We start from the raw sequence: 57,095 nt of genomic DNA, 5'->3' as shown, positions 1-57,095 counted from the left end.
CATGACCTTGATCTGCTCGCGCGCAGGATAGCCGGCCGGCAGCTCCACGGCGGGATGCGCGGCGATGTAGCCCTGCTTCAGGGCCAATTCCTGCCCCTCCTTCGAGATGAGGAAATCCACGAAGGCGCGGGCGGCTTCGGGGTTCTTCGCGGTCTTGAGGATGGCGACCGGCTCGGTCACGGCCGAGACGCCCTCCTTCGGGAATACGAACTCGATCGGAGCGCCCTTCGCCTTCTCGCGAATCGGCATGTAATCGACAATGACGCCGTAGAGCTTCTGCCCGCCCGCGACCTGCTTGAGCACGTCGCCGTTGCCGCCGCCGGCCACGGCCTCGTTGGCCTTGAGGTCCTCGTAGTATTTCCACCCGCCCGCGAGATTGCCCGTCAGGGTCGCCGCATGGATCAGGGCGGCGCCCGAGGTCAGCGGGCTCGGCATGACGAGCTGCCCCTTCACTTCCGGGCGGGTGAGATCGAGCCAGGAAGAGGGCCTGAAGCTCGCCTTCGTGTTGTAGGCGATTCCCGTGGTGATCAGCTTGGTGGCGAACCAGAATTTCTGGGGATCGTGCGTGCCTGCGGGATAGGCGGAGACATCGGCCTTTTCGTGCGCGAGGAGGCGGCCGTCCTTCTTGAGGCCTTCCATGGTCACGCTGTCGGCGATCAGCAGCACGTCTGGCTGGGGCTGTCCCGCTTCGAACTCGGCGCTCAGCTTGGCGAGGATCTTCGGAGTGCCGTCGCGGACGAACGTGACGCTGACCCCGGGATACTTCGCCTTGAAGGCGTCGACGGTCTGCTGTGCGTCCGTGTTGGGCTGGCTCGTGTAGAGCACCAGATTGCCGGAGATCCCTTGGGCCTGCGCGAAGGCGGGCACGAGGGCGGCGAGCAAGGGAAGCAGACGCTTGATGAGCACGGGCAGTTCCTCTTTCGGTTAAGGCTGTGTCCCCGCGCTAACGGCCTTGGATGACGCCCCTGTGACGAAAGATTAGGGCAGGACGCGAAAAGGGCCAGCGATAGCCGGCCCCCATCACGGGTTTGCAATATCGGAGCCGTCGTCAGGCGGCAAGTTCCGCCCGAAACTTGGACCGGAACGCGTCGATGGAGACGAGCTTGCCGTCGCGCTCCACATGCCAGAAGGTCCAGCCGTTGCAGGAGGGGAAGCCCTGCGTGAGCGCACCGATCTTGTGGATCGAGCCGACGATGGGGCCGAGCGCCAGCGTGCCGTCGGCGCGCACCACCGCCTTGTGGCGGCGGCGTTCGTCCACCAGCGTCTCGCCCGCCTTCACGTAGCCGCCCTCGATGAGGGACAGGAACGGCACGCGCACTTCCGCCCGCTTTTCCGGGGGCGCGGCAACGGAGACGTCGTCGAGGGGAACGACGGCGTCGATGCGCCTGCGCGCGGCCTGCGCATAGGTGGGGTCGCGCTCCAGGCCGATGAAGTTGCGCCCGAGCAGCTTGGCCACGGCGCCCGTGGTGCCGGAGCCGAAGAAGGGATCGAGCACCACGTCGCCCGGATTGGACGAGGAGAGCAGCACGCGGGCGAGCAGGGACTCGGGCTTCTGAGTCGGATGCACCTTGCGCCCGTGCTCATCCTTCAGACGCTCGTCGCCGGTGCAGATCGGGATGAACCAGTCCGAGCGCATCTGCACGTCCTCGTTACCCGCCTTCAGCGCGTCGTAATGGAAGGTGTAGCCCTTCGAATCCGCGCTCTTCGAGGCCCAGATCATGGTCTCGTGCGCATTGGTGAAGCGGCGGCCCTTGAAGTTCGGCATCGGGTTGGCCTTGCGCCACACGATGTCGTTGAGGATCCAGAAATCCAGATCCTGCAGGGCTGCGCCCACGCGGAAGATATTGTGATAGGAGCCGATCACCCACAACGTCGCGTTCTTCTTCATGACGCGCCGCACGGCGGAAAGCCACGCGCGGGTGAAGGTGTCGTAGTCGGCGAAGCTCGCGAACTTGTCCCAGTCGTCGTCGACCGCGTCGACGAGGCTCTGGTCCGGGCGCGTGAGCGCCTGTTCGAGCTGGAGATTGTAGGGAGGATCCGCGAAGACCACATCCACGCTCTCGGGAGGGAGCTTCTCGAGGCTGGCGATGCAATCGCCGAGAAGAATCTCGTTGAGAGGAAGAGGCTTCGGCAAAACGGAGAGGGAGGCTTTACGCCCCGTCCGAGGAGCCGGCGCAGACCGCCCGGTACGCGAGACACTGATCCGGGAGGCGGCGCCGGCAGCCCCGGTACGCAAGGTACCCATGGGTGATCACCGGTTACGCAACTGACACTCAGGATCATCGTCCGTTAGGGTAAAGATCAGGTTTCCATCCTGAAAAATTTGCGTCTTATTTTGGGTCGGCAAAACTTGCCGACTTATTGAAAAGATTGATCTTTTTAGGTTAACGCGCGTTAGGCTTGGTTACAGGTCCAGTAACCCTTGGCGCAACGGCGAGAAACTGAGGCGATGGAAGGGGCAAGGACCGTCGCTGGCGAGCACCTGAAGATGCGTTTTCGTGCTGTAGCCCGCGTTGCTCGCGAATCCGTAAGCCGGATAAGTCGTACTCAAGCGCGCCATCATGCGGTCGCGCACGACTTTGGCCACGATGGAAGCGGCCGCGATCGAGGCGATGCGCGAATCGCCCTTGATGACGGCTTCCGTCGTGCAAGGCAGGTGCGGCGGATCGTTGCCGTCGACGAAGGCCATGTCCGGCGTGCAGGGGAGGGCCGCCATGGCGCGGCACATGGCGAGCAAAGAGGCCTGCCGGATATTGATGGTGTCGATCTCCGCATGGGACACCGACGCGATGCCGACCTTCGCGGTCGCCAGGATGTGCGCAAACAGCGCCTCCCGGCGTTGCGCGGAGAGAGCCTTCGAATCCGCCAGGCCTTGCGGCACGTTGTCGAGATCGAGCACGACCGCGGCCGAGACCACCGGCCCTGCCAGCGGACCGCGCCCGACCTCGTCGAGGCCCGCAATGCAGGAATAGCCGGCCGCTTTGGCCAAAAGCTCGCGGTCGAGGCCGAGGCCGGCTGTCTTGGCGAGGCCGGCTGTCTTGGCGAGGCCTGCCGTCTTGGAAGGGCGAATCGGTGCGGTCATGGACGTCATGGAGGCAATTGCAGGAGCGAGCGTCTTTTAGGGCATTCGAAGCTCGCCTCCTCAGTGACGAGTGGCCACAGGTCCCGTCAAGTGGCAGGATGCGGGCGCGTCCTCGGATCTCTCCGGACACGGCCATAAGGCCGTAGAGCCTGACGCCGCTTCTAGAACAGGCTCAGCTGACCCGCCTCCTTCGCCGGTGCTTTGAACAGGTCCTTGCGCAGGGACAGGTTGCGCTTGTTCAGCCCCAGTCGCTCCGCGGCGGTCTCGAAGCGGCGGCCGATCATCCAGGCATAGGGGCCCACGCCCGACTGGCGCGTGCTCCAGTCCGAATCGTAGTCCTTGCCGCCGCGCGCCTCCTGCAGCAGCGAGAACACGTGCTTGAGCTTGTCCGGATAGTGCTCCGCCAGCCAGTCGCGCATCAGGTCCTTCAGGTCGTGCGGCAGGCGCAGCAGCACATAGCCGGCCTCCCGAGCGCCGGCGATCTGCGAAGCCTTCAGAATCGCCTCGATCTCATGGTCGTTGACGGCCGGAATGATCGGGGCCACCAGCACGCTCACCGGAATGCCGGCCTCCGAGAGCCTGCGCACAGTCTCGAGCCGCTTCGCGGGCGAGGCCGCCCGGGGTTCCATCCTGCGGGCGAGCTTCGGGTCGAGGGTCGTGATCGAGATCGCGACCTTGGCGAGCTGCCTGTCGGCCATCCGGCTCAAAATGTCGATGTCGCGCGTGACGAGCGCCGATTTCGTCACGATGCCGACCGGGTGGCCCGCCTGGTCGAGTACCTCCAGGATCGAGCGCGTGATGCGGAACTTGCGCTCCACCGGCTGGTAGGGGTCCGTATTGGCGCCGAGCGCGATGGTCGTGGGCTGATAGGTGGCGGCGCGGAGCTCCTTCTCCAACAATTCGGCGGCATTGGGCTTGGCGAAGATCTTGGTTTCGAAGTCGAGCCCCGAGGACAGGCCCTGATAGGCATGGGTCGGACGCGCGAAGCAGTAGGAGCAGCCGTGCTCGCAGCCGCGATAGGGATTGATCGATTTCTCGAAGAGGATGTCAGGCGAGTCGTTCTTCGTGATGATCGTGCGCGGCTTCTCGATGATCACTTCCGTCGGCAGGGGAGGAAGGTCCTCCTCGATGTCCCAGCCGTCGTCGAAGCTCTCGCGCCGCGCAGGCTCGTAGCGCCCGCTCGGGTTCGCCGCCGCGCCGCGTCCGCGCCTGCGCTCCATCTCCACCCGGTAGGACGGGTCGTCCATGCGCCGCCGCGCCGCTTCCGCCGCCTCGATCGGCGAGCGTTTCACGAGCCTCGACGGAGCGGGCGAATCCTTCAGGCGGATGGACATGGTGGCCTCGGGCGAATCGATGGACAGAACGGAACTAGAACAGAACAAATGAGGAACAAAATCAAGGTGCCTCCGGATGATCTTGTCGGCGACGTTTGCACCCGAAGGAGCTATAAGGTGGGACATGATCACCGTTCTCGTCCGCGTCGCCCATGGGCCCGAGGCCCTGGCCGCCACTCTGAGCGCTCTCGTGCCCGCGGTCGCTGCGGGGCTCGTGGGCGATGCGGTCATTCTGGCCGCCCGGCACGACGAGACCGTCGCGACGGTCGCCGACGCCGTAGGGGCCGATCTGGTGGTGACGGGGAATCTGTCCTGGGCGGACGGCGCCCGGGTCGCCCGGCGCGAATGGCTGCTCTGCCTTGAGGACGGCGATATCCCGCAGGAAGGCTGGATCCGGGTTCTCGACCGATTCGTGACGCTCTCGACACCCGAGCGGGGGCTCGCCCGGTTTCACCGTCAGGGCGCCGGCCCGGCGGGCTTCGTGCGCCGTGTTTTCGCACGCTCGTCAATTATGGCTGGCGATCTCGTTCATCGCCGCGTGCTGCTCAACGAGGTGAAAGCCCGCACCCCGGTGCGCCTGTCGGCCCGGATCGAGCGCGATCCTGTGTTCGGCTGATCAGCCTTTAAGCGTCCCGCGCTTCAGATGCTCGTCGAGGCGCGGCATGATCTCCACGAAATTGCAGGGGCGATAGCGGTAGTCAAGCTGCGTGAGGAGAATGCCGTCCCACGCGTCCTTGCAGGCCCCCGGCGAACCCGGAAGCACGAAGATGAAGGTCGCGTTCGCCACGCCCGCCGTCGCGCGCGACTGGATCGTGGAGGTTCCGATCTTGTCGTAGGAGATCCGGTGAAAGACGGCGGAAAAACCGTCCATGCGCTTCTCGAACAGGGGCTCGACGGCTTCGGGCGTGACGTCCCGGCCCGTGAACCCCGTGCCGCCCGTGGTGATGATCACGTCGATGGCCGGATCCGCGATCCAGCCCTTCACTTTCGCGCGGATGACGTCCACGTCGTCCTGCACGATGGCCCGGTCCCCGAGCCGATGGCCGGCCTTCGCGAGGCGCTCCGCGAGCGTCGATCCCGACTTGTCCTCATCGAGGGAGCGCGTGTCCGACACGGTGAGCACCGCGATGGATAAGGGAACGAAGGTGAGCGTTTCGTCGATGCCGGGCATGAGGCTTGAATCCGAGTGGGAGCATTCGCCTCTTTCGTCATACCCGGCCTTGCGCCGGGTATCCACGTCTTTGAGGCGCGGTGGTTCCCAAGACGTGGATGGCCGGGACGAGCGGCGTGAAGCCTTAAAGCCGCGCCGCCCTGAACGTGTCGCAGGCCTGGATCGAGCCGCTCTTCAAGCCGGTCGTGAGCCAGGTCACGCGCTGCTGCGAGGAGCCGTGGGTGAAGGAATCCGGCACGACCCGGCCCTGGCTCTGCTGCTGCAGCTTGTCGTCGCCGATCGCCGAGGCGGCGCGGATCGCCTCCTCGATGTCGCCCTGTTCGAGGGATTGCCAGCGCTGGTTGGAATGGTGAGCCCAGACGCCCGCCAGGCAATCGGCCATCAGCTCGACGCGCACCGAGAGCTGGTTCGCCTGGGACTGGCCGACCTCGCGCTGGCGCTCCTGGACGCGTGGCAGGATTCCGAGCTGGTTCTCCACATGGTGCCCGACCTCGTGGGCGAGCACATAGGCATAGGCAAAGTCGCCGCCCGCGCGGAACCGGCGCTGCATCTCCTCGAAGAAGGAGAGGTCTATATAGACGGTCTGATCGAGGGGGCAGTAGAACGGCCCCATGGCCGATTGGGCACCGCCGCAGCCCGAGCGCGTTGCTCCCGTGAACAGCACCATCTTCGGATTGGTGTATTGCTTGTTCGCCTGCTGGGGCAGAACCACCTTCCACACGTCTTCCGTGTTGCCGAGGATCGCGGCGGCGAAGCGTCCCGCGTCGTCCTGCGGCGTGCCCTGGCGGCCAGGCTGACTCTGCTGATAGCCCGACCCGCCGCCGTTGAGCATCTCGGCGCCGCCGATCAGAATGCGCGGGTCGATGCCGAGCGCCCAGCCGATCAGGCCCAGAACCACGATGGTGCCGATGCCGAGACCGCCTGCGCCGCCCATGCCCATGCCGCGACGGTCTTCCACATTGGACGAGGTTCGAAAGTCTTCCCAGCGCATGTTTCACCTACGAGCAGCGGCGTCACGTGCCGCAGGAACTTAAGGCGTGAGCATATAGCTCGGTTCCGGCCCGAGCCGAAGGAGGCTATTCCCGTCCGTCGAGAGCCCGCCTCACGGCCATGAAATCCCGCCAGCCGAGGCGCTTCTGCAGGGGCTGGCGCAGGAGATAGGCCGGGTGCAGCGTCGGCAGGGCCCGGATCTCGCGGCCGTCCTCCGTCTTATAGGCGAACCAGCGCCCACGGGTGCGCAGGATCCCGTCCTTGAGGCCGAGAAGATTTTGCGCCGCTGGGCCGCCGAGGCAGAGCAGGAATTCAGGCGAGGCCAGCTCGATCTGCCGGGCGATGAACGGCTTGCAGATCGCGACTTCCTGGGGGGTCGGGGTGCGGTTGCCCGGCGGCCGCCAGGGCACGATGTTGGCCACGTAGACCTGGCTGCGGTCGAGACCGATGGTGGCGAGCATCCGGTCGAGCAACTGGCCGGAGCGGCCCATGAAGGGCTTGCCGATCCGGTCCTCGTCCGCCCCCGGGGCTTCGCCCACCAGCATCACGCGGCCCTTGGGGTTGCCGTCGGCGAAGGCCAGGTTCTTGGCGGAGAATTTCAGGGTGCAGCCGTCGAACCCTGCGAGGATCGCCTCGAGTTCTTCCAGAGACTGCGCGTGTCGGGCCTGCTCGCGGGCGAGGCTCGCCACCTCGTCGGGCGCGCCGGCGGCCGCCTTGGGCAGGGTTCGGGGCAGGGTCTGGGGCAGCGGAGGCGAAGCGGATGAAGGGGCAGCGGCGGCGGCGCGCTGAGGGGCCTGACTTCTGAACTGAGCCGGTTCGGGCTTCGGCTCCGCGAAGCGATCGTGCGGGGTCTCGTCGAGGGCAAGATCCACCCCCGCCTCGACATGGAAGTCGAGGAGCGCCTTCAAAGCATCGTGGTCGGACGGGAGATCCTGCATGGGGTGTATGTAAGCATCCTCGGCCGGATGAACAACTCAGGTCCGCGCGTGCCGCGACGTCGTCGAGCGGACTTGCGCTCAGGATAGCAGGTCGAGGAGCGTCGGGCCATCGTCGCGCCTGGCGCCTTCGATGGCGAGAAGCCGGCGCTTGGTCATGTTGCCGCCATTGGCCGAGAAGCCGCCGAGCTTGCCGCCCGCCGCCACGACCCGGTGGCAGGGCACGATGATGGCGAAGGGATTTTTCCCGAGCGCCTGGCCGATCAGCCGGGCATTGTCGATTCCGAGCCGCGACGCGATCTCCCCGTAGGTCAGGACCCGGCCGGGCGGGATGGCGCGGGCGACGTCGTAGACACGCCGGTGAAGGTCGGGCACGCCTTCCAGCTCCAGAGGAACGGCGGACAGATCGCGCGCCTCGCCCTGCAGCAGGGCGATCACATCGGCGATGATCGCCTGGATGGCCGGCGGAGGAGGAGCTTCGGAGCTGCCCGGAAAACGCCTCGCCAAGCGGCTGCGCGTCCTGGGCGCATCGTCTTCCGGCAGCTGTACGCCGACGACGCCGCGACCGTTCCAGGCGAGGCCGCAGAAGCCGATGGACGTGTCGAAAAGCGTGTAGAACGCCTGACGGTCGGAAGGATCATCCTGCATGCGGCCATTGTAGGAGACCCGGAGGAGACGGACAACCGAAGGATTCGCCCGGCCGGGAACGCCGCAGGGGGAGGTCATGATCGGATTTCGGCATAACCTTATACTGAAAGGGAACTTTCAGCACAGGACCGATGAAGTTAGGAACAGTCCTCGACAAAGACAGGACTTGAGAAGGCGGGCGGACGGTTCATATGTAAACCGCCGGAAGCCCCCGGCTTTGAAGTCGCGTACAGGAGAACACTCATGTCCGATCTGCCCGCCCGTGAATCGATGGAATTCGACGTCGTCATCGTCGGCGCCGGTCCTGCGGGTCTGGCGACGGCCATCCGTCTCAAGCAGGAGGCCGCTTCGAGAGGGGCGGACATCTCCGTGGTCGTGGTGGAGAAAGGCTCCGAGGTCGGCGCGCACATTCTCTCCGGCGCGGTGGTCGACCCGATCGGCCTCGATGCCCTGCTGCCGGACTGGCGCACCGATCCGGACCGCCCTCTCACGACGCAAGTGACGGCTGACGAGTTCATGTATCTGGGCCATGCGGGCGGCGTGCGGCTGCCCAACCTGTTCATGCCCAAGCTCATGAACAACCACGGCAACTTCGTCGGCTCCCTCGGCAACGTCGCCCGCTATCTCGGCCGCAAGGCGGAGGAGCTCCGGGTCGAGATCTATCCGGGCTTTCCGGCGTCCGAGGTGCTGATCGAGGGCGGCAAGGTGGTGGGCGTCGCCACCGGCGACATGGGCATCGGCCGCGACGGCGAGCCCAATGCCAACTTCACCCGCGGCATGGAGCTGCGCGCCAAGTACACGATCCTCGGTGAGGGGGCGCGCGGCTCGCTCACCAAGCAGATGGTCGAACGCTTCGGCCTGAACCAGGGCCGCGACCACCAGAAATACGGCATCGGCATCAAGGAGCTCTGGCACGTCAAGCCGGAGAAGTTCCAGGCCGGACTGGTGCGCCATTCCATGGGCTGGCCCTTGCCGAACAACGCGGGCGGCGGCTCCTGGCTCTACCATTTCGACGACCATCTCGTGTCGGTCGGCTTCGTGGTGCACCTCAACTACAAGAACCCGACGCTCTCGCCCTTCGACGAGTTCCAGCGCTTCAAGACCCATCCGATGGTGCGCGACGTGTTCGAGGGCGCCAAGCGCATCGGCTACGGCGCGCGGGCCATCATGGAGGGCGGCTGGCAGTCGGTGCCGCGGCTGTCCTTCCCGGGCGGCTGCCTGGTCGGCGACAGTGCCGGCTTCGTGAACGTGCCGCGCATCAAGGGCAGCCACAACGCCGTGCTCTCGGGCATGCTCTGCGCCGACCACGTCTTCGCGGCGCTGCAGGCGGGCCGGGCCCACGACGAGGTTTCGTCCTACGAGGAGGCCTGGCGCTCCTCGCCCATCGGGGCGGACCTCAAGCGGGTGCGCAACGTCAAGCCGCTCTGGTCGAAATACGGCACGGCGGCGGGCGTGGCCTTGGGCGGTCTCGACATGTGGATGACGGAGCTGTTCGGCTGGTCGCCGTTCGGCACGATGAAGCACGGCAAGCCGGACCACCAGTGCCTGCTGCCCCTCGATCAGGTGAAGCCGATCCGATACGAGCGGCCGGACGGGGTGCTGACCTTCGACAAGCTCTCGTCGGTGTTCTTGTCCAACACCAATCACGAGGAGGACCAGCCGGTCCACCTGAAGGTGAAGGATATGGGCCTGCAGAAGGCGTCCGAGCATGACGTCTTCGGCGGCCCCTCGCAGCGCTACTGCCCGGCCGGGGTCTATGAGTGGGTGGAAGGCGAGGGCGGGGTGCGGTTCCAGATCAACGCGCAGAACTGTGTCCACTGCAAAACCTGCGACATCAAGGATCCGAACCAGAACATCGTCTGGACCACTCCGGAAGGCGGCGGCGGGCCCAACTACGTGAACATGTGAGCCGGCCAGCTCCTCCCGCCATGGGCCACTCGTGTCATGGCCGGGCTCGACCCGGCCGCCCCCGTTCTTTCCGACCGCAACGGGCCACAGACGTGGATCCCCGGACGGAGGCCGGGATAACCGGGGATGACGAGATTCCGATCGACCGTTCAGGTCCCGGGCAACGAACCCCATCCGCCCCTCACGAGGCTTTTACGCTCCCAGCGGCAATCTCCCCCCTTGCCGCCGCTAAGGGGAAACGCCATTCTCCGGCCTGATTTGGCGCACATCTCCTTCCTTCCTTGCCCTGAGATGTCGCGATGATTGGAGCCGCGCTTCGTGCCCACGTTCAAATTGCCTTTGACCCGCAAGGGTTTACCTGCACTCGTTTTGGTGGCGGCCGGCCTTCTGGCTTCGCCCGCCTTGGCGGTCAACACAGATCCAAACGAGGCTCTGACACCTGCCCAGAGCCTGGAGGGTAACTTTCTCTCGGCCTATGTGGCCGGCTCCGCCCGCGACACGGAAGCCGCCGCCCTGTATTTCCGCGAGGCCATCCAAGAGGATCCCGGCAATCAGGAGCTGCTTGAGCGTGGCTTCGTCGCGTTCCTCGGCAACGGTTCCATGCAGGAGGCCTATCGGGTCGCCGAGCGCCTCTCCAAGCGCGATTCGTCCAACAATCTCGCGCAGTTCGCCCTCGCGGTCCGCTCGATGAAGGCGCAGAAATACGCCGATGCCCGCACACGTCTCACCAAGGGAATGCGCGGCCGCCAGGCGGATCTCACCGCAACGCTCCTGACGGCCTGGGCTTATGCCGGGGCCAAGGACGGCAAGCAGGCGCTGGCGACGGTCGACAAGCTCAAGAGCGAGCGCGCCTTCAACCAGTTCCGCGAATACCACGCGGCCCTGATCGCCGACGTGGTCGGCAACACGAAGGAAGCCGAGAAGCGCTTCAAGGCCGCCTATGAGGGCGAGAAGAACACCTTGCAGGTGGTCGACGCCTATGGCCGCTTCCTGGCCAAGCAGGGCAAGAAGGACGAGGCGATCGCCGTCTACAAGGCCTTCGACGAACTCGCTCCGCGCCATCCCATCGTCAGGTCCGCGCTGGCGGCCCTGCAGGAGGGCAAGCCGCTCACGCCCCTCGTCACGAACGCGCAGGACGGCGCGGCCGAGCTGCTCTACGGCCTCGGCGTGGTGGGCAACACCCAGGGCGACGAGCTGACCGCCATCATCTATCTCCAGCTCGGCCTGGACCTGAAGCCGGACCATCCCCTCGCGCTGATCACCCTCGGCGACGTCTATGAGCGCCTCAAGCAATACGAGCAGGCGAACGCGATCTTCGAACGGGTCCCGAAGGACGCCCCGATCCGCACGAGCGCCGACATCGCCATCGGGCAGAACTATGAGCAGATGGGACGCGGCGAAGAGTCCATGGCCTATCTCGACAAGCTCATGAAGGAACGCCCTGACGACGTCGAAGTGGTGATGGCGCTCGGCAACGTGCAGCGTTCGCGCAAGAAGTTCGCGGAGGCGGCCGAGACCTACGGCCGGGCCATCGAGCTCGTCGGAACGCCGCAGCGCGGCCACTGGATCCTGTTCTTCTATCGCGGCACGTCCTACGAGCGGGCGAAGCAATGGGACAAGGCCGAAGCCGACCTCAAGAAATCGCTGGAGCTGGTCCCGGACAGCCTGCCGGCCGGTAAGGCCCAGGTGATGAACTATCTCGCCTATTCCTGGGTCGACCGGAACGAGAACATCGACGAGGCCTTCAAGATGCTCACGAAGGCCGTGGAACTCGCTCCCCGCGACGGCATGATCATCGATTCTCTCGGCTGGGCCTATTACCGCCTCGGACGCTACGAGGATGCGGTGCGGGAGCTGGAAAAGGCCGTCGAGCTCAAGGCGGGAGACCCGACGATCAACGATCACCTGGGCGACGCCTATTGGAAGGTCGGCCGCAAGATCGAGGCGAAGTTCCAATGGGATCACGCCAAGGCGTCGAATCCCGAGCCGGAAGATCTCGTGAAGATCCTCAAGAAGATCGACAACGGTCTGGAGGAGGATCCGAATCCCGCCGCGGCCGACAGCACGCCCGCTCCGGCTCCGGTCCCCGTGCCGCAGAGCGGCGGTTGATCCCGATTATCTCTCCGTTCCTCGTCATGGCCGGGCTTGTCCCGGCCATTCGCTTTTTTGCGCCTCTCGGCAGAACGAGACGTGGGTGCTCGGCGTGGGTGCTCGGCACGAGGCCGGGCATGACGGCATAGGATCCTTCTTCGGATCCTTCTTCCCATCCGTCTTTCACTCGGGCATGGAATGTGCATGTCCGAGCCCCTTGCCGATCATGCGCCCGCCAAGATCAACCTGACGCTCCATGTCCGGGGGCGGCGGGCGGACGGCTATCACGAACTCGAAAGTCTCGTAGCCTTCGCGGGTGTGGGGGACGACCTTAGGCTCGTGCCGGGGCCGCATCTCTCGCTGAGGGTCGGCGGCCCGACGGCCGCATCGGTGGGCGATCCCGCGGACAATCTCGTTCTGAAGGCCGCGCGCCTCCTGGCCGAGCGGGTGCCGGGCCTCGAGACCGGCGCTTTCCACCTCGTCAAGCGCCTGCCCGTCGCCGCGGGAATCGGCGGTGGATCATCCGACGCGGCGGCGGCCCTCAGATTGCTGGCGCAGCGCAACGATCTGCCTCTGTCGCATCCGGCTCTGCGCGAGGCGGCGCGGCTCACCGGCGCGGATGTGCCGGTCTGCCTCGATCCTCGGGCCCGGATGATGCGCGGAATCGGAGAGGAGCTCGGACCGCCTCTGGCGCTCCCGCGGCTTTTCGCCGTTTTGGTGAATCCGCGTGTGCCCGTCGAAACGCCTGCCGTGTTTGGGGCGCTCGGATTGCAGCCGGGGCAATCCCTGGGCGGCGAGGTGCATCCTGTTCCGGAAGCGGCTTCGATTCGTTCCTTGCTGGGAAGCCTGGAAGCTGCGCGCAACGATCTCGAAGCGCCTGCTCGCACGATTCAGCCGGTGATCGGGGAAGCGCTCGACCTCGTCGCCCGGACCGGGAACTGCCGCCTCGCCCGCATGTCGGGCTCGGGCGCGACCGTGTTCGGTCTCTATGACGATTCTCGGAGCGCCGCGGATGCCGCTCGCTTCATTCTCGGCCGCAGGCCGGGCTGGTGGGTGGAGGCGACGAGCCTCGATTGAGCCTCGATCCGATACCGACTGCTCAGCGGTCTTCCTCGTCCTTCTTGGTCCGGCGGGCCTAAGACGTGAATGGCCGGCGCAGGGCCGGCCATTCACGTCGATGAAAGACTTAAACCTCTCGAAGATCTTACCAGGCCGGGATGATGGCGCCCTTGAAGCGCTCTTCCAGGAACTTGGCGACTTCCGGAGACTGGTAGGACTCCACGAAGGTTTTGATCTCCGTCCGATTCTCGTCGCCCTGACGGGCCGCGATGAAGTTCGCGTAAGGGTTGCCCTCGCGCTTCTCGACCGCGATCGTGTCCTTGCGGATGTCGAGGCCGGCATTGAGCGCATGGTCGGTGTTGATCACCGCCGCATCGAGGTCGGGCAGGGCGCGGGGCAGCTGCGCGGCATCGAGTTCGGAGAACTGGATGTTCTTCGGGTTCTCGGCGATGTCGAGCAGGCTCGGCGACAGGCCCTTGCCGTCCTTCAGCTTGATCAGGCCTTCCTGAGCCAAAAGGTTCAGCGCACGGCCGCCGTTGCTCGGATCGTTCGGAAGGCCGATCTTCGCCCCCTTCGGCAGGTCGGCGACGGATTTCACCTTGGACGAGTAGAGGCCGATCGGCTGCACGAAGGTAAAGCCCACGGGCACGATCTTGTAGCCGCGCGCCGCGATCTGCGCATCGAGATAGGGCTTGTGCTGGAAGGCGTTGGCATCGAGGTCCTTGCGCTCCAGCGCTTCGTTCACGAGGGCGTAATCGGAGAAGGGAACGAGCTCGACATCGAGACCCTTGCCGGCGGCGACCTTCTTGACGACCTGCGCCACCTCCTCCTCGGCCCCGGACATGACGCCGACCTTGATGCTTTTCTGCTGGGCGGCGGCGGGGAGTGCCACGGCGAGAGCTGCTCCGAGCGCGACGGTCGCGGACAGGAGCGTGCGGCGAGTGAAAACGGACATAGGACTACCTTTCGGGCAAGATCTGTCGGGCAAGATCTGTCCGGGCCTCAACACGAAGCCGGACATGTGGTTCGGGGAAGGTGAGGATCGGTCAGGACGCGATGCGACAACACCGCTCGGCGCGGGAATGCCGGTGGATCGGTCTCGATGCCGACATGAATGGTGGGCGCATCATGGCCAGTCGTCCCTCGTGAACCACGAGGCGGAAGCCGCTCGTGGCGCTTTAGCCTTTGATGACGCGGGGCAAGCTGCTCGTCTCAAATCACCGCGGGCCCGAGGGGGCCAGGCCGCCTCGGGACAGGGATGTTTGTATCTCGGTCGATTTTTATGTCAATCGAATTGTTCTGTAAAAAGAACAATCCTGCCATGCTCAATGCGCTCGGGCGATGCAGAAATCGACCGTGTCGAGCAGGGCCTGCTTCATGGGGCTCGACGGGAAGAGGGCGAGTGCGTCCCGCGCCATCGAGCCGTAATGGCGGGCGCGCTCGATGGTATCCTCCAGGGCCTTGTGCCGGCGCATGATCGCGACGGCCTGCTCAAGGTCGCCATCCTGGATCTCTCCCTGCTCGAGCACGCGCTTCCAGAAGGTGCGCTCCTCCGCAGACCCGCGGCGGAAGGACAGAACGACCGGAAGCGTAATCTTTCCTTCGCGGAAATCGTCGCCCAGGTTCTTGCCCAGCGTCGCAGCCTTGCCGCCATAATCGAGGGCGTCGTCCACGAGCTGAAAGGCGATGCCGAGATTCATGCCGTAGGAGCGGCAGGCGGCCTGCTCCGCCTTCGGCCGGCTGGCGATCACGGGACCGACCTCGCAGGCGGCGGCGAAGAGTTCCGCCGTCTTGCCCCGGATGACGGCGAGATACTCGTCTTCGGTGGTTTCGGTGTTCTTGGCGGCGGCAAGCTGCATCACCTCGCCTTCCGCGATCACGGTCGCGGCGGCGGAGAGAATGTCGAGGGCGCGCAGCGAGCCCACTTCCACCATCATGCGGAAGGCTTGGCCCAGGAGAAAATCTCCCACGAGCACGCTGGCCTCGTTGCCCCATTTGATACGGGCTGCGATCTTGCCGCGGCGCATGTCGCTCTCGTCCACCACATCGTCGTGGAGCAGGGTGGCCGTGTGCATGAACTCGACGGCGGCCGCGAGCTTCACATGGCCGTCGCCCTCGTATCCGGACAGGCCGGCGGTCGCGAGGGTGAGCATGGGGCGCAGGCGCTTGCCGCCGGAGGAGATGAGGTGATTGGCCACCTCCGGAATCATGGTGACCTCGGATCCCGTCCTGGACAGGATCATCGCATTGACCCGCTGCATGTCGGCGGCCACAAGGGAGACGAGCTTCTCGATGCCCGCATTCTTTTCAGGATGCTTATCTTCGAAAGGAACGACGACGCCCACGTCTCAAACCCGGGTTGCCGGCCGGCATGGCCGGTAGGAATATGATTCACCGTGGCATGGCACTTTCCATGCCGCAATGCAAACACTTGCCACAGAGGAAAGTTGTCAGCCAATGGTCGAAATCGTCCGCACCAACGATCTCGTGCTGGTCGGCTTCCTACAATCCTTATTGGAGAACGCCAATATCTCCGTGCTTGTGGCAGACATGCATATCAGCGCTCTGGAGGGGATGATCGGCGCTTTTCCCAGGCGGCTCCTGGTGCCCGACGACGATGCGGATCAGGCCCGTCGGCTGATCCGCGAGGCGGGTCTCGAAGGCGAATTGCGCCAAGGATAGTTGGCCGAGGATAGTTGCATGAGTGAGTTCACGGAAGATTGTTTGCTCGGCGGGCGCGTATCCCTGATCCAGCCCGCCAAGGGGCATCGGGCCGGGACGGATGCCGTGCTGCTCGCCGCTTCGGCTTTCGTAAAAGCTGGGGACAGCGTGGTCGACATCGGCGCATCCACCGGGGCCGTGGGCCTGATGGTGGCGGCCCGCGAACGCCAGGTGAGACTCGCCTTCGTCGAGCGGGACGCGGCTCTCGCCGATCTGTGCCGCCGGAATTGCCGCGAGAACGAGGTCGAGGCCGAAATTTACGTTACCGATGTCCTCGACAAGGCCGCCCGCCGCTCAGCGGGCCTGCATCCCGAAACAGCCGATCTGGTCGTGACCAATCCGCCTTTTCTGGAAGAGGGACAGGCGCGAATTTCTCCGGACGAGGGAAGGGCGGCCGCCCATGCGCTGCCCGCGGGTGGCCTGGAAGGCTGGCTCAAGGCATGTCTGGGCCTGCTCAAGCCCAAGGGCCGTTTCGCCCTGATCCACCGGGCCGATCGGCTGGCCTCGTGCCTTGAAGGGTTGTGCGGTCCGCTGGGGGAGGTGAAGCTGCGCTTCGTGCATCCGAGCGCCGAGAAGCCTGCGATTCGTGTCCTCATTTCCGGCACGAAGGCGAGCCGGGCTCCCTTGACGATCCTGCCGCCTCTCATTCTCAACGGGCCTGACGGGCGCTTTTCGCCTCAGGCCCTGGCCCTGCACCTGGGAGAGGCGGATCTCCTCTGATACGATGAAAAAGGGCGCCTTCCGGCGCCCTTCTCGAGATTACCAGCGATAGCCTGGCCCGCGGGCGGTGCGGCAGACCTCGATGGGACGGCGGACCCAGCGATAGCCGTTCCAGACGCGCCGGGGCTCGACCCAGCAGCGGCGCACCACCTGGGTCGGGCGATAGCCGTAGCCATGACCGCGATAATGCGGCCGGCGATATTCCTGGCGCACCACGACGGGCCCTTGCCGGTACCCGTAGCCGTAATAGGGCTGAGCCTCCGCCTGGGGGGCGGCCAGGCCGGCGACCCCGAGGGTGGCACATCCCAGAAGTCCGAAAAGAAGCTTGCGCATGTCGTTTCTCCTTGGCCGTTTCGGGCTCGTATCCGGAGCGGCCGGTGAGTGAATCTCCTCGATGCCCATTTTCTAAGGGGATTTAACTGAACGAACGCCGAAGGTTTCCCTAACGGTATGTTCATCTTGGGAAGCTGTGCTTCATGCCCTACATGTGAGCCATGGCCCAGACATCCCTCTCATCCGTGCTTCCCGCCCGTCTTCAGTTCCTTCTGCCGAGCCGGTACCGCAGCTATCGCGATCCCATCGTGCCGATCGTTCGCTTGTCGGGCCCCATCGGGGCGGTCATGCCGCTCCGCTCGGGGCTGGCCATCGCGAACGTGGCGCAGATGCTGGAACGGGCGTTTTCCGTTCCGGGCGCGAAGGCCGTGGCCATCGTGGTCAATTCGCCCGGCGGATCGGCTGCCCAGTCGCACCTGATCTTCAAGCGCATCCGCGCTCTGGCGGACGAGAAGAAGATCCCGGTCCTCGCCTTCGTGGAGGACGCGGCCGCTTCCGGCGGCTACATGATCGCCTGCGCGGCGGATGAGATTTTCGCGGATCCCGCCTCCATCGTGGGCTCCATCGGGGTGGTGTCGGCGGGCTTCGGATTCCAGGAACTCCTTGCCCGCATCGGCGTGGAGCGGCGCGTTCATACGGCCGGCCAGAACAAGGCGATGCTCGACCCGTTCAGGCCGGAGAACCCGGAGGACGTCGCCCGTCTCAAGGGCCTTCAGCTCAAGATTCACGAGGTGTTCGTCGATCTTGTCCGCACCCGCCGGGGCGAGAGGCTCAACGATTCCTACGAGGACCTCTTTTCCGGTGCTTTCTGGGTCGGGGCGGAGGCTCTGGATCTCGGCCTCGTCGACGGCCTGGGCGATGCCCGCTCCGTCCTGCGCGAGCGCTTCGGGGACAAGGTGCAGCTGCGCATGATCGAGCCGGCCCGCCCGCCTTTGCTGGGCCGTCTGCTCGGACGCCGGTCGGTGACCGGGGGAGGCCTGATCGATCCGGGCGAAATCGTCGGGGCCCTGGAGGAGCGGGCGGCCTGGGCGCGGCTCGGGTTGTAGGGCCCCGGTCTGCCTGCGCCCGTCGGAGGCAGCCACGCCTTGGGAAACTGTGCAGGAGCAGGACGTGGATGGCCGGATCACGTCCGGCCATGTCGGCAAGTACATCCTGCTGCACCCTGCGCTTGACTTGAGACGCCCGCCATCCCAAGGGTTCGCCAGACCTTTTCTTCAGACCGGACGCCATTGATGACGAGCGAACCCGCGCACATGAATCCCGCGCGCTCTTTCCAGGGCCTGATTCTCACGCTCCAGCGCTACTGGGCCGAGCAGGGCTGCGTCATTCTCCAGCCCTACGACATGGAGGTCGGCGCAGGCACCTTCCATCCCGCCACGACCTTGAGGGCCCTGGGTCCCAAGCCCTGGCGCGCGGCCTATGTGCAGCCCTCCCGCCGTCCGAAGGACGGGCGCTACGGCGAGAATCCGAACCGCCTTCAGCATTACTACCAGTTCCAGGTGATCCTGAAGCCGAACCCGCCGAACCTGCAGGATCTCTATCTCGGGTCCCTGAAGGCGATCGGCATCGACACGGCGGTCCACGACGTCCGTTTCGTCGAGGACGACTGGGAAAGCCCGACGCTCGGCGCCTGGGGGCTGGGATGGGAATGCTGGTGCGACGGCATGGAAGTGTCCCAGTTCACCTACTTCCAGCAGGTGGCGGGCTTCGAGTGCTCGCCGGTCGCCGGCGAACTGACCTACGGGCTCGAGCGCCTCGCCATGTACCTGCAGGGCGTGGAATCGATCTACGACCTCAACTTCAACGGCCTGGAAGGCGACCGCAAGGTCACCTACGGCGAGGTGTTTCTGCAGGCGGAGCAGGAATATTCGCGCCACAATTTCGAATATGCCGACACGGAGATGCTGTTCCGTCACTTCCGCGACGCGGAAGCCGCCTGCCGCAAATATCTCGAGGCGGGCGAGCCGGGGTCAGGCTCGAACGACAGCCGTCACCTCATGGCGCTGCCGGCCTATGATCAATGCATCAAGGCGAGCCACGTGTTCAACCTGCTCGACGCGCGCGGCGTGATCTCGGTCACCGAGCGCCAGAGCTACATCCTGCGCGTCCGCGAGTTGGCGAAGGCGTGCGGCGCGGCATGGCTGAAGACCGAGGGCGGGGGTATGGCTGCGTGAAACACCGCCGTATTCCCTCCCCCTTGCGGGGAGGGCTAGGGTGGGGGTGTCGGCTCCGCAAGACCAAGCTTCAAACTCCTATGCCCCGAACGACAAAAGCAGGAACTCTCCGCTCCAGAGCGCTTCGCAAGCGGATGACCGACGCCGAGAAGCGTCTCTGGTGGCACCTGGAGCGTATTCCGCTCGCCGATACGCATTTTCGCAAGCAGGCTCCTATCGGTCCTTATGTGGCGGACTTCGTTTGCCATAGAGCCAAGCTGGTCCTGGAGGTCGATGGAAGCCAACACGGCCTCGAAGCCGGTCTTCAGGCCGATTCGGCACGAAGCGCCTGGCTGATGAACAAAGGCTACCGGGTTCTTCGATTTTGGAACCATGAAGTGATGAACCAGATCGATGTCGTGCTCGACACGATCTATGCGGCTCTTTACACCGCATCTTCGAACGGCGCTGGCGCCGACACCCCCACCCCTAACCCCTCCCCACAAGGGGGAGGGGAATAGAGCGGCGAACCGATTATGCCCGATCTTCTCCTTGAACTCTTTTCCGAAGAAATTCCCGCCCGCATGCAGCGCCGCGCGGCGGAGGATCTGAAGAAGCTCGTCACGGACGCGCTGGTGGAGCGCGGCTTCCTCTACGAGGGGGCGCAGGCGTTCTCCACGCCGCGCCGCCTCGCGCTCACCGTCCTGGGGCTGCCCGTGAAGGGGCAGGACGTGCGCGAGGAGCGCAAGGGTCCGCGCGTCGGCTCGCCCGATGCGGCGATTCAGGGCTTCCTGAAGGGAGCGGGGCTCGCCTCGATCGACCAGGCGAGGATCGAGAGCGATCCGAAGAAGGGCGAGTTCTATGTCGCCGTGATCGAGAAGCCCGGCCGCGCGACGACGGACGTGCTGGCCGAGATCCTGCCGCAGATCATCAAGACGTTCCCCTGGCCGAAATCGATGCGCTGGGGTGCCGCTTCCGCCGAGCCCGGCTCGTTGCGCTGGGTGCGTCCCCTGCAATCGGTTCTGTGCACCTTCGGGCCCGAAACGGAGGATCCGGAAGTCGTACGCTTCGAGGTGGACGGCATCGTCTCCGGCGATGTGACCTACGGGCACCGTTTCCTCGCGCCGGGCCAGATCCGGGTGAAGCGCTTCGACGATTACGTGCCTGCGCTCGAGCGCGCGAAGGTCGTGCTCGATGCGGATCGCCGCAAGGACATGATTCTGCACGACGCGAAGGACCTTGCTTTCGCGCAAGGGCTCGAACTCGTCGAGGACGAGGGGCTGCTGGAGGAGGTCGCCGGCCTCGTCGAATGGCCGGTGGTGCTCATGGGCTCGTTCGACGAAGCCTTTCTCGCCATACCGCCGGAGGTGATCCGCACCACCATCCGGGCGAATCAGAAATGCTTCGTGCTGCGCGATTCCGCCAGCGGCAAGCTCGCCAGCCGTTTTCTCCTGACGTCCAACCTCGCCGCCAGCGACGGCGGCGCGACGATCGTCGGCGGCAACGAGCGCGTGGTGCGGGCCCGTCTGTCCGACGCCAAGTTCTTCTGGGAGACGGACCAGCGCGTGAAGCTGGAAGACCGGCTGGAAAAGCTCAAGGCCATCGTCTTCCACGAAAAGCTCGGTACGCAATACGAGCGTGTCGAGCGCATCGCGGCGCTTGCCAGGGAGCTTGCTCCCATCGTCGGAGCGGATCCGTCCCTGGCCGAGCGCGCCGCGCATCTCGCCAAGGCCGATCTCGTCACCGAGATGGTCGGCGAGTTCCCCGAGCTGCAGGGCCTCATGGGCCGCTACTATGCGACCCTGCAGGGCGAGAACCCCTCCGTCGCCGCCGCCATCGAAGAGCACTACAAGCCTCTCGGCCCCTCCGACCGCGTGCCGACCGATCCCGTTTCGGTCGCCGTGGCCCTCGCCGACAAGATCGACACGCTCGTGGGCTTTTGGGCCATCGACGAGAAGCCGACCGGCTCGAAGGATCCCTATGCCTTGCGCCGCGCCGCTCTGGGCGTCATCAGGCTGGTGCTCGAGAACAACATCAAGCTGCCGCTGATCTCTCTGCTCGCGAAGCCGTTCGCCCGGGACGCGAAGGACGTTCTGTTCGAGGAGTTCCTCCAGGCCAGGAAGCTCGTCGAGGCGATCGAGGACAGCGCCTTCGCTCCGCTCGTCTCGCATCCTGCGCTCCCGGACCTCGAATCGATCTTCCGCCAGAGGCAGCTGGGGAATGCGGAGAGCCTGGCGCGCATCATGTATGTGCGTTCGCTCGACCTGCTCTCCTTCTTCGCCGACCGGCTGAAGGTCTATCTCCGCGATCAGGGTGCGCGTCACGATCTCATCGACGCCGTGTTCGCGCTCGAAGGACAGGACGACCTGCTCATGATCGTTCGCCGCGTCGAGGCGCTCGGCCGCTTCCTCGACACCGAGGATGGCGCGAATCTCCTCGCGGGCTACCGCCGTGCGGCGAACATCCTGCGCATCGAGGAGAAGAAGGACGGACGCTCCTATGACGAGGCTCCCGATCTCCAAATCGTGAACGATCACGGTCAGATCGAGGAAAAGGCCCTCGCCGTCGTTCTTCACGGCGCGAAGGAAGAGGCGAGGAAGGCCGTCGAATCGGAGGATTTCGAGGGTGCGATGCGGGCCTTGTCCCGCCTGCGCCAGCCTGTCGACGCGTTTTTCGACAAGGTGACGGTGAATGCGGATGATCCGATCCTTCGGGCCAACCGTCTGCGCCTGCTCAACAGCATCCGCGAGGCGACGCGCACGGTGGCGGACTTCTCGCGGATCGAAGGGTAACAGAGTTAAATTCCCGGAAAGGTGTTGCAGGAGGGGCACAGCCAAATGCCCCACGTGGCTCTAGGTAGTCGGCAACGTCCTTTCCGGTAGAATTGAACCCATGATCCGACGCCTGATTCTCGGCGCTCTCCTGAGCGCTTCGCTTTCTGCCTGCCAGACCGCTCAGCAGTCTTCCGTGCCCGTGGAGGCGGCGGCTGACGACTATGCGGCTTGGTATATCGGCTCCATGCCCGACAAGCCCTTCGACGTTCCGCTCGTCGACCGCAGACGGATGGATGCGAAATACGCGAAGCAGACGGTGACCTATGAGGGCCCCGAGAAGCCCGGCTCCATCGTGGTCGATATCGACGACCGCATGCTCTATCTCGTGCAGCCCGACAGGAAGGCCATTCGCTACGGCGTCGGCGTCGGCAAGCAGGGCTTTTCCTGGAAGGGCATGGCGTCGGTCGGGCGCAAGGGCGTATGGCCCGCCTGGTCGCCCACCAAGACCATGGTCGGCATCAAGCCCGATCTCCCGCGCTACCGCGAAGCCGGTCTCGACAATCCGCTCGGCGCCCGCGCTCTCTACCTCTATCAGGACGGCCGGGACATTCTCTTCCGTATCCACGGGACGAACGAGCCCTGGAGCATCGGCGAGCAGGTCTCCTCCGGCTGCGTACGCATGCTCAACGAGGACATCGTGGACCTTTACGAGCGCGTTCCCGTCGGAGCGACCGTCTTCGTCAAGCGCAACGGTCGCTACCGGGTATGACCCGACGTCCCTGACGACGTCACACGGCCGGGCCTAGCCCGGCCTTTTCTTTTCGGGCGCCTCATGGCCGCAAAAAAGAGGACGGACCGGCCCGCGGGCATCGAAAAGACTACTTCTTTTGCAATAAAGGAACCTTGGCTGTTCAGCTTGCGTTTGGGGACCAGATGCTTCAAGCCAAGCCTGCGCTGCAGCAGGGCGTTCTAGAAGCCAAGGGGTTAAGCGATGACGCAGTGGGTCTACACCTTCGGGGACGGCAAGGCCGAAGGCCAGGCGGGAATGAAGAACCTGCTCGGCGGCAAGGGTGCGAATCTCGCCGAGATGTCCAATCTGGGACTGCCGGTTCCCCCGGGCTTCACCATCACGACGGAAGTCTGCACCTATTATTACGACCATGGCCGCTCCTATCCGGACGAGCTGAAGGCCCAGGTCGAACAGGCCCTCGCATTCGTGGGCCGGCTCACGGGCCGTACCTTCGGCGATGCCGAAAACCCGCTTCTCGTCTCCGTCCGTTCCGGCGCGCGCGCCTCGATGCCCGGCATGATGGACACGGTGCTCAATCTCGGCCTCAACGACGTGACCGTCGAGGCGCTGGCCAAGGGCGCCGGCGACGAGCGCTTCGCCTACGATTCCTACCGCCGCTTCATCACCATGTATTCCAACGTGGTGCTGGGACTCGAGCATCACCACTTCGAAGAGATCCTCGACGAGTTCAAGGACCGCAAGGGCTATACCCTCGACACCGACATGACCGCGGGTGACTGGAAGGCCATTCTGCCGCGTTACAAATCCCTGGTCGAGAAGGAGCTTGGAAAGCCCTTCCCGCAGGAGCCGCAGGAGCAGCTCTGGGGCGCCATCGGGGCCGTGTTCGGCTCCTGGATGAACAGCCGCGCCATCAAGTACCGGGAGCTGCACGCGATTCCGGCGAGCTGGGGCACGGCGGTGAACGTTCAGGCCATGGTGTTCGGCAACATGGGCGAGACCTCGGCCACGGGCGTCGCCTTCACCCGCAACCCCTCGACGGGCGAGAAGCAGCTCTACGGCGAGTTCCTCATCAACGCTCAAGGAGAGGATGTGGTGGCGGGCATCCGCACGCCCCAGGACATCACGGAAGCCGCCCGCATCGCGTCCGGCTCCGACAAGCCCTCCATGGAAAACGCGATGCCGCAGGCCTATGCCGAGCTGGTGCGCATCTACGGCATCCTCGAGAAGCACTACCGTGACATGCAGGACATGGAATTCACGGTCGAGAAGGGCAAGCTCTGGATGCTCCAGACCCGCAACGGCAAGCGCACGGCGAAGGCCGCTTTGCGCATTGCGGTGGAGCTGGCAAGCGAAGGATTGATCACGCAGGAAGAGGCGATCACCCGCGTCGAGCCCGCCGCCCTCGATCAGCTCCTGCATCCGACCATCGATCCCAAGGCCGAGCGCAAGATTCTGGCCACGGGCCTGCCGGCCTCGCCGGGCGCGGCCTCGGGCGAGATCGTGTTCAATTCCGACGACGCGGAAGCCGCCAAGAAGGCGGGCCGCAAGGTCATCCTCGTGCGCGTCGAAACCTCGCCGGAGGACATCCACGGCATGCATGCGGCGGAGGGCATTCTCACCACCCGCGGCGGCATGACCTCGCACGCGGCGGTGGTCGCGCGCGGCATGGGAAAGCCCTGCGTGTCCGGCGCGGGCTCGATCCGCGTGGATTATCAGAAGCAGACCATGACCGTTGCCGGTCAGACGCTCAAAAAAGGCGATATCCTCACCATCGACGGCTCGAACGGCCAGGTGCTGCTCGGCCAGGTGAAGATGCTGGAGCCTGAGCTGTCGGGCGAGTTCGCGACCCTCATGGGCTGGGCCGACAAGGTGCGCCGCATGAAGGTGCGCGCCAATGCGGAGACGCCGCTCGACGCCAAGACCGCCCGCACCTTCGGGGCGGAGGGCATCGGACTGTGCCGCACGGAGCACATGTTCTTCGAGGGCGACCGCATCGTGGCGGTGCGCGAGATGATCCTGTCCGACGACGAGGCGGGCCGCAGGGCCGCGCTCGCGAAGCTGCTCCCCATGCAACGCAAGGATTTCGTCGAGCTGTTCACGATCATGAGCGGCCTGCCGGTGACGATCCGCCTGCTCGATCCGCCGCTGCACGAATTCCTGCCGCACTCGGAAGAGGAGATGGAGGAGGTCGCGAAAGCGATGAACGCCTCCGTCGACAAGCTCAAGCACCGCGCCCGCGAATTGCACGAGTTCAACCCGATGCTGGGCTTCCGCGGCTGCCGCCTCGCGGTCGCGTATCCCGAGATCGCCGAGATGCAGGCGCGCGCCATCTTCGAGGCCGCGGTGGAAGCCGGCAAGCAGACGGGCAAGCCCGTGGTGCCGGAGGTGATGGTGCCGCTCGTGATGACGAAGGCGGAGCTCGATCTCGTGAAGGATCGCATCGTCGCCATGGCGGAAGCGGTGGCCAAGGAAAGCGGCGTCAAGGTCGACTATCAGGTCGGCACCATGATCGAGCTGCCGCGCGCGGCTCTGCGCGCCGGCGAGATCGCGCAATCGGCGGAGTTCTTCTCCTTCGGCACCAACGACCTCACCCAGACGACGCTCGGCATCTCGCGCGACGATGCGGCGTCGTTCCTCGGGCCCTATACGCAGAAGGGCCTTCTGCCCGCCGATCCGTTCGTCACCATCGACCAGGAGGGTGTCGGCGAGCTGGTCAGGCTCGCGGCTGAGCGCGGCAGGCAGACGAAGAGCAACATCAAGCTCGGGATCTGCGGCGAGCATGGCGGCGATCCGGCGTCGATCCATTTCTGTCAGTCGGTCGGGCTCGACTATGTGTCCTGCTCGCCCTACCGCGTGCCGATCGCGCGCCTTGCTGCCGCGCAGGCCGCGCTCGGCAACAAGGCGGCGAGCCAGGCCTGACATGGCCTTGTCTCCCGCGAGGCTTCTCTATCTGGGGGCGGTGCTGGTATCCGGCATCGCCATCGGATTTCTCGTCAGGCTCAATCCCGAATGGCAGCAGCTCGCCGTTCCGCCCGCCGCATGGCCGTTCGCGGTGTCGCTGATGGTCGATCTCGTCGTCGGGCAGCTCGCGGCTCAGGGCAGGGCGGAGCCGCTGACGATGAACGATCGCTTCATGGCCGTCATCGGGGCCGGCCTCATCGTCACGCTCATCACAGCCTTATAATTTTCAAGGGGAACGAGAATGGCGTTGCACACGGGATCGTGCCACTGCGGCAAGGTCGCATTCGAGGTCGAGACGGATCTTCAGCAAATCATCGAGTGCAACTGCTCGATCTGCCGCAAGAAGGGCTATCTGCTGACCTTCGTTCCACGCGACGCGCTGACCGTGCGCGGCGAGGAGAACCTGTCCAGCTACACCTTCAACACCCACACGATCCGGCATCGCTTCTGCGCCACCTGCGGCACGGCGACCTTCGGCGAAGGCAAGCAGCCGACCGGAGGGGCCATGGCGGCGATCAATGTGCGTTGCCTGGACGCCGTTGTGCTGTCGGAGTTGAAGCCCATTCCGTTCAATGGACGGGACAAGGGCTAGCGCATCGGGTGCAAAAGTGTGAACCGTTTTTGCGTAAACTATGCTCGAGGTCAATCGCGGGGTGTAGGGATGACAGGGCGCGTGGATGCCCGGCACGAGGCCGGGCATGACGAGGATACGCACCCTTCTACGGCGAAGGACGATCACGCCACCGCCATACTCGACCGGCGCAGGCCCATGAACTGAAGCTCCGCGTACATCAGCACCACGAGAGCCTGCGCGATCACGAAGGCATAGCCCGCGCCGGTGGGAGAGACCCATCCGCTGACAAGAAGGAGCAGGCTGTCGGCGGCCCAGAGGACGTTGCCGAGGATGACGGCCCAGATGAGCGCCCCGTTCGTCCGCTCGCGCAGGCTGAGCCAGGCGAGGAATGCGACGTAGGGCACCAGGATCGCGCCTGCGACGCGCAGGAGCATCTCCGGCAATCCGAGCAGATGAGCCAGCGGGCCGGCGGCGAGCAGCATCAGCAGGCCGAAGGCGCCCGTTGTCGTGGCATCGGCGAGCAAGGCCTGGCGAAGCAGCGGGGAGGGGTGAAGCATCATGGCGTGGTCCTTCTCGATGGGGGCGGGACATCCCGACCGCATCGAAGGATCGTCCCGTCGGGGAAGCGCGTCGATTACCTCCGAGGTCATGGAGCCGGGCGCTTCCCTGCGCTATGGTCCCCGCATGAAGCTCACAAAGCCCCCGTCTTCCGCCGCTCACCATTTCGGCGATTACTTGCGCGAATGGCGCCAGCGCCGCCGCTTGAGCCAGCTCGATCTCGCCCTCGAGGCCGAGATCTCCACGCGGCACTTGAGTTTTCTCGAGACCGGCCGCTCGCAGCCGAGCCGCGAGATGGTGCAACTCCTCGCCGAGAAGCTCGACATGCCCCTGCGCGAGCGCAACGTGATGCTCGCTTCCGCGGGCTTCGCACCGGTCTATTCCGAACGGACCCTCGACGATCCGGCCCTGAAGAGCATGCGCGACGCCATCGATCTCGTGCTTCGCGGGCATGAGCCGTATCCCGCGCTCGCCGTCGACCGGCACTGGTCGCTCGTGGCCGCCAACAGCGCACTGCTCTCGCTCGTCGAGGGCGTCGATCCGGCGCTGCTGAAGCCGCCCGTGAACGTGCTGCGCCTGAGCGTTCATCCGGCAGGTCTTGCGCGGCGCATCGTCAATTTCGTGGAATGGCGCGATCATCTCATACAGCGCCTGCATCATCAGGTGAATGTGACGGGAGACGCGGCGCTCTCGAGTTTGTGCGAGGAACTGCGCGCCTATCCGATCCCGGATGCGGCGAGGCGCCCGGCCCGCACCCGCGAAGACCATGCAGGGCTCGTCGTGCCGCTGCAACTGGCGACGGACGAGGGCGTGCTCACCTTCTTCAGCACGACGACGATCTTCGGCACCCCCGTCGACGTGACCCTGTCGGAGCTTGCCATCGAGGCCTTCTTCCCGGCCGATCCGGAGACGGCGGGCGCCTTGCGCCGCATGGCCGAGAAGCGTCAGGCCGCCGCAGGTGCGTGAGGGCAGGAAAGGGTTCCTCTTAACCACCCATCAACCTTAACCCCGGATAACCATAAGGAACGGAAGCCTTTCGTCCGAGGCTTCCATGGTTTGAGTGGGTGTTCGCGTGCGTCTTCGGAATCGTCGCTCTCGGGTGAAATGGATCTGCGCCACGACGGCGCCCTGGGCGCTCGCGACCGGTCTCCTGATCTCGTTCACCGCCTCTGCCAGCAACGACCCGCAGGCGGGGGTGAGCTTCGCGGCGCGCGGCGCGCTGGCGCATCTGACCCAGACCGCCCTCGTTCCGCCCATCTCCATGTCGATTGCAGGCGGGAGGCTCGATCTCGAACGGGACGTGCTGCGGTTCGTGCCCCGCTACGATCTGCCCGACGACCTGGCGAATACGGTTCCGCCCAAGGACGACCGCAAGGCGAATGCGGGTCCCGACCCGGCGGTCGAGCGCTCCGGAAAGGGCGATCCCCTCGTCGCGCCGCACGTCACCCTGTCCCTGAGGGCCAGCCAGCTGCGATCCGACCTCGCGCAGGCCGGCGGCTCCCGTCTTCTCTTCCGGCAGGACGAGCGGCTTCTGCCGCCCACGATCCTCATGGAGGGCGAATTGGACGCGCCCGACTTGGAGCAGAGCTTCGAGCCCTGGGAGGCGCCGGAATTCACGACGACGCGCCAGTCCGTCTCCGTGCAGTCGCCCGCAGCGGCCGCCGCCGGCTCGACCGGCGCCGCGGCCAGTCTCACGACGCCGATGGTGAAGCGCGCGGTGACCTTGTCGTCGGCGACGCCGGCTCCGATGGAGGCGACCCCCGTCGAGATCGCGGCGGCTCCCGTGTCCCTGCAATCGCCGCGCCTCGACAAGGAAGGCTACGGCACGAGCTTCGTGCCGAAAGCCGACGATACGGCCGCTCCGCGTTATGCGGATCTGATCGATCCGGACAACATGAACAAGGAGCAGCGCTGCCTGGCGGAGGCCGTCTATTTCGAGGCGCGCAGCGAACCGGAAGAGGGCCAGGCGGCCGTCGCCCAGGTGGTGCTGAATCGCGTGAAGAGCGGTCTCTATCCGACCTCGATCTGCGGCGTCGTCTACCAGAACCGCCACCGCCATCTGGCCTGCCAGTTCACCTTCGCGTGCGAGGGCAAGGCCCTGCGCATCACCGACCAGGTCTCCTGGGACCGGGCCAAGCGGGTGGCGAGCGCGGTTCTCGAAGGCAAGACCTATCTCGCCGACGTGGGCGGTGCCACCCACTACCATGCGAACTACGTGCGTCCCTACTGGGCCCGCCGCCTCAAGAAGATGGACGTGATCGGTCGCCACATCTTCTACAAGCTCAAGCCGGGGCAGACCTGAGCCCGTGTAGCGCGCAAAAACGCTTGTCACCGCGCGCAAGATCGGGTGTCACCCCTGAAGTAGAGCAAGCCGCCAACTGGCGGATCTACTGGTGATGTTATTGAAGAAGGCTACCGGAACGTAGTTCACCAAGCTCGTAAGGAACTGTTCCGGCCGCGAAGAGAGGCTTCGCCTCCGGATCATCATCGGACACTGGATCGCTGGTCATCGCGACAGCTACAACGCCAACTGCAGAGCCAGCGAGATCAATGACCTTCTTTATCGCGGCATTCTGATCAGGAGCATTCAGGAGCTTATACCACGTCCTGGTGAGAGCGACTCGTCGCAGCGTCAAAGCGCCTGAGATGTGATTCAACATGGCAAGCGAGGAGGTTTGCCATGTCCATTCCCGTCGCCCTCCGGCCCGATTACGATGCCGTTCGTCTGCGCCAACTTGCCCGCCGGAGCAAGGATGCCCCGCAGACCCGCCGCTTGCTGGCCCTGGCGGTGATCTACGAGGGCGGCTTGCGCACCCAAGCGGCCGAGATCGGCGGGGTCAGCCTGCAGACGGTGCGTGACTGGGTCCTGCGCTTCAATGCCCATGGGCCCGATGGGCTTCTGGACGGGAAGGCGCCGGGACAGCCTTCGATCCTGAGCGACGCGCATCGGCAGCGCCTGAGCGAGATGATCGAGAGCGGCCCGATCCCAGCCGTCCACGGGGTAGTGCGCTGGCGCCTGGCCGACCTGATGCAGTGGCTCTGGGAGGAGTACCGGATCCGGATCTCGAAGCAGACGCTCAGCCGTGAGCTGCGGTCTCTGAGCTTCCGCAAGCTGTCGGCTCGCCCGCGTCATCACGCCAGGAGCGACGCGGCCGTGGCTGCTTTTAAAAAGACTTCCCCACGCGTCTGGAGGAGATCGCGACCAACGAGGCCGGCGGCCGGCCCATAGAGATCTGGTTTGCCGATGAGGCCCGCATCGGCCAGAAGAACAAGATCACCCGGCGCTGGGCCAAGCGCGGCACCCGTCCCTCCGCCCCACGCGATCTGCGGACTGCGTCTGCTTACATCTTTGGGGCGATCTGCCCGGCCCAAGGCAAAGCCGCCGGCCTGGTCTTGCCCCGCTGCACGACCGAGGCGATGTCCCTGCATCTGGCCGAGATCTCGCAGGCGGTGGCGCCTGGCGCGCATGCTGTGCTGCTGCTCGACCAAGCTGGATGGCACGTCTCGAGGAAGCTGAAGGTGCCGCCCAACATCACTCTGGTGCCGCTGCCGGCAATGGCGCCTGAGCTGAACCCCGTGGAGAACATCTGGCAGTTCATAAGGGAGAACTGGATCTCCAACCGGATCTTCACGTCCTACACGGACATTCTCGACCACTGCTGTGCGGCTTGGAACAAGCTGATCGATCAGCCTTGGACCATCATGTCGATCGGCTTGCGCGAGTGGGCGCACCAATGATGATCAGCGGGAATTGGTATTACTCATGACGAGTTCCCGCTGGCCCGTCCAAGTAAATAGCTGGACAAAGTAGCGCGTTTGCCTCGAGCCAATCCGCTTCATGCCACGCCCTCTCGCATAAAACGGAGCAAAGTAACGTTACGCCAGAGTCTGGAATGAAACAAGAACACAGAGACTTTTCCATACTCGTCCACAGATGCGAGATCGGCTAGTCCTCACTAGGACGCGTCCAAAGGGTTTCAACACTTTTGCCGCGGACCTCACTCTCGTGACCTTCTGAAATTTCTACAAGGTGGATCGAATGCATCTTGCTTTCGGCCTTGAAGAGCCCGAGATCACCTTGGAATTGCACAGCGAGCTGCCGAATTAGCTCCACATCATCATCATAGTGGATGACATCCATTAACTCCCGACCAGCCCTTGTTAAGAACACAACCGGTATGTGAGCCTCTGTTCCTGGCTCACCGGTAAGTCCCAGCCCGAACTTCTTGAATCGAAGAAGGATCCTACCGTCCGGTGGGAGGACATATTGATGGCTAGAGTCAGCGATTTGCAGGAATCCGACGGCATTGAGGTCTAGCAGATCACCGTATCTATTCCCTCGTTCAAACGGCCCGCCATTGGGAATAAAGCTGTTAGAGACAACTGCGGGGACTGTCCTTTGGATGATCTCTGCGAGCTTCCCGTCGAGGATCGACATGAGTTGGAGAGTCTGAAAGCTGAACGAACCAGGTTTCCGGATTTGACCAGCAAGAATGCGTCCCCAGTGCTGACGCAAGGTTTCCGAGCTGGCACGCTCAGCATAACTTGCAAACACATTCATCCAGTCATCCGACGGTGATTCCTGGTCTGGTGGCGGAGGATCTTCCCGAAGATCTTCGATCGCAACACTCGCCACAGCCTCGCGATTCACCTGTTTGGTGATCCGCTCGTCCGCCCAAAGTGCCAAGGCTCTGTCAGCGAGTTCAGGATCAGCAAGTGCCCGCTGAACAGCAGCCTGTGTTAAGGCCTCTGACACGGCCGATCGGGCCTTGATTTCATCCCGTGTTGCTGTGGCCTTCGCCTCGCCTGCAGCCTTGATCCTGTCGAGATGCGCCGCTCCAGCATCAGCTCCTATCCCTACGAGCTTTGCGATGGCTTTTGCAGCACCAGGGATATCCTTGATCTCTCCCCAAACAGCCAAAATCCCTCTGACAAAAGGATGGTGATCACCGGATGGTGTCGGAAGCTTCTGATCTGACATGGCAAATTGCGTGCGGATTAAGGAACGATGGATCGTTCACTCTATTACCGGATTTTTACCAAACAATAAGACCAACCATCTTCCTATTTGCCATGAGCGCGCCGGTCACTCCTCCTCTTCCTTCTTGCCCTCTTCTCCGGCCTTCACCTCCACGGTCGTGAGATAGTCTCCGCTCGGGCCGGCGGTGAACTCGTGCTCGATCGCATGGGCACGCCACTTGCCGGAGATCTCGCGCCGGAAGCCGAGGGCGATCACGTCGGACTCGGCCTGGGCTTCCGGCATGCCGTAGAGCACGAAACTGCCGTCGCCCGTGTTCCTGGCCATGCGGGTCGCCTCCGCCTCGGCCGCCTGGCGTGCCTCGTCTTCCGAGGCAATAAGGGTGCTTGAGGATGAAGGCTGGGCCTTCCATGCCCGTATCCGCGTGCTGCGGGTGGTTCTCGTCGGTCGGATCCGCTGGGGCTGGTCCGAACTATAGCCGCATAGCGTGCTATAGGAAATTCGAATGATACAAAGTATCTATCTTGTGCTGTAATGTTGCTGCGCGGCGGCGGGGAGAGCTCGCACTTCTTGTCGGGTCGAGGTAGGGAGATCGGCCAGAGCCATGGCCTGGCCGTGCAGCGACAGAGCAATTCTACGCGCGCCGGTGAAAGCCCGGCCCGCGCTTTTGATTTCTCATGGCACCGGAGGTTCTCGTGAAAGCTGCGACCCTGATGGCCCTTGCGGCTATCCTCCTGGCCGGATGCATGGAGATCGAGCAGACCGCAACAGTGAACCCGGATGGATCAATCCTTTCGACCATCGAAGCACGGGTGAGCCGGGCCGACTATGACCGGGCTGACCCTGCCACGCGGGGCACCTGTGAAGGGTTGAGCGGAACGCGCGGAAAAGTTGCGATATCGTCCACCTCGCGGTTCGAGGGGCAGAGCTATGTCTGCACGGTTACGGCCCGGATCCCGCGCGATCCGGTGGGCGGTGTTCCATGGCTCGACGTAACCCGCCTGGACGGCCGGCGCTTGCTCATCACATCGAACCCGGCCGGGATGATCGCCACCTCCTCGATCCAGGGTGCCGAGGTCCTGAAGGAGCACCGCGCCGACTTGGCCGGCCAGAGTTGGAAGGTGTCCATTTCGGCCCCGAGGATTGAGGACACCAACGGAGCCCGCGTCGGCCAGAAGGCCTCCTGGGATTTCTCCGTCGTCGAGGTCTTCGAGGGCGCGCCGATTAAGGGCACGAACGCCTCTGCGACGGTGTCTTACTAACCAGGAGCTGTCCCACCTTGGCACCGAGCCGCCATCTTGCCCGGCTCGCAATCCCTTTGAATTTCAAGGGTTTTCGATTTTCGGCCGCCGTCCCACCTTGGGGTTCGAAGAGTCCCACCTTCGAAGGCTTAAATGGGGATTTCCAAGGGATCTCGATGACCGTCGCTGCCCGCTGATGGGCCGTTCCTAGGTGACGCGTGAACTTGCGGGCCGCCCGCACCTCTCTGCCGATGGACACCTCGGCCGAGCCCGCCGAACCCTTACTCTGTAAAGGTTTCTTGCCCGATCACGCCCGATCGTTCCCGGCCAATCCCGGATAATCCCAGGGGTGTCACTCTAACTTGCACTCTACAAGACGGTCTGCGATCCATCACGGCTACTCATGCCAAAGGCAATAAACTTTCAATGTCGCCGATGCCGCACTTCGGATAGGATCCGTCCTCCGAATTGCCTCTGAGGACCGTTCCGATGTCCGCGCCTTCCACTCAAGCCCGGGTCTCCCCGGAGCTGATCGTTCTCGCCGGCTGCCTGATCGCGCTGATCACGTTCGGCCCCCGTGCCTCCGTCGGGCTCTTCCAGATCCCGATGACCACCGAATTCGGCTGGGGGCGCGACACGTTCAGCCTCGCCATCGCCGTGCAGAACCTTCTCTGGGGTGTCGGTCAACCCTTCGCGGGCGCCGTGGCGGACCGTTTCGGGGCGTTCCGGGTGCTGTGCGCCGGAGCCGTGCTCTATGCGCTCGGCCTCGTGGTGATGGCCAATGCCGCGACACCCGGCGTTCTTCACCTCGGCGCGGGCGTTCTCATCGGATTCGGCCTGTCGGGCTGCTCGTTCAATCTCGTTCTCGGCGCCTTCGGCAAGCTCCTGCCGGAAAAGTGGCGTCCCATGGCGTTCGGAGCGGGCACGGCCGCGGGCTCCTTCGGCCAGTTCCTCTTCCCGCCCATCGGCAACGTCCTCATTGATTCGTTCGGCTGGCACCAGGCGCTCGTGATCTTCGCCGGTTCCATCCTGCTGGTCATGCCTCTGGCGCTGGCGCTCGCGACCCGACCGGGCGCGGCGGCTCAGGCCAGCGCCGCCAACGTCCCCAACCAGTCCATCAAGCAGGCGCTGACCGAAGCCTTCCAGCATCGCTCCTACGTGCTTCTGGTTCTCGGCTTCTTCACCTGCGGCTTCCAGCTCGCCTTCATCACCGCGCATCTGCCCGCCTATCTGAGGGATGCCGGGCTCTCGGCCGCCGTCGGTGGCTGGACCCTGGCCGTGATCGGTCTCGCCAATGCGTTCGGCTCGCTCGGCTCGGGCTGGCTGTCCACGCGCATGTCGAAGCGCTGGCTGCTGGCCTGGATCTATTTCGGCCGCTCGCTGGCGATCGCCGCCTTCGTGCTGCTTCCGGCCTCGCCCATGAGCTCGATCGCCTTCGGCATCGCCATCGGCCTTCTGTGGCTCTCAACCGTGCCGCCCACCTCTTCGCTCGTCATGCTGATGTTCGGCACCCGCTACATGGCCATGCTCTACGGCTTCGCCTTCTTCTCGCACCAGGTCGGCGGCTTCCTGGGCGTCTGGCTCGGGGGTGAGCTCTACGAGGTCTACGGCAACTACTCCCTCGTGTGGTGGCTCTCGGTCGCGCTCGGCGTCGCATCGGCCCTGATCAACCTGCCGATCAAGGAGCGCCCGGTCGAGCGCGGGCCGGTGCTTCAGCCTGCCGAGTGAGGCGCGCCTCGTCCGAAGGGATGAGGCCGGAACGCTTGCCCTGACGCAGCCCCGCGCCAACAATCTCGCGGGGAGGATGAACCGCGATGGGAACGTTCAAGGCACTCGTCATCGACAGGACCGATGCCGGTCAGACCGTGAGCTTTCGTGACGTCGACGAGGCGGATCTCATGGACGGCGACGTCACGGTCCGCGTGTCGCATTCCACGCTCAATTACAAGGACGGCCTCGCGCTGACCGGCAAGGCGCCGGTGGTGCGGCGTTTCCCGATGATCCCCGGCGTCGATCTCGCCGGCACCGTCGAGGCGTCGTCCCATCCGGAATTCAAGGCGGGCGATGCGGTGATCCTGAACGGCTGGGGCCTGGGCGAAACGCATCTGGGAGCCTATGCGCAGAAGGTGCGCGTGAAGGGCGACTGGCTGATCCGGCGGCCCGAAGGCCTCACGCCGCATCAGGCCATGGCCATCGGCACGGCGGGATACACCGCCATGCTCTGCCTGATGGCGCTCGAGAAGCACGGGCTTGCCCCCGAGCGCGGCCCCGCCATCGTGACCGGCGCCGTGGGCGGCGTCGGTTCGGTCGCCGTCGCCCTGCTCGCCCGGGCGGGCTGGCACGTGATCGCCGCGACGGGACGGCCCGAGGAGGCCGCTTACCTGAAGGGCCTGGGCGCGGCCGAGATCCTGGAGCGGAGCGAGCTCGCCGGGCCCGTGCGCCCGCTCGGCAAGGAGCGCTGGGCGGCGGGCGTCGACACCGTCGGCTCGACCCCGCTCGCGAACGTGATATCCATGACGAAATACGGCGGCGCCATCGCGGCCTGCGGCCTTGCTGCCGGCATGGATCTGCCCTCGACGGTCGCGCCTTTCATTCTGCGCAACGTGGCGCTGCTCGGCGTCGATTCCGTGATGGCGCCCAAGCCGCTGCGCATCACGGCATGGGACAGGCTGGCGCATGAACTCGACCACGCCAAGCTCGCCGCGATGACGTCCACCATTCCGCTGGACGAGGTGGTCGAGGCGGGCAAGCGGATCGTCGCCGGTCAGGTCAAGGGGCGGGTGGTGGTGGAGATCGGCTAGAGCATCGGACGCAAAAGTGGGAACCGGTTTTGCGTGAAAAGATGCTCAAAAGCATCAACTGACAGCAGCGGATGTGAAAAGTGGCGTCCACTTTTTCGCACGATGCGCTAATCGGCGGGCTTCCTGCCGTGTCCCTCGATCCAGCGCCGCTGCTTCCCGATTTCGGCGGCCATGAAATCCATGAAGGCGCGCACGCGGGCCGATTGGCGAAGATCGGGGTGGGTGAGCAGCCACAGGCCCGCGGAGAAATCCGGGTTCACGTCGGACAGGCGCACGAGGCTGCGCTTCGCATCAGCAATGAAACAGGGAAGGGGCCCGATGCCGATCCCGGCCTCCACGGCCTCCGCGAGGCCCAGGACCGTGTTCACCTTGTAGACGATGTTCTCCGGCTCCACGCGGTCGCGCACGAAGCGGGCTGCTTTAAGGGTCGCGAGATTGTCGCCGAGCGCAACCCACGGCCGGTCATAGAGCGCAGGCGAGTTGAGATCCGCCGGCTTCTGATGTTCCGGAAAGTCTTCCAGACGGCCGTAGATGGCCCAGGCGATGGTCGCGACACGCCGTCCGACGAGGGTTTCCGGCGGATCGTCCGTGGCCCGGATCGCCACGTCCGCATCGCGCTTCGACAAATTGAGGGCCTGGTTGGCGAGCACCACGTCGAGCCGCATCTCGGGGCAGGCTTTCACGAAACGCGAGAAGATGTGCGTGAGCATGTGAACCAGAAGGGTGTCGTTCGTCGTGACCCGTAGTTCCCCTGCCGGCGCGACGGCCTGGCCCGCGAGCTTGCGCGTGAAGGAGGTGACGTTCTCCTCCATCTGCTCGGCGAGCGCCGACATCTCTTCGCCGGCAGGCGTGAGCACATAACCGGTCCTGTGCCGCTCGAAGAGCTTGACGCCGAGATTTTCCTCCATCTGGCCAAGCCTGCGGAAGACCGTCGAATGATTGACGCCCAGACGCTCCGCCGCACCCGCGAGGCCGCTCGCCTCCGCGATGATCTTGACGAGCCTGAAATCGTCCCAGTCGAGCTGATGTTGCTTGGCCATATCAACTTGCACGATTGCAATGGAAACCGTGCATATCTACCACTGGTTTTGCATGTTGGAAAGGTTATCCTTACGTCATCATCCAGCTGCAGAGCGGCCCGGCATCCGGCGCCTGCGCAATCCTCTTTGATAACGGAGATCACATGGCCAAGGTTCTTGTGCTGTATTATTCGTCTTGGGGTCATATCGAGCAGATGGCTTATGCGGCCGCCGAAGGGGCGCGCGAAGCCGGCGCCGAGGTGGTGGTGAAGCGTGTGCCCGAGCTGGTCCCGGCCGAGATCGCTCAGGCCGCCCATTACAAGACCGAGCAGAAGGCCCCCATCGCCACAATCGAGGAGCTGCCGGAATACGACGCGATCATCTTCGGCACGCCGACCCGCTACGGGACCATGACGGCGCAGATGAAGAACTTCCTCGACCAGACCGGCGGACTCTGGGCTCAGGGCAAGCTCATCGGCAAGGTCGGCTCTGTCTTCACCTCGACGGCGACCCAGCATGGCGGTCAGGAGGCCACCATTCTCACCACGCTGCCGGTGCTGATGCACCACGGCATGGTCATCGTCGGTCTGCCTTACAGCTTCGCAGGTCAGTCGGGCGTCGAAGAGGTGAAGGGCGGCTCGCCCTATGGCGCATCGACCATCGCGGCCGCCGACGGCTCCCGTCAGCCGAGCAAGACCGAACTCGACGGCGCCCGCTTCCAGGGCAGGCACGTGGCCGAGATCGCCGCGAAGCTCGCGGCGAAGTAAGCGCCGTCCCGTTCTCACCTACACCGTCGCGGCCATCCACGTCTTGAGGGATACCGCGCGTCCAAGACGTGGATCCCCGGCCCAGGGCCGGGGATGACGAAGAGGAGTGAGATGCGAAGCGGGGTCACCGCTCCGCAGCGGCGCGCCGGAGGCGGTCGTTGATGGCCTCGCCCAGGCCGGTCTCCGGCACGGGCGCGACCGCGATGGTCTCGACGCCCGATGCGTCGAGCCGCCGGAGATATGAGAACAGATGAGCGGCGGCCTCCTTGGGGTCGCCGTTTTCGCTCAAGTTGAGCTGCGCCTTCGCCTGTGCGGAGCCCTGCAGCGGCGCGGCGCCGAACAGCAGGGCGGCCTCGCCGGGCCGGATCTCCGTCGCGTTCAGGCGCACCTGAGCGCGCGGGGCGTAATGCGAGGCGAGCATTCCCGGCGCGACCGGGTTTTTCGCGCCCTCCGAGCCGATTTCGAGGCGGCGCCCCAGGAGGGCTTCGATCGCCTCGCTCGGTACGCCGCCGGGGCGCAGCAGGCGCGGCATGCCGCCGAGGCATGCGACGATGGTCGACTCGACGCCGACATCCGTCGCGCCCCCATCGAGCACCGCATCGATGCGTCCATCGAGGTCTCCGAGAACATGATCGGCATCCGTCGGGCTGACACGGCCCGAGCGGTTGGCCGAAGGGGCCGCGACAGGGCGGCCGGTCGCCTTCAAGAGGGCATGGGCCAGGGGATGAGAGGGCACGCGCAGGCCCACGGAATCGAGGCCGGCGCGGGCGAGATCGGAGACCGTGCAGGTGGAGGCGACGGGCACGACGAGTGTGAGCGGGCCGGGCCAGAAGGCCTCGGCGAGCTTCCGGGCCGTCTCGTCGAAGGCACCTTGAATCCTTGCCGCGTCGAAACTGTCGACATGGGAGATCAGCGGATTGAAGCTCGGACGCTCCTTGGCGGCATAGATGCCGGCTACCGCCTCCGCATTCGTGGCGTCTGCGCCCAGTCCATAGACCGTCTCCGTCGGGAAGGCCACGAGGCCGCCGCGCTTCAGAATGGCTGCCGCCTCCATCAGACCAGCGTCTTCAGCCGCGAGACGTGCCGTCCGTCGCATTGACCCATGATCGTTCACGTCTAAACTACCCTTTGTCCGAGGTGCGGTATATCTTGGGCGGGTTTAATGGCGCGCAGGAACGCGTCAATATGAAAAGCCGTTGCTCGAAAGGAAATGCCATGGCCTACCGTGCGCCCGTGTCGGACATCCTCTTCACCATGCGCTATGTGGCGGGGTTCGACCGCGCGGTTGCCGATGGCCTCTATCCGGACCTTTCCGTCGACCTTGCCCGGACCATCCTGGAGGAGGCCGGGCGCTTCGCCAACGACGTGATCGCGCCGCTCAACCGCGAGGGGGACGAGCACGGCGCGACCCTCAAGGACGGCGCCGTGACCACCGCCCCCGGCTGGAAGGAGGCCTACCGGGCCTGGACCGAGGCCGGGTGGAACGCGCTTCCAGGCCCCGCCGAATATGGCGGGCAGGGCCTGCCGACGCTCCTGAACTCGGCCTGCGTGGAGATGTGGAACTCCGCCTCCATGGCCTTCGGCATCGGCCCGGTGCTGACCCATGGCGCGATCGAGGCGATGGCCGTGCATGCCTCCGACGCCTTGAAGAGCCGCTATCTCGAAAAGCTCGTCTCGGGCGAATGGACGGCGACGATGAATCTCACGGAGCCGCAGGCAGGGTCAGACCTGGCGGCTTTGCGCACCCGCGCCGAGCCCGTCGGCGACGGCACCTACCGGATCACGGGCCAGAAGATCTTCATCACCTATGGCGAGCACGATCTCACCGACAACATCGTCCATCTCGTGCTGGCGCGCCTGCCCGATGCGCCGAAGGGCACGCGCGGCATCTCGCTCTTCCTGGTGCCGAAGATCCTCCCGGACGGCACGCGCAACGATCTGCGCTGCCACAGCCTGGAGCACAAGCTCGGCATTCACGGCTCTCCCACCTGCACGATGATCTTCGGCGACGACGGCGGCGCCGTCGGCTGGCTCGTGGGCGAGGAGAACCGGGGCCTCGCCTGCATGTTCACGATGATGAACAATGCGCGCCTCGCGGTCGGCCTGCAGGGCGTCGCCATTGCCGAGCGCGCCTATCAGCAGGCGCTCGGCTATGCCCACGAGCGGCGCCAGGGCCGCGCCGTCGGCGCCGCGGAGGGCTCGAGCGCCATCGTCGAGCATCCGGACGTGCAGCGCAATCTTCTCACCATGAAGGCGCTCACCGCCGCCGCGCGCGCCATCTGCTACATGACGGCGGAGGCCATCGACCGCGCGCATCTGGAGCGCGATGCGGCCCGCGCCAAGGCGGCGCATGAGCGCGCTTCCCTCCTGACGCCGGTCGCAAAGGCGTTCTCGACCGATATCGGCATGGAGGTCGCGTCGCTCGGCGTGCAGGTCCATGGCGGCATGGGCTTCATCGAGGAGACGGGCGCGGCCCAGCATTACCGGGACGCGCGCATCGCACCGATCTACGAGGGCACCAACGGCATCCAGGCCATCGACCTCGTCACGCGCAAGCTGCCGCTGTCGGGCGGCGACACGGTGCGCGCGCAGATCGCCTCCATGCGGGCCATCGTCATGCGCCTCCTGAAGGAGGGAACGCCTGCTTTCGGGGCGACCGCCTCACGCCTGCGCGATACCGTCGACAGCCTGGACCGCGCCACGAGCCACATGCTCGGGGCAGTCTCCTCCAATGCGCCCGCCGAGGCCCTGGCCGGAGCAGCGCCTTACTTGCGTCTCTTCGGTCTGGCGCAGGGCGGCGCGGCGCTGGCGCAAGGCGCGCTCGCGGCGAAGGCCTTGATGATGGGCGGCGACACGGATCCCGCCCATGCAGGCCGCATCGCGCTCTGCCGCTTCTTCGCGGAGAACCTCGCGGTGGGCGCGAAGGGGCTGGAGGACGCGGTGCTCGGCGGCGCGGGCTTCCTGCAGGACGCCAACCTGGCGCTGGCGGGCTGATCCGATGAACCTCAAGGGAAAGACGCTTTTCATCACCGGGGCCTCCCGCGGCATCGGTCTCGCCATTGGGCTGCGCGCGGCCAGGGACGGTGCGAATGTCGTCATCGCGGCCAAGACCGCGGAGCCGCATCCCAAGCTCCCCGGCACCATCTACACGGCGGCGGAAGAGATCGAGAAGGCGGGCGGCAAGGCGCTGCCGCTCGTCGTCGACGTGCGCGACGAGGCGGCGGTGAGCGGCGCCATCGACAAGGCGGCGGAGACCTTCGGCGGCCTCGATATCGTGGTGAACAACGCCAGCGCCATCAGCCTCACCCCGACTCCGGCGACGGACATGAAGCGGTTCGATCTGATGCACCAGATCAACACGCGCGGCACCTACATGGTCTCGAAATACGCGATCCCGCATCTGGAGAAGGCCCAGAATCCGCACATCCTCATGCTGTCGCCGCCACTCGACATGAAAGAGAAGTGGTTCGCGCCGCATCTGGCCTATTCCCTTGCGAAATACGGAATGAGCCTGTGTGTGCTCGGGCTTTCCGGCGAGCTGCGGGGAAGGGGCATCGCCGTCAATGCGCTCTGGCCGCGCACCACCATCGCGACGAGCGCCGTGAGGAACCTTCTGGGCGGAGACGAGATCGTGCAGGCGAGCCGAACACCGGAGATCCTGGCCGATGCGGCCTATGCCGTCTTCGGGAAACCCGCGCGGAGCTTCTCCGGCCATTTCCTCATCGACGACGTGTTCCTGAGCGGCGAGGGCGTGACGGATTTCGAGAAGTACCGCGTCGATCCCGGCAAGCCGCTGATGCCGGATTTCTTCGTGCCGGACGATACGCCGCCGCTGTCGCGATGAGGCGACGGGAGCGATCCACTTTCCCGCAGGCCCGGACTTGATCCGGGCATCCAGGTCTCTAAACCTGAGGGGCTCCTGAAGGAGATCCAGGAAGCCCCGCAGACCGCGGGACGAGCGGAGGTGAGTATGATCGTGATCCATAGACCGGCTCAGGCAGCGGCTTCCACAGGGGAGTCGCTCGTACGGTCCGTGCTGCCTCCCGGAGAGCCGATCCCGGACGACGCCCTCTGGGTCGATCTGATCGACCCGATACGGGATGAGGATCGGCTCGTCGAACGCCACCTCAATATCGAGATTCCCACCCGCGAGGAGATGGCGGATATCGAGCCGTCCGAGATCCTCTACAGCGAGAACAACGCGCGCTACATGACCGCGCGTGTGCTCTGCAGCTCCGACACGGAGAATCCGAAACTCATCGACGTTTCGTTCATCCTGACCGAGCGGGCGCTCGTGACCGTGCGCTATGGCGAGCCGCGCTCCTTCAGCATGTTCACGACCCGCTCCGGCAAGCCGGGCGGGTGCCGGCATCAGCCGGAGGCTGTTCTCGACGGCCTTATCGAGACCATCATCGACCGTGCCGCCGAAATCCTTGGAGCGATCGGGCAGCGCATCGACCGCCTGTCGCAATCGATCTTCGAGAACGAGAAGAAGGGCACGCGCCGCACCGCGTCGTTCCGGGTTGCCCTCAAATCCATCGGGCGCAAGGCGGACGTGATCTCGAACGTGCGCGAGAGCATGGTCTCGGTCGAGCGCCTGCTGCTCTTCCTGTCGGCCACGATGCCGAGGCCGCAGAAATCGCGCGGCTACCAGGCGGAATGGCGCACCGCCCTGCGCGATGTGCAATCCATCGAGGAGCATGCGACCTTCCTGTCCAACAAGGTCCAGTTCCTGCTCGATGCCACGCTCGGTCTCGTCACCATCGAGCAGAACGACATCATCAAGATCTTCTCGGTCATGTCGGTCATCTTCCTGCCGCCGACCCTGGTATCATCGCTCTATGGCATGAACTTCAAGCTCATGCCGGAGCTCGACTGGAAGTTCGGCTATCCCTGGGCGATCGCCCTCATGATCTTCGCGGCCGTGCTGCCGTATCTCTATTTCCGTTGGAAACGATGGCTTTAAGCGGTGAAGAGAAGCACACCAGCCTCCGCCGCGGCAGCCCCGGAACGACAAGCGGGTGTGTGAGGAGGTAAAGGAGACCAATCATGTGCGGGCGCTATGCGATCACCCTTCCTCCCGAAACCTACCGGGAGTTCTTCGGCTATCCGGAGCAGCCGAACTTTCCTCCGCGCTACAACGTGGCTCCCACACAGCCCGTGCCCATCGTGCTGGAGGATCGCGGTGAGCGGCATTTCATGCTGGTACGCTGGGGCTTCCTGCCGTCCTGGGTCAAGGACCCGAAGGACTTTCCGCTCGTCATCAATGCGCGCGGCGAGACGCTCGAGACGAAGCCGACATTCAAGGCGGCCCTGAAGCGGCGGCGCTGCATCTTCCTGGCCGACGGCTTCTACGAGTGGCAACGCCACGGACGCGAGAAGACGCCGTTCCTGATCCGCCCGCGCTCGCGCAAGCCCATGCCGATGGCGGGTTTGTGGGAAACCTACATGAGTCCGGACGGTGCCGAGATCGATACCGCCGCGATCGTCACCACGGACGCCAACGGCGCGCTCTCCGCCGTGCATGAGCGCATGCCGGTGATCCTCTCGGAGGAGGAGATCGGCGCGTGGCTCGACGTGCGCGACGAGCGCGCCGATGTCATGCGTCTCGTGCGACCGTGCCCCGACGATTGGCTCGAGGTTGTTCCGGTCTCGAGCCGGGTGAACAAGGTCGAGAATGACGACCCTGGCCTGATGGAGCCCCTGGCCGAGCCGGAAACCGCACCGGTGCGCAAGAGCAAGCCAAAGGCGAAGCAACCGCTTTCCAGCGACGAGGACGGGCAGGGGAGCCTGTTTTAGCTCCTCTTTCCGTCATGCCCGCCGGCGGCCCGTTTGGTCGTTCGCCGGAGCCAGTCCAGACGTGTCCCGGCCGGCTTTCGCCGTTTCAAGAGGAGCGCTCCTCCACTGGATCATCGCAGGGGCCAGCAACTTTGTGACAACGCCGACCCCGGAGCCGACAATCAGCCCTACCGCGACGATGCACAGCAGCTGACGCCAATGGCGTGCCTCATTGAACACGGTTCTCATCGTTGCCCCCTCTCAACCTGCAAGGGTTCCCTTCTCTGTTCGACTCGGACATAGCACTTCTCGATCCCCCGTGGCGAGACATCAATGCCGCAGCCGAGGCCGTCAGGGTTTTATCTCGTCCCGTGTCCGACCTGGCCGCGGGCGATAGCGCGGCAGAGACCAGTCCCAGCGGAGCGCCGCTGCCCGGATCACGAACGCGGTCAGGAATCCGCTGGTCAGTGCGAACTCGCGCGTGGTCCCCGCCAGCGCCAAGGCAATGAAGATCGCCGCTCCGGCCAGGGCTGCGGATGCATAGATCTCGCGGCTGAGAATGACCGGGCTTTCGCCTCCGAGGACATCCCTGACGACACCCCCGAAGGTCGCCGTGATCACGCCCATCGCGACGGCCACGATGGGGCCGGCCTCGGCGAGCAGCGCCTTCTCGGCGCCGGTCACCGCGAACAGAGCCATGCCGATGGCGTCGAACCAGAGGAGAAGCTTGAGCCGGGACTGCGGAATGTGGGCAAGAAAGAACGCCGCGCACGAAACCAGCACGCAGGTCACCAGATAGGCCGGCTCCTTGACCCAGAAGACCGGAAGCGCGTTGATGAGCGTGTCGCGGATCGTCCCCCCGCCGATCCCGGTCGCCGTGCCGAGCAGCACGAAGCCAACCAGGTCCATTTGCTTGCGTGAGGCGACCAGGGCCCCCGTGGTTGCAAACACGATGACCCCGAACCAGTCGAGCAGGGCGGCAAAGGTATCGAACATCTCTCTCGTTTCCATCAGCGCATCGTGCGGAAAGGCGGACGCGGCTTTTCGCAGCAAACGATGCGCTGTTCTATAGTGGGAGCATCGAATTGATCCCAAAAGTGCAAATCCACTTTTGGGTCCGATGCTCTAGAAGGGGCGGGTCATCGGGCGATGACCGTCTCGGGACGGATCCCCAGCAATGGCAGGATCTCGCCCATGACCTGCCGTGTCACCGGTACGGCGTTCCACCCGGACGTTCGGAAGCCGAAGGTTTCCGGCAGGCCGCGCGGCTCGTCCAGGATCGTCAGGAACAGGTAGCGCGGTGCGTCGATGGGGGCGACGCCGACGAAGAAGGTCATGACCTTATCCTTGGAATAGGTCCCGCGGACAACCTTTTCGGAGGTTCCCGTCTTGCCGCCGATCCGGATCGGGTCGAGGGCGGCACGGCGGGCCGATCCCTGTTCGACGTTCAGGCGCATCAGATCCCGGATGGCTTCGGCGGTTGCGGGCTTGATGACGTTCCTGGCGCGAAGGCGGGCCTCAAGGCCGCCATCCGCGAGGAAGGTAGGGGTGATCAGATCTCCGCCGTTGACAAGGGCGGCCACAGCCATGGCGCTCTGGAGCGGAGTCACCGCGATGCCGTGCCCGAACGCGACGGTCGCGGTCGTGACGTCGCTCCATCGCGACGGCACGATGGGCGCAGAGCTCTCGGCGAGTTCCGTCCGGACCTTGTCGAACTGTCCCAGCGTCATCAGGAACGACCGGAGCCTCTCCGCACCGATGGTCAGCGCCATGCGGCCCATGGCGATGTTCGATGAGTAAATGAAGCTCTCGGGCAGTGTCAGGATCCGTTTCTTCCCGCGGAAATCATCGATGGCAGCGCCGCCGATGGCGAGCGGCCGGCTGACGTCGAAGGTGGAGCCGAGCGTGAACAGCCCGGTCTCCAGGGCCAGTGCGGTCGTCAGAGCCTTGTAGATCGACCCCATCTCGTAGCGGCCGACCTGCATCCGGTTGATGCGGTCGGGATGCAGCGCCAGACCGGGCTCGTTCGGATCGAAGTCGGGCAGGGACACAAGGGCGATCACCTCTCCGTTCGTGACGTCGAGGACGAGGCCGGCGGCGGCAATGGCTCCGTATGTTTCCACAGCGCGGCGCAGGTGCTCGGCGTAGAGATGCTGGATCCGGAGGTCGATGCTGAGGCGCACGGGCTGCGCGTCGAGATCCGCCTGCGCCCGGGCGGATGCCGGTTCATGCATCGCCGTCGTGGCATCGATCCATTTCTCGATGCCCGCAAGGCCCCGGTTGTCGATATCGACCGCCCCAAGGACATGCGCGGCCGCCGCCCCGTTGGGATAGACCCGCGTCGGCTCGTGCCGGAGGTGGATGCCTGCAAGCCCGAGGGACCAGACGCGGTCGGCCATCGAGGGCGGAATCGACCGTTTGATCCAGGCAAAGCCCGAACCCGACGTGAATTTCCGGCGGAGGTCGCGCGGATCGAGATCGTCGAACACCTCGACCAATCCCTCGACCGCCTCATCCACATCGATAATCCGCCGAGGCTCCGCGTAGACCGAGAAGGCCTTCAGCTCCTTGGCGAGCAGGACGCCGTTCCGGTCGACGATGTCGGGCCGTGTCCGCTGAACCAGATCCGGAGAGGCCGCGCGGGGCTCGGCAGGGGCTAGGCCGAACGCGACGAGCCTTACCGCAAGCGCGGCGAACAGGCCGACGAACCCGAGGGCGGCCAGCCGGATGCGGGCAGGCGTACGCTCGAATGCGAGTGTGAACAGAGGTTGTGCCATCGCGTCGCCCCGTCTCAGCGGAAATGGATGGGGCGAGGGGGCGCGTAAGCCTCCCGTGCCGGGAGATCGGCCGGGTCCCGGTCGGCGACCGGTGGAGGTTCCGCAGTCGGAGGCTCGGTGCCGGGCTTGAACGCCTCCAGGATCGCCCCCCTGTCGGGAATGCTGCGTTTGCCGGTGAAGGGATCGACAGGAATCAGCTTGATGCCGGGCGGAACCCGGAAGGCGGCTTGCGGCCTGTCCGCCAGCGCGCGATTCAGGAAAGCACGGGCGATGGGCGCGGCATGTGCTGCTCCGTAGGCGGACTTGCCCAGAGAGCGCGGACGGTCGTAGCCGAGGTACACGCCGACTGCCAGATCCGGCGTGGATCCGACGAACCACAGATCCTTGGCATCGTTCGTCGTGCCGGTCTTGCCGGCAAGGGGCCGGCCAAATCCTGAGAACACCCGCGGCAGCGTGCGCTCGACGACCCCCTCCAGCAGAGAGGTCACCTGATAGGCGGTCAACGGATCGACGATCTGCTCCGCCCTATCCGACAGCCTGGGGACGTCCTGGTTGCGCCAGGAGGAAGCGGAACAGGCCGGGCATCGCCGCCGGTCGTGCCGGAAGATCGTCTTTCCGCGCCGGTCCTGGATGTGATCGATCAGGGTCGGCCGGATGTAGCGGCCGCCGTTGACGAACATTGCATAGGCGGTGGTCATGCGCAGCACCGTCGTCTCGCCGGCTCCGAGCGCCATCGCGAGCAGCGGCGGCAGGTCGTCCTGGACACCCAGGCGCCGCGCATAGTCGGCAACGAGCGGCATCCCGACGTCGCGGGCGATCCGGACGGTCATCACGTTCTTGGACCGCTCCAGCCCCGATCGAAGTGTGGATGGTCCGTCGTAGCGGCCGTTGTGGTTGCTCGGGGACCAGGGCGTCTGTCCGGGCCCTTGGGGGATGGACAGCGGGGCGTCGAGAATCAGGCTGGAGGGCGTGTAGCCGCTGTCCAGCGCGGCCGCATAGACGATCGCCTTGAAGGTCGAGCCGGGCTGGCGCCAGGCCTGCGTGACCCGGTTGAACTCGTTCTGGCTGAACGAGAAGCCTCCGACCATCGCGCGGATCCGGCCGGTGTCCGGCTCCAGCGCGACCAGGGCTCCGGAGATTTCGGGGATCTGCCGCAGCCGGTATTCGCCGGATGCCTTGCCGATCTGCTCGACATGAACGACGTCGCCGACCCGCAGGACGTCGTTCACGCGGGTCCGGCGCGTCCACCGGATGCCCTGTGCCGTGATCCGCCCCGTTCGGCGGGCCGCTTCGACCCCGCCGCCGGAGTCCCGATCCGGCCGCAGGCCGATGCGGGCACCCTTGGCGTCGACCGCGAGCACGACGGCCTGCCGCCAGGGATGGATGTCCTCGAACGCGGGCAGTTGGGCGAGCCGCACGCCCCAGTCGCCATCGACGGCGGCGAGGCGCGTCTCGGCTCCGCGCCAGCCCCGGGTCTCGTCGAACCGGGTCAGACCGTCGACGAGGCTCTTGCGGGCTGCGGCCTGCATCTTGGGATCGAGCGTCGTGCGAACCGAAAGGCCGCCCTCATAGAGCGTCGCCTCGCCGTAGCGGTTGGCGAGTTCGCGCCGGACCTCCTCGGCAAAGTAACCTGCCTGCGGCTCGTGCGGCGAGACCGGACGCAGATTGACGACGAGCGCTTTCGCCATCGACTCGGCGGCCTCATGGGCCTCGATGGAGCCGTTGGCGGCCATCCGCTTCAGGACCCAGTTGCGGCGAGCCACCGCCGCCTCGGGGTGACGGAAGGGGTGATAGTTGTTCGGCCCCTTGGGCAGAGCGGCGAGATAGGCGGCTTCGGCGAGGCTCAGCTCATGCACGGATTTGTCGAAGTAGCCCAACGCGGCCGCCGCGATGCCGTAATGGCCCATGCCGAAGTAGATTTCGTTGAGATAGAGTTCGAGGATGCGGTTCTTGCCGAACGTTTCCTCGATCCTGAAGGCGAGGAGAATCTCCTTGATCTTGCGGATGTAGGTCTGTTCGCGCGAGAGGAGCAGGTTCTTGGCGACCTGCTGGGTGATCGTCGAGGCGCCCTGCAAGCGGTCCGCATCGCTGGCAAGATTGGCCAGCACGGCGCGGCCGATGCCCCTGGGATCGATGCCGTTATGGTCGTAGAAATTCTGGTCCTCGGCAGCCAGGAAAGCGGCCGCGATCCGTTTCGGCACCATCGAGAGGGGAAGATACAACCGGTTCTCGCGCGCATATTCCGCAATGATGCGCCCATCGGCGGCATGCAGCCGCGTCGTCATCGCGGGCTCGTAGCGCGCGAGCTCTGCGTGATCGGGCAGATCGGTGGAGACATGCCAGAGCAGAACTCCGACGGCCAGCGAGCCGCTGACCAGAACAAGGGAAGCCAAGGCCGTTGCAAAGCCGAAGAAGCGGAGAACGAAGCGCATCGCGAGCATCCGAAATTCATGCGGGTGGGTGCGCCGACGCGACGGCACCCGTTCGCTGGCGGTGAATGACAAAGGGATCGTTGCGCCGCATGCGATCATGCGGCGGCCCACTCGAAGGGACAGCCGTCCTCGTTCCCGCGTCACGCGAGGCGCGTCGGGAAGCCCGTGGCTAGGCGTTCAGGGACGAGACGTGGCGTGTCGGTTGTTCAGGGGCGTGGGATCCTGCCGTGTCGTGTTCTTCCCCGGCGGTCGTGGCGAAAGGGATGCATCACGGCTTGCGGATATACGGAAAAGGGCATTCGTCAGGCTCCATGAATGGCCCGCAGGCGAACCTGCGGCGGAGCCCCCTCTGTCGTTAGCCTGAGAGTTTCGTCGGAATGCGCAGGGCAGTCGCGACTTTCACCGTGGGCGGGAGCAGCTGCTCCACTTTTCAGAGTGTTGAGCAACGAAGCGGTCCCGGGTGCCTGAGAGTTTCCGGGGCGGTTGCTCCTTCGGCGGCCAGCAGGCTGGCTCTCTCCCGCTCATTGCTAAGGTCAATCTAGCTCGGTTTGCGGCAGAATTGTGTTCTCCGGACGCCATATGGTCAGCGAGAGCATCGAACGCGAAAAATGGGAACCGGTTTTGCGTGAAAAGATCCTCAAGATCATGGACTGCCTGAACCGGGCCCGGGTTCGATGTCGCGTCCGATGCTGTCGGGCGCCGTCGCGAATGCAGGTGCGGGGGCCGACAGGCATTCTGTGCGATACCGGATGCTATCCTGCGAAGGCCATAGTATAATCCCTGGGCATTGGATTTGGCGCAACGCGTTTTCCAGCCACTGGAGGTTCCGTGATGGCACACCGCGAACAACATGGGAATCGGGAGGCCAAGAAACCCAAGAAGGAAAAGGGCGGCACAAAAGCTCAACCTTCGAAATGGTCCGTCAGTGAGGCGGTTGAGGCAAACTCTGGTTCCAAGCACTAAGAGCATCGATCCCAAAGGGGACTTGCACTTTTGGGATCGATCCGATGCTCCGTTCCTGGAAAGAGCGCATCGTTCTCACGAAAGACCGGGGCCACTTTTTCGCCGGATGCGCTAAGCGTTTCAAGTCGAGTGACCAGCACCCGTCTTCACCCAGTTGATCAGGCCGCCACGAAGCACGGCGTCCACCTGCCGGGATGACATGGAATGGTGAACCCGGTAACTCCGGCCTCGTGTCACGTTTTCGGCGACAAGCTCTTCGCCCGTGACAAGGGAACGGTGTAAATCGCTCAGGCGCAGCACGTCTCCTTTCCGGATATCGTCGTAATCGGCGGCGTCACCGAAGGTCAGCGGCAACACTCCGAAATTGATCAGGTTCTGCGAATGAATGCGTGCGAAGCTCTTGGCAAAGACCGCGCGCAGACCAAGGAACCTCGGTCCGAGAGCGGCGTGCTCACGGCTCGAACCTTGGCCATAGTTATCTCCACCCACGACAATGTGACCCGGCACCTGCTTCGCGCGCGTGACATAGGTGGGATCGACCCCCTCGAACGAAAACTCGGCGATCTTGGGAATGTTGCTCCTGAACGGCAGGACACGGTTCCCCGCAGGCATGATCTCGTCCGTCGAGATATCGTCTGCCACTTTGAGCAGAACGGGGACTTCCAATGAATCGGGCAACGGCTCGGAAGCAGGCAAGGAGACGATATTGGGTCCTTTGCGCAGGGCCACCCGCAGCGCATCTTCAGGCGCCAAGGGTGCGAGGAATGCCTCACGGTTAACGATGGGGTCATCGGGATCCGCGATCCGCATGTAAGGAACGCCCAAGGTCCGTGGATCCGTGATCACGCCGGTCAGCGCGGACGCCGTGGCCGTCTCAGGGCTTACCAAACACACCTTGTCTTCCCGGGTGCCGGAGCGGCCGGGGAAGTTGCGGGGCACCGTTCTCAGGGATAGCTCGTGGGTCGCAGGAGCCTGCCCCATCCCGATGCAGCCGTTACACCCTGCCTGATGCAGGCGCGCTCCCGCATGAATGAGATCCACGACATGGCCGTCGCGCACCAGAGTCTCCAACTGTGCCCGGGACGTGGGATTGACGTCGAACGAAACGCGGTCATGAATACGCCGCCCGCGCACCATCATGGCGGAAACGGCGAAGTCGCGGAAACCGGGATTGGCCGAAGAGCCTATATAGGCCTGGTAGATGGGCTGACCCGCGACCTCGCGAACGGGCCGCACGTTTCCCGGGCTCGATGGCATGGCAATCAAAGGCTCCAGGCTCGAGAGATCGATCTCATCGTGCAGGTCGTAGCCTGCTCCCGGATCCGCCATAAGTTCGACCCAGTCATTCTCTCTCTTCCAGGCACGCAGGAAACGACGAACTTCCAGATCGGAAGGGAACACCGTGGTTGTCGCCCCGAGCTCGGCGCCCATGTTGGCGATGACATGCCGATCCATTGCGCTCAGCGTATCGAGGCCGGGTCCATAATACTCGACGATACGCCCAAGTCCGCCGGCCACGCCATGGCGGCGCAACATCTCAAGAATGATATCCTTGGCGCTGACCCATTCCGGCAGCTCGCCTGTGAGTTCAACGCCCCAGATTTCCGGCATGCGTGTGAAGAACGGTTCTCCCGCCATGGCCAACGCCACTTCGATGCCTCCGGCACCAATGGCCAACATGCCCAGCGCACCGGCTGCCGGCGTGTGACTGTCGGAACCAAGCAAAGTTTTTCCTGGCTTGCCGAAGTTTTCCTGATGACAGGGGTGGCTTACCCCGTTTCCGGGCCTGGAATACCACACGCCAAATCGCCGGCATGCGCTCAGAAGAAAAAGATGGTCATCGGGGTTTTTGTAGTCCGCCTGGATCAGGTTATGGTCGACATACTGAACACTGATCTCCGTCTTCACACGATCAAGCCCCAGCGCCTCCAGCTCGAGCATGACCATGGTGCCCGTGGCGTCCTGGGTCAGGGTTTGATCGATGTGGAGCCCTATCTCGTCACCGGGCCTCATCTCGCCAGAGACAAGGTGCGAGTGAATGAGTTTTTGCGCGACACTCCAAGACATCATCGCTCCTCCCTTATGGAACGGAAGACATCGGCACGCGCCGGTCGGTGGCGCGCAGTTCGCAGGCCGGATAACGAGACACTTTCGAGGATTCGCCTCCTATTCCTTGCAAGCCTGCGGGCGATCACCGGATCAGCGCAGCTTCTGTCATTTGCGATCATATAGGTCCATGTCCTAAAACCCTCGAACGATGCCCTCGACCAGAGAGGCGGCTTCCGTTCAATACGCCTCCTTGTCGTGATGCCCCTCCGTGTGAAGCGAAACGGCAGGCAGGATCACCCGTTCCCGCGCCACTTTCTCCACAGGGGCAATGACATCCGCAACGCCCTCGATCACAACCTCCCCGCGCTGGTTGAGGGCCGTGCATTCAAGACCGACACGATGATCATGGTCGCTTTTCCGCGCCACCTTAACGATCACGCTCACCGTGTCGCCGAGACTGACCGGCTTTCGAAAGTAAAGGGTCTGAGCGAGATAGATGGTTCCAGGACCCGGCAACTCGGTGCCGAGGACAGTCGAGATCAGGGAGCCGCCCCACATGCCATGTGCAATCACTCTGTGAAACATGTCGCTTTTGGCGAATTCCGGATCGACATGCGCCGGATTGACGTCGCCCGACATGATGGCGAAAAGCTCGATGTCCTTGAAAGTCAACGTGCGGGTAATGCGGGCTGTGTCGCCGATCCGCAACTCATCGAACGTTCTGTTTTCAATCATGCTCATGAGCGGTTCTCCGGGACAGTTCTCCTCCGGCTCCTGCGGGGGGCGCTCCCATCGTCAGGGTTCGAAAACATATCGGCCGGGCGCGTCGCCAAGCAGCGGCCCGCCCTTCTCAGGTGTTCCGAACGCGGGAGGCTGAACATGTCCATGGGATTGGCTCTCCAACCAGGAACTCCAGGCCGGCCACCACGATCCGTCATGGAGATCGGCTTGCGCATACCAGGTCTCAGGATCGACATACTGGGCAGCCGCGGGATGATGCGAGATCCGATACCGCCTTCCCTGGTGCCCGGGCTCGCTCACAATTCCCGCGTTGTGGCCTCCGCTGGTCAAGACGAAGGTCACGTCGGTGTCCTCGATCAGATTGATCTTGTAGACGGAGCGCCATGGCGCGACATGGTCCCTCTCGGTCGCTACCGAGAAGATCGGCAGGCGGATGTCGCCAAGTGCGACCGGGCGTCCGGCCACATCGTAGCGGCCCTCGAACAGATCGTTTCTCAGAAAGAACCGACGAAGATACTCGCTGTGCATGCGATAAGGCATGCGGGTGCTGTCGGCATTCCAGGCCATCAAATCGGTCATAGCCGGACGCCGTCCAAGCAGGTATTCCTGCACCACCTGGGACCAGATGAGATCGTTGGAACGCAGAAGCTGAAACGCACCCGCCATCTGCCGGGTGTCGAGATAACCCTGATCCCACATGATGTCCTCGATGTAGCTGAGTTGGCTGTCATCGATGAACAGAGATAGCTCGCCAGCATCGGAGAAATCGATCTGAGCAGCCAGGAGCGTGATTGAATTCAGGATATTCGTTCGCTTGCGCGCCAGATAGGCCGCGGCAATCGCAAGCAGTGTCCCGCCGAGGCAGTATCCGACGGCGTTGACTTTCGTATCGGGCGCAATTGCCTCGATCACCTTCAGGGCGTCGAGTATGCCAAGCGTGAGATAATCGTTGATGTCGAGATCACGATCCTCAATCGTCGGATTGTGCCATGAGATCATGAAGACCGTATGCCCGCCTTCGACGAGATATCTGACAAGGGAGTTCTCCGGCGACAGATCGAGAATGTAATACTTCATGATCCACGCGGGCACGATGAGGATCGGCTCCTTTCGGACCTGGCGGGTCGTTGGTGCGTACTGAAGGAGTTCGATGAGCCGGTTCCGGTAGATGACCTTGCCTTTGGTCGCTGCGACCTGCTCGCCCGGTCGGAAATCCTCAGCCCCCACGGGTGGCTTTCTGCCAACGATGTGCTCCCAGTCCGTCCAACAGTTCATTGCGCCGCGGAGAAGGTTCTGGCCCCCTTCGTGGAAGGTCGCGGACAGGACGTTCGGATTCGTCGCAACGAAGTTGACAGGCGAGATGGCATCAAGCAGCGCGCGTCATGAACGAGACAACCTGCTCGTGGTGAGGCGAGACACCGGGGATCCCTGTCGTGGCGCTGTGCCACCACCGTTGATTCAACAGAAAGGCTTGAGAGACGAGGTTGAACGGAGGCTGCTGCCAGGCCTCGCTTCGGAAGCGACGGTCTTGCGGCAGTTGTTCAATACAGAGGGGACATTCGGTGCTGGACGCGACATGTAAGGCGTAATGCAGGAATCGGAAGGCGTCACTGAAGCGCTTTTCTGCAAGCTGCTGATGCTTGCCTGGCGATACCCACAGATGGATGGCCCAGTCGGCATAGGCGAGACAGAGTGCTGCGGGTGAGAGCCCAAGGGTAAAGCGCCCCATGGTGGCGTGGATCAACCGATCGACGCTCGCCGGGGCGCTCACCTCGGTCGGAGCTAAAGGCGGACCGAGTTGTCCCGCCACGCTTCGCTTGACATCCGCATTGTCGTGCTCAGGCGAAGCATGGGGCGATCCTTGTAGCCAGAAGAGGAACGGATTCGATGCTGCTGCGCCAGGCCAGCCGAACGGCCAGCCAGTCGGCGTCGACGGAGCGCCGGTGGTATTTGCATCGTCGGGCGGAAGAGTTGCGCGAGCCATTGGCACTGCCGACCTATCCAAAGGGCCCTCTTAACCTAGGGCATCGGTCCCAAAAGTGGATTGCACTTTCGGGATCAATGCGATGCTCCCCCTATAGGATGGTGCATCGTTCCTGCGATAAACCGGGTCCACTTTTTCTGGAGCCGTTTCCACTTGCGTGGAATCATCTCCTTTCATTGGCTCGCCCGCTACATTGACGATGAAGCCGATCCCCTTCACGGAAAAATGCTCTAACGAAACAACATCGTCATTTCGCAGATCAATCGCTCCGCTTTGTCGCGCGAGCTCGAGCCGCAGTGGCCACGTTCTTCCGCAGAGCGTGCGTGGTGGCGAAGCAGGCTTCGTATCGATTGCCCTCGCGGTAGATCTGCATCCGCTCCAGAGCATCGTGCGCATCCGAGGGAGGCATGTTTCGAATGGCGTCGATGAGCCGCTCGCATCTTGCCTTTCCGGATCTGCCCTCTGCCCAAGCCGGATCCATGAACAGGATTGCTGAACAAATCATCAAGAGGAGGCCTAGCAATGTCCTTGACGTCATGTGGGGTCATCCTGACGGCTCGGGAAAGAACTCTCAGGCCGGCGATATTGACGAATAATACGTCCTTCCGCCCGGCCGTTCCTAAGATGGATTGCGGCGGGCCGAAAGCTTGTACGCTAGCGAGCCGTGTGGGTGTGCGGCCACGCCGGCCGGAGAGTATCCTCCTTGGAGCCGAGGCGGAGCATCCCAAGGAGCTCGAATCCCGAGAGCCCGGACCTGGAGGCGCTCAGTCGAAGAAAATTCCCTCGGTTCAAAGCAGAGTGCCTCTGAGGATGGCAAGCGCGACCGTGAAGTAGATCACCAGTCCCGTCACATCGACCAGTGTGGCCACGAAGGGAGCCGATGCGCTCGCCGGATCGAACCCGCTCCGTTGCAGGACGAAGGGCAGCATCGACCCAGCCAGCGAGCCGAAGGTCACGATCCCGACCAAGGCTGCTCCCACCGTGAGGGCGATGAGCACCCAGTGCTCGCCGTAATCGTAGAAGCCAAGCTGCTGCCAAAGGGTAATGCGGACCATGCCGATCAGGCCCAGGATCGCCCCAAGGGTCACCCCCATGGGCAATTCCCGCAGGGCGACACGCCACCAGTCGCGCAGCCGCACCTCCCGCAAGGCGAGCGCCCGGATCAGCAGCGAGGTCGCCTGCGATCCGGAGTTTCCGCCGGAACTCATGATCAGGGGAATGAACAGGGTCAGCACCAGCGCCTTCTCCAGCTCGCCCTCGAAAAACTGCATGGCGCTGGCGGTCAGCATCTCGCTCAGGAACAGGATGCACAGCCACCCGGCGCGCTTGCGGATCATCTCGCCGAAGCCGATCTGCATATAGGGCTCCGTCAGGGCCTCCATGCCGCCGAATTTCTGCACGTCCTCGGTGCTCTCCTGGACAATAGCGTCGATCACATCGTCCACGGTCACGATGCCGATGACTTGTCCCCTGTCCACGACCGGCACGGCCAGCAGATCGTACTTGGAGATGATGCGCGCGACCTCCTCGCGGTCGGTGAGCGGCGTGACCGTCACGGGCCGGCGGGGACGCGCGACGGACAGGATCGGGGCCTGCGGCTCGCCCGAGATCAGCCGCCGCAGCGAGACGGTCTGGACCAGCTTCCTCGTCCGGGGATCGAGCACGTAGATCGCGTAGACGGTCTCGCGCGTGCGCTCGACCCGGCGGATGTGATCGAGCGTTTGCGCCACCGACCAGGTGGTCGGCACGCTGGCGAACTCTGTGGTCATCATGCTGCCTGCCGTATTCGGGGGATAGGACAGGAGTCGCAGGACCGCGAGCCTCATATCGTCGTCGAGGCGATCCAGCAGCGCCGAGCGGCGGGGCTCTTCGATCTCGCGGAAGACCTCGGCGACCCGGTCGGCGGACATGCCGGACAGAAGGTCCGTCGCCCGATCCTCCGGCAGGGTCGCGATCACCTCAGCGGACGATTCCAGTGCCGGCTGGTCGAGCACCTCGACCGCCTGGTCGAGCGGCAGGCGGGCAAGCACCTCCGAGGCGACCTCGGTGGGCTGCTCGTTCAGGATCTCGGCGATGTCGGCCACGTGTTCGTCGGCCAGCTCCGCCGCGAAGGCGGAGGGATCGCGAACAACCTCGGTTGTGTTGGTGTTGTCCTGCATGGCTCACCTCGTTCTCGACCAGCCGTCATGGGCCGGTCGCGGGCGAGCCGATCAAGCGATCAGGTGTCCGCGCGGGCCGGTGACGGCAGGGGCAATCGACTGTGACTGTCGCTTGGCATTGCGTTCGGGTTCCAGTGGGGCCGCCGTCGGGCCGAAGCGGGACGGCAAAGTCATGCAGGCATGCGCTTCCCAGGAGTGGCTGTCAACCGGGAACATGGCCCTGCGAACAAGGCGCACCGTGCGCCTGTTCGGTTCGCTCGCGCTGGAGCATCGGACGTGAAAAGTGGAATCCCCTTTTGGGGTTCCCTCCGATGCTCCCCTTATAGGACAGCACATCGTTTGCTGCGAAAAACCGGGGCCGCCTTTTCGCACGATGCGCTAATGACGGGCTGCCGTGAGGCCCTGTGCTATTCCCCGGCCGGTCTTCTGGGGTGAGAGCTTCCCGCAGAGCAATCCGCCGGCGTATCGGCCAGGGCCCGGCGGACGAACGTTTCGGGCATCTGCCGGTCGGAGACCTCGCGGACGATCTTGGTCCGGATCGCATCGAGAAACTGATGCCGCTCTCGGATCGGAATCATGAAGGCCCCCGCGCCACCGATGACGCAGTCGCGATAGTACAGGTCGAGATCCGGGATGTCCCAGG

General features: G+C 64.6%; 47 protein-coding genes, 2 pseudogenes and 1 riboswitch (2 of these 50 running past the window's edge). Of the genes and pseudogenes, 25 read left to right on the top strand and 24 right to left on the bottom strand.

What is annotated here, in order from left to right; genetic code table 11:
* The 4 genes from RE429_RS28175 to RE429_RS28160 form a co-directional block, all read right to left on the bottom strand.
* Nucleotides 1-906: the 5' portion of an extracellular solute-binding protein gene (locus RE429_RS28175; protein WP_414475016.1), read on the bottom strand. The gene continues 75 nt to the left of window position 1, outside the view; 906 of the gene's 981 nt are visible here — the first part of the coding sequence; it begins with the start codon at nucleotides 904-906; its stop codon lies off the left edge, out of view.
* Between the two features lie 142 nt (nucleotides 907-1,048).
* The gene (locus tag RE429_RS28170) at nucleotides 1,049-2,245 is read right to left on the bottom strand and encodes a site-specific DNA-methyltransferase (RefSeq protein ID WP_414475015.1); all 1,197 of its coding nucleotides are present in this window, start codon (nucleotides 2,243-2,245) and stop codon (nucleotides 1,049-1,051) included.
* A gap of 159 nt (nucleotides 2,246-2,404) precedes the next feature.
* Complete coding sequence (locus tag RE429_RS28165; protein ID WP_414475014.1) at nucleotides 2,405-3,082, bottom strand: ribonuclease HII; 678 nt, start codon at nucleotides 3,080-3,082, stop codon at nucleotides 2,405-2,407.
* 161 nt (nucleotides 3,083-3,243) lie between these two features.
* On the bottom strand, nucleotides 3,244-4,329 hold the full coding sequence (locus tag RE429_RS28160; protein WP_414475961.1) for a PA0069 family radical SAM protein: 1,086 nt from the start codon (nucleotides 4,327-4,329) through the stop codon (nucleotides 3,244-3,246).
* Nucleotides 4,330-4,540: 211 nt separating this feature from the next.
* On the opposite strand from RE429_RS28160, the gene RE429_RS28155 reads away from it, so the two are divergent.
* Nucleotides 4,541-5,032, top strand: a complete 492-nt coding sequence (locus RE429_RS28155; RefSeq protein WP_414475013.1) for a hypothetical protein — start codon at nucleotides 4,541-4,543, stop codon at nucleotides 5,030-5,032.
* Here the strand turns inward: RE429_RS28155 and moaB are convergent, their stop codons facing one another.
* From moaB to RE429_RS28135, 4 genes are all read right to left on the bottom strand, one after another.
* Complete coding sequence (moaB, locus tag RE429_RS28150) at nucleotides 5,033-5,587, bottom strand: molybdenum cofactor biosynthesis protein B (RefSeq protein WP_414475012.1); 555 nt, start codon at nucleotides 5,585-5,587, stop codon at nucleotides 5,033-5,035.
* Nucleotides 5,588-5,711: 124 nt separating this feature from the next.
* Nucleotides 5,712-6,578, bottom strand: coding sequence for a neutral zinc metallopeptidase (locus tag RE429_RS28145; protein ID WP_414475011.1), 867 nt, complete (start codon nucleotides 6,576-6,578; stop codon nucleotides 5,712-5,714).
* 85 nt (nucleotides 6,579-6,663) lie between these two features.
* Nucleotides 6,664-7,515, bottom strand: a complete 852-nt coding sequence (locus tag RE429_RS28140) for a uracil-DNA glycosylase (RefSeq protein ID WP_414475010.1) — start codon at nucleotides 7,513-7,515, stop codon at nucleotides 6,664-6,666.
* A gap of 78 nt (nucleotides 7,516-7,593) precedes the next feature.
* Entirely contained in the window at nucleotides 7,594-8,238 is a 645-nt protein-coding gene (locus RE429_RS28135; protein ID WP_414475009.1) for a methylated-DNA--[protein]-cysteine S-methyltransferase, read from the bottom strand.
* Nucleotides 8,239-8,403: 165 nt separating this feature from the next.
* Here RE429_RS28135 and RE429_RS28130 point away from each other — a divergent pair, with 165 nt between their 5' ends.
* The 3 genes from RE429_RS28130 to RE429_RS28120 all read left to right on the top strand — a co-directional run bounded on the left by RE429_RS28130 (nucleotide 8,404) and on the right by RE429_RS28120 (nucleotide 13,236).
* Nucleotides 8,404-10,068 (top strand): electron transfer flavoprotein-ubiquinone oxidoreductase, encoded by a 1,665-nt coding sequence (locus RE429_RS28130; protein WP_414475008.1) that lies wholly within the window; start codon nucleotides 8,404-8,406, stop codon nucleotides 10,066-10,068.
* A gap of 318 nt (nucleotides 10,069-10,386) precedes the next feature.
* Nucleotides 10,387-12,177, top strand: coding sequence for a tetratricopeptide repeat protein (locus tag RE429_RS28125; RefSeq protein WP_414475006.1), 1,791 nt, complete (start codon nucleotides 10,387-10,389; stop codon nucleotides 12,175-12,177).
* 186 nt (nucleotides 12,178-12,363) lie between these two features.
* The gene (locus tag RE429_RS28120) at nucleotides 12,364-13,236 is read left to right on the top strand and encodes a 4-(cytidine 5'-diphospho)-2-C-methyl-D-erythritol kinase (protein ID WP_414475004.1); all 873 of its coding nucleotides are present in this window, start codon (nucleotides 12,364-12,366) and stop codon (nucleotides 13,234-13,236) included.
* A gap of 127 nt (nucleotides 13,237-13,363) precedes the next feature.
* On the opposite strand, the gene RE429_RS28115 is transcribed toward RE429_RS28120, so the two are convergent.
* Nucleotides 13,364-14,173: a MetQ/NlpA family ABC transporter substrate-binding protein gene (locus RE429_RS28115; RefSeq protein ID WP_414475003.1), complete on the bottom strand. Its 810-nt coding sequence runs from the start codon at nucleotides 14,171-14,173 to the stop codon at nucleotides 13,364-13,366.
* 370 nt (nucleotides 14,174-14,543) lie between these two features.
* Nucleotides 14,544-15,563: a polyprenyl synthetase family protein gene (locus RE429_RS28110; RefSeq protein ID WP_414475002.1), complete on the bottom strand. Its 1,020-nt coding sequence runs from the start codon at nucleotides 15,561-15,563 to the stop codon at nucleotides 14,544-14,546.
* Between the two features lie 112 nt (nucleotides 15,564-15,675).
* Here RE429_RS28110 and RE429_RS28105 point away from each other — a divergent pair, with 112 nt between their 5' ends.
* Together RE429_RS28105 and RE429_RS28100 are read left to right on the top strand one after the other, a co-directional pair.
* Nucleotides 15,676-15,900, top strand: coding sequence for a DUF2007 domain-containing protein (locus RE429_RS28105; protein ID WP_414475001.1), 225 nt, complete (start codon nucleotides 15,676-15,678; stop codon nucleotides 15,898-15,900).
* A gap of 18 nt (nucleotides 15,901-15,918) precedes the next feature.
* Nucleotides 15,919-16,659: a tRNA1(Val) (adenine(37)-N6)-methyltransferase gene (locus tag RE429_RS28100; RefSeq protein ID WP_414475000.1), complete on the top strand. Its 741-nt coding sequence runs from the start codon at nucleotides 15,919-15,921 to the stop codon at nucleotides 16,657-16,659.
* Between the two features lie 39 nt (nucleotides 16,660-16,698).
* Here RE429_RS28100 and RE429_RS28095 read toward each other — a convergent pair whose 3' ends face one another.
* Entirely contained in the window at nucleotides 16,699-16,992 is a 294-nt protein-coding gene (locus RE429_RS28095) for a hypothetical protein (RefSeq protein WP_414474998.1), read from the bottom strand.
* A gap of 161 nt (nucleotides 16,993-17,153) precedes the next feature.
* Here RE429_RS28095 and RE429_RS28090 point away from each other — a divergent pair, with 161 nt between their 5' ends.
* The 8 genes from RE429_RS28090 (at nucleotide 17,154) to RE429_RS28055 (ending at nucleotide 26,223) form a co-directional block, all read left to right on the top strand.
* Nucleotides 17,154-18,038 (top strand): S49 family peptidase, encoded by an 885-nt coding sequence (locus RE429_RS28090; protein ID WP_414474997.1) that lies wholly within the window; start codon nucleotides 17,154-17,156, stop codon nucleotides 18,036-18,038.
* Nucleotides 18,039-18,224: 186 nt separating this feature from the next.
* Nucleotides 18,225-19,166, top strand: a complete 942-nt coding sequence (locus RE429_RS28085; protein WP_414474996.1) for a glycine--tRNA ligase subunit alpha — start codon at nucleotides 18,225-18,227, stop codon at nucleotides 19,164-19,166.
* 134 nt (nucleotides 19,167-19,300) lie between these two features.
* Nucleotides 19,301-19,666 carry an endonuclease domain-containing protein gene (locus RE429_RS28080; protein WP_414474995.1) on the top strand — a complete coding sequence of 122 codons (366 nt, stop codon included), beginning with the start codon at nucleotides 19,301-19,303 and terminating at the stop codon, nucleotides 19,664-19,666.
* A 15-nt stretch (nucleotides 19,667-19,681) separates the two neighbouring features.
* Nucleotides 19,682-21,937, top strand: a complete 2,256-nt coding sequence (gene glyS, locus RE429_RS28075) for a glycine--tRNA ligase subunit beta (RefSeq protein ID WP_414474994.1) — start codon at nucleotides 19,682-19,684, stop codon at nucleotides 21,935-21,937.
* Nucleotides 21,938-22,037: 100 nt separating this feature from the next.
* Nucleotides 22,038-22,688: a L,D-transpeptidase gene (locus RE429_RS28070; protein ID WP_414474993.1), complete on the top strand. Its 651-nt coding sequence runs from the start codon at nucleotides 22,038-22,040 to the stop codon at nucleotides 22,686-22,688.
* 222 nt (nucleotides 22,689-22,910) lie between these two features.
* Nucleotides 22,911-25,589 (top strand): pyruvate, phosphate dikinase, encoded by a 2,679-nt coding sequence (gene ppdK, locus RE429_RS28065; RefSeq protein WP_414474992.1) that lies wholly within the window; start codon nucleotides 22,911-22,913, stop codon nucleotides 25,587-25,589.
* Between the two features lies 1 nt (nucleotide 25,590).
* The gene (locus RE429_RS28060) at nucleotides 25,591-25,854 is read left to right on the top strand and encodes a hypothetical protein (protein WP_414474991.1); all 264 of its coding nucleotides are present in this window, start codon (nucleotides 25,591-25,593) and stop codon (nucleotides 25,852-25,854) included.
* 18 nt (nucleotides 25,855-25,872) lie between these two features.
* Nucleotides 25,873-26,223 carry a GFA family protein gene (locus RE429_RS28055; protein ID WP_414474990.1) on the top strand — a complete coding sequence of 117 codons (351 nt, stop codon included), beginning with the start codon at nucleotides 25,873-25,875 and terminating at the stop codon, nucleotides 26,221-26,223.
* Nucleotides 26,224-26,366: 143 nt separating this feature from the next.
* Here RE429_RS28055 and RE429_RS28050 read toward each other — a convergent pair whose 3' ends face one another.
* Nucleotides 26,367-26,765 (bottom strand): hypothetical protein, encoded by a 399-nt coding sequence (locus tag RE429_RS28050; RefSeq protein WP_414474989.1) that lies wholly within the window; start codon nucleotides 26,763-26,765, stop codon nucleotides 26,367-26,369.
* Between the two features lie 88 nt (nucleotides 26,766-26,853).
* Here RE429_RS28050 and RE429_RS28045 point away from each other — a divergent pair, with 88 nt between their 5' ends.
* From RE429_RS28045 to RE429_RS28035, 3 genes are all read left to right on the top strand, one after another.
* Nucleotides 26,854-27,729: a helix-turn-helix domain-containing protein gene (locus tag RE429_RS28045; RefSeq protein WP_414475960.1), complete on the top strand. Its 876-nt coding sequence runs from the start codon at nucleotides 26,854-26,856 to the stop codon at nucleotides 27,727-27,729.
* A gap of 106 nt (nucleotides 27,730-27,835) precedes the next feature.
* Complete coding sequence (locus RE429_RS28040; RefSeq protein ID WP_414474988.1) at nucleotides 27,836-29,065, top strand: cell wall hydrolase; 1,230 nt, start codon at nucleotides 27,836-27,838, stop codon at nucleotides 29,063-29,065.
* 378 nt (nucleotides 29,066-29,443) lie between these two features.
* Nucleotides 29,444-30,501, top strand: a protein-coding gene (locus tag RE429_RS28035) for an IS630 family transposase (protein WP_414474987.1) whose coding sequence is annotated in 2 segments (ribosomal slippage) — nucleotides 29,444-29,977 and nucleotides 29,980-30,501 — 1,056 coding nt in all. Because the reading frame shifts where the segments join, the coding sequence is not laid out codon by codon here.
* A 208-nt stretch (nucleotides 30,502-30,709) separates the two neighbouring features.
* Here RE429_RS28035 and RE429_RS28030 read toward each other — a convergent pair.
* Both RE429_RS28030 and RE429_RS28025 read right to left on the bottom strand, forming a co-directional pair.
* Nucleotides 30,710-31,744: a DUF2806 domain-containing protein gene (locus tag RE429_RS28030; protein WP_414474986.1), complete on the bottom strand. Its 1,035-nt coding sequence runs from the start codon at nucleotides 31,742-31,744 to the stop codon at nucleotides 30,710-30,712.
* A 105-nt stretch (nucleotides 31,745-31,849) separates the two neighbouring features.
* Nucleotides 31,850-32,068 carry a hypothetical protein gene (locus RE429_RS28025; RefSeq protein ID WP_414474985.1) on the bottom strand — a complete coding sequence of 73 codons (219 nt, stop codon included), beginning with the start codon at nucleotides 32,066-32,068 and terminating at the stop codon, nucleotides 31,850-31,852.
* A 368-nt stretch (nucleotides 32,069-32,436) separates the two neighbouring features.
* Between RE429_RS28025 and RE429_RS28020 the strand changes: the two genes are divergently transcribed.
* The 3 genes from RE429_RS28020 to RE429_RS28010 all read left to right on the top strand — a co-directional run bounded on the left by RE429_RS28020 (nucleotide 32,437) and on the right by RE429_RS28010 (nucleotide 35,783).
* The gene (locus RE429_RS28020; RefSeq protein WP_414474984.1) at nucleotides 32,437-33,003 is read left to right on the top strand and encodes a hypothetical protein; all 567 of its coding nucleotides are present in this window, start codon (nucleotides 32,437-32,439) and stop codon (nucleotides 33,001-33,003) included.
* A gap of 468 nt (nucleotides 33,004-33,471) precedes the next feature.
* Complete coding sequence (locus tag RE429_RS28015; RefSeq protein WP_414474983.1) at nucleotides 33,472-34,710, top strand: MFS transporter; 1,239 nt, start codon at nucleotides 33,472-33,474, stop codon at nucleotides 34,708-34,710.
* 86 nt (nucleotides 34,711-34,796) lie between these two features.
* Nucleotides 34,797-35,783: an MDR family oxidoreductase gene (locus RE429_RS28010; protein WP_414474982.1), complete on the top strand. Its 987-nt coding sequence runs from the start codon at nucleotides 34,797-34,799 to the stop codon at nucleotides 35,781-35,783.
* A gap of 107 nt (nucleotides 35,784-35,890) precedes the next feature.
* On the opposite strand, the gene RE429_RS28005 is transcribed toward RE429_RS28010, so the two are convergent.
* Nucleotides 35,891-36,823 (bottom strand): LysR family transcriptional regulator, encoded by a 933-nt coding sequence (locus RE429_RS28005; protein ID WP_414474981.1) that lies wholly within the window; start codon nucleotides 36,821-36,823, stop codon nucleotides 35,891-35,893.
* Between the two features lie 143 nt (nucleotides 36,824-36,966).
* Here RE429_RS28005 and wrbA point away from each other — a divergent pair, with 143 nt between their 5' ends.
* Nucleotides 36,967-37,569, top strand: a complete 603-nt coding sequence (wrbA, locus tag RE429_RS28000; RefSeq protein WP_414474980.1) for an NAD(P)H:quinone oxidoreductase — start codon at nucleotides 36,967-36,969, stop codon at nucleotides 37,567-37,569.
* Between the two features lie 124 nt (nucleotides 37,570-37,693).
* On the opposite strand, the gene RE429_RS27995 is transcribed toward wrbA, so the two are convergent.
* Nucleotides 37,694-38,665: an L-threonylcarbamoyladenylate synthase gene (locus tag RE429_RS27995; RefSeq protein ID WP_414474979.1), complete on the bottom strand. Its 972-nt coding sequence runs from the start codon at nucleotides 38,663-38,665 to the stop codon at nucleotides 37,694-37,696.
* Nucleotides 38,666-38,784: 119 nt separating this feature from the next.
* Between RE429_RS27995 and RE429_RS27990 the strand changes: the two genes are divergently transcribed.
* From RE429_RS27990 to RE429_RS27975, 4 genes are all read left to right on the top strand, one after another.
* The gene (locus tag RE429_RS27990) at nucleotides 38,785-40,563 is read left to right on the top strand and encodes an acyl-CoA dehydrogenase (protein WP_414474978.1); all 1,779 of its coding nucleotides are present in this window, start codon (nucleotides 38,785-38,787) and stop codon (nucleotides 40,561-40,563) included.
* Between the two features lie 4 nt (nucleotides 40,564-40,567).
* Nucleotides 40,568-41,413 (top strand): SDR family oxidoreductase, encoded by an 846-nt coding sequence (locus RE429_RS27985; protein WP_414474977.1) that lies wholly within the window; start codon nucleotides 40,568-40,570, stop codon nucleotides 41,411-41,413.
* Nucleotides 41,414-41,539: 126 nt separating this feature from the next.
* On the top strand, nucleotides 41,540-42,535 hold the full coding sequence (locus RE429_RS27980) for a magnesium transporter CorA family protein (protein WP_414474976.1): 996 nt from the start codon (nucleotides 41,540-41,542) through the stop codon (nucleotides 42,533-42,535).
* A gap of 83 nt (nucleotides 42,536-42,618) precedes the next feature.
* A complete protein-coding gene (locus tag RE429_RS27975; protein ID WP_414474975.1) occupies nucleotides 42,619-43,368 on the top strand; it encodes an SOS response-associated peptidase in 750 nt (249 codons plus the stop codon).
* 330 nt (nucleotides 43,369-43,698) lie between these two features.
* Here the strand turns inward: RE429_RS27975 and RE429_RS27970 are convergent, their stop codons facing one another.
* The 8 genes and pseudogenes from RE429_RS27970 to RE429_RS27935 form a co-directional block, all read right to left on the bottom strand.
* On the bottom strand, nucleotides 43,699-44,343 hold the full coding sequence (locus RE429_RS27970) for a trimeric intracellular cation channel family protein (RefSeq protein WP_414474974.1): 645 nt from the start codon (nucleotides 44,341-44,343) through the stop codon (nucleotides 43,699-43,701).
* Nucleotides 44,344-44,486: 143 nt separating this feature from the next.
* Nucleotides 44,487-46,124, bottom strand: a complete 1,638-nt coding sequence (locus tag RE429_RS27965; protein WP_414474973.1) for a peptidoglycan D,D-transpeptidase FtsI family protein — start codon at nucleotides 46,122-46,124, stop codon at nucleotides 44,487-44,489.
* A gap of 14 nt (nucleotides 46,125-46,138) precedes the next feature.
* Complete coding sequence (locus tag RE429_RS27960; RefSeq protein WP_414474972.1) at nucleotides 46,139-48,556, bottom strand: penicillin-binding protein 1A; 2,418 nt, start codon at nucleotides 48,554-48,556, stop codon at nucleotides 46,139-46,141.
* Nucleotides 48,557-48,997: 441 nt separating this feature from the next.
* Nucleotides 48,998-49,086, bottom strand: a riboswitch (glycine riboswitch).
* A 553-nt stretch (nucleotides 49,087-49,639) separates the two neighbouring features.
* Nucleotides 49,640-51,586 (bottom strand): aconitate hydratase, encoded by a 1,947-nt coding sequence (locus tag RE429_RS27955; RefSeq protein ID WP_414475959.1) that lies wholly within the window; start codon nucleotides 51,584-51,586, stop codon nucleotides 49,640-49,642.
* 252 nt (nucleotides 51,587-51,838) lie between these two features.
* A pseudogene (locus RE429_RS27950) lies at nucleotides 51,839-52,309 on the bottom strand (MaoC/PaaZ C-terminal domain-containing protein); the annotation flags it as partial.
* Nucleotides 52,310-52,363: 54 nt separating this feature from the next.
* Nucleotides 52,364-54,293: pseudogene (locus RE429_RS27945) on the bottom strand (PHA/PHB synthase family protein).
* Nucleotides 54,294-55,081: 788 nt separating this feature from the next.
* Entirely contained in the window at nucleotides 55,082-56,452 is a 1,371-nt protein-coding gene (gene mgtE / locus RE429_RS27940) for a magnesium transporter (protein ID WP_414474971.1), read from the bottom strand.
* Between the two features lie 407 nt (nucleotides 56,453-56,859).
* Nucleotides 56,860-57,095 carry the 3' portion of a DUF1194 domain-containing protein gene (locus RE429_RS27935; protein ID WP_414474970.1) on the bottom strand. It continues 553 nt past the right edge of the window, so the window shows 236 of its 789 coding nt (coding positions 554-789); the start codon falls outside the window, past its right edge; its stop codon occupies nucleotides 56,860-56,862.

The sequence above is a fragment of the Microvirga sp. M2 genome (assembly GCF_047497095.1).
Lineage (GTDB): Bacteria > Pseudomonadota > Alphaproteobacteria > Rhizobiales > Beijerinckiaceae > Microvirga.
Note: the sequence above shows the minus strand (reverse complement) of the source record. Positions and strands in the feature narration are given on the sequence as shown.

Bases quoted from the DNA above. Each gene is read 5' to 3' on its own strand.
- RE429_RS27960 (WP_414474972.1), bottom strand. From the start codon at position 48,556: ATGCGCTTCGTTCTCCGCTTCTTCGGCTTTGCAACGGCCTTGGCTTCC.
- RE429_RS28085 (WP_414474996.1), top strand. From the start codon at position 18,225: ATGACGAGCGAACCCGCGCACATGAATCCCGCGCGCTCTTTCCAGGGC.
- RE429_RS28015 (WP_414474983.1), top strand. From the start codon at position 33,472: ATGTCCGCGCCTTCCACTCAAGCCCGGGTCTCCCCGGAGCTGATCGTT.
- RE429_RS28050 (WP_414474989.1), bottom strand. From the start codon at position 26,765: ATGATGCTTCACCCCTCCCCGCTGCTTCGCCAGGCCTTGCTCGCCGAT.
- RE429_RS28090 (WP_414474997.1), top strand. From the start codon at position 17,154: ATGGCCCAGACATCCCTCTCATCCGTGCTTCCCGCCCGTCTTCAGTTC.
- RE429_RS28155 (WP_414475013.1), top strand. From the start codon at position 4,541: ATGATCACCGTTCTCGTCCGCGTCGCCCATGGGCCCGAGGCCCTGGCC.
- RE429_RS28170 (WP_414475015.1), bottom strand. From the start codon at position 2,245: ATGGGTACCTTGCGTACCGGGGCTGCCGGCGCCGCCTCCCGGATCAGT.
- RE429_RS28045 (WP_414475960.1), top strand. From the start codon at position 26,854: ATGGAGCCGGGCGCTTCCCTGCGCTATGGTCCCCGCATGAAGCTCACA.
- RE429_RS27965 (WP_414474973.1), bottom strand. From the start codon at position 46,124: ATGGCACAACCTCTGTTCACACTCGCATTCGAGCGTACGCCTGCCCGC.
- RE429_RS27980 (WP_414474976.1), top strand. From the start codon at position 41,540: ATGATCGTGATCCATAGACCGGCTCAGGCAGCGGCTTCCACAGGGGAG.
- mgtE (WP_414474971.1), bottom strand. From the start codon at position 56,452: ATGCAGGACAACACCAACACAACCGAGGTTGTTCGCGATCCCTCCGCC.
- RE429_RS28010 (WP_414474982.1), top strand. From the start codon at position 34,797: ATGGGAACGTTCAAGGCACTCGTCATCGACAGGACCGATGCCGGTCAG.
- glyS (WP_414474994.1), top strand. From the start codon at position 19,682: ATGCCCGATCTTCTCCTTGAACTCTTTTCCGAAGAAATTCCCGCCCGC.
- RE429_RS28120 (WP_414475004.1), top strand. From the start codon at position 12,364: ATGTCCGAGCCCCTTGCCGATCATGCGCCCGCCAAGATCAACCTGACG.
- ppdK (WP_414474992.1), top strand. From the start codon at position 22,911: ATGACGCAGTGGGTCTACACCTTCGGGGACGGCAAGGCCGAAGGCCAG.
- RE429_RS28055 (WP_414474990.1), top strand. From the start codon at position 25,873: ATGGCGTTGCACACGGGATCGTGCCACTGCGGCAAGGTCGCATTCGAG.
- RE429_RS28160 (WP_414475961.1), bottom strand. From the start codon at position 4,329: ATGGACGACCCGTCCTACCGGGTGGAGATGGAGCGCAGGCGCGGACGC.
- RE429_RS28165 (WP_414475014.1), bottom strand. From the start codon at position 3,082: ATGACCGCACCGATTCGCCCTTCCAAGACGGCAGGCCTCGCCAAGACA.
- wrbA (WP_414474980.1), top strand. From the start codon at position 36,967: ATGGCCAAGGTTCTTGTGCTGTATTATTCGTCTTGGGGTCATATCGAG.
- RE429_RS28095 (WP_414474998.1), bottom strand. From the start codon at position 16,992: ATGCGCAAGCTTCTTTTCGGACTTCTGGGATGTGCCACCCTCGGGGTC.
- RE429_RS28145 (WP_414475011.1), bottom strand. From the start codon at position 6,578: ATGCGCTGGGAAGACTTTCGAACCTCGTCCAATGTGGAAGACCGTCGC.
- RE429_RS28025 (WP_414474985.1), bottom strand. From the start codon at position 32,068: ATGGCCAGGAACACGGGCGACGGCAGTTTCGTGCTCTACGGCATGCCG.
- RE429_RS27975 (WP_414474975.1), top strand. From the start codon at position 42,619: ATGTGCGGGCGCTATGCGATCACCCTTCCTCCCGAAACCTACCGGGAG.
- RE429_RS28060 (WP_414474991.1), top strand. From the start codon at position 25,591: ATGGCCTTGTCTCCCGCGAGGCTTCTCTATCTGGGGGCGGTGCTGGTA.
- RE429_RS28100 (WP_414475000.1), top strand. From the start codon at position 15,919: ATGAGTGAGTTCACGGAAGATTGTTTGCTCGGCGGGCGCGTATCCCTG.
- RE429_RS27995 (WP_414474979.1), bottom strand. From the start codon at position 38,665: ATGCGACGGACGGCACGTCTCGCGGCTGAAGACGCTGGTCTGATGGAG.
- RE429_RS28130 (WP_414475008.1), top strand. From the start codon at position 8,404: ATGTCCGATCTGCCCGCCCGTGAATCGATGGAATTCGACGTCGTCATC.
- RE429_RS28105 (WP_414475001.1), top strand. From the start codon at position 15,676: ATGGTCGAAATCGTCCGCACCAACGATCTCGTGCTGGTCGGCTTCCTA.
- moaB (WP_414475012.1), bottom strand. From the start codon at position 5,587: ATGCCCGGCATCGACGAAACGCTCACCTTCGTTCCCTTATCCATCGCG.
- RE429_RS28080 (WP_414474995.1), top strand. From the start codon at position 19,301: ATGACCGACGCCGAGAAGCGTCTCTGGTGGCACCTGGAGCGTATTCCG.
- RE429_RS28135 (WP_414475009.1), bottom strand. From the start codon at position 8,238: ATGACCTCCCCCTGCGGCGTTCCCGGCCGGGCGAATCCTTCGGTTGTC.
- RE429_RS27990 (WP_414474978.1), top strand. From the start codon at position 38,785: ATGGCCTACCGTGCGCCCGTGTCGGACATCCTCTTCACCATGCGCTAT.
- RE429_RS27970 (WP_414474974.1), bottom strand. From the start codon at position 44,343: ATGTTCGATACCTTTGCCGCCCTGCTCGACTGGTTCGGGGTCATCGTG.
- RE429_RS28140 (WP_414475010.1), bottom strand. From the start codon at position 7,515: ATGCAGGATCTCCCGTCCGACCACGATGCTTTGAAGGCGCTCCTCGAC.
- RE429_RS28030 (WP_414474986.1), bottom strand. From the start codon at position 31,744: ATGTCAGATCAGAAGCTTCCGACACCATCCGGTGATCACCATCCTTTT.
- RE429_RS27955 (WP_414475959.1), bottom strand. From the start codon at position 51,586: ATGTCTTGGAGTGTCGCGCAAAAACTCATTCACTCGCACCTTGTCTCT.
- RE429_RS28070 (WP_414474993.1), top strand. From the start codon at position 22,038: ATGATCCGACGCCTGATTCTCGGCGCTCTCCTGAGCGCTTCGCTTTCT.
- RE429_RS27985 (WP_414474977.1), top strand. From the start codon at position 40,568: ATGAACCTCAAGGGAAAGACGCTTTTCATCACCGGGGCCTCCCGCGGC.
- RE429_RS28005 (WP_414474981.1), bottom strand. From the start codon at position 36,823: ATGGCCAAGCAACATCAGCTCGACTGGGACGATTTCAGGCTCGTCAAG.
- RE429_RS28115 (WP_414475003.1), bottom strand. From the start codon at position 14,173: ATGTCCGTTTTCACTCGCCGCACGCTCCTGTCCGCGACCGTCGCGCTC.